Origin of the sequence: Pseudomonas sp. ES1 (assembly GCF_050586605.1) — a bacterium.
GTDB classification, from domain to species: Bacteria; Pseudomonadota; Gammaproteobacteria; order Pseudomonadales; family Pseudomonadaceae; genus Aquipseudomonas; species Aquipseudomonas sichuanensis.
Genome location: NZ_JBOBDM010000055.1, coordinates 1 through 40493 on the forward strand (window position 1 = coordinate 1; position 40493 = coordinate 40493).

33 protein-coding genes are annotated in these 40493 nt (G+C 66.1%); 13 read left to right on the plus strand and 20 right to left on the minus strand.

The window, feature by feature from the left end; translation table 11 throughout:
• The first annotated feature begins 163 nt into the window (after positions 1-163).
• Positions 164-1867 carry an AMP-binding protein gene (locus ACQ4N9_RS20805; RefSeq protein WP_390967820.1) on the plus strand — a complete coding sequence of 568 codons (1704 nt, stop codon included), beginning with the start codon at positions 164-166 and terminating at the stop codon, positions 1865-1867.
• Here ACQ4N9_RS20805 and ACQ4N9_RS20810 read toward each other — a convergent pair.
• Together ACQ4N9_RS20810 and ACQ4N9_RS20815 are read right to left on the minus strand one after the other, a co-directional pair.
• Positions 1809-2084 carry a phosphopantetheine-binding protein gene (locus ACQ4N9_RS20810; protein WP_125858163.1) on the minus strand — a complete coding sequence of 92 codons (276 nt, stop codon included), beginning with the start codon at positions 2082-2084 and terminating at the stop codon, positions 1809-1811. The genes ACQ4N9_RS20805 and ACQ4N9_RS20810 overlap by 59 nt on opposite strands.
• Before the next feature lie 112 nt (positions 2085-2196).
• Positions 2197-2358: a hypothetical protein gene (locus tag ACQ4N9_RS20815; RefSeq protein WP_390967821.1), complete on the minus strand. Its 162-nt coding sequence runs from the start codon at positions 2356-2358 to the stop codon at positions 2197-2199.
• A gap of 139 nt (positions 2359-2497) precedes the next feature.
• Between ACQ4N9_RS20815 and ACQ4N9_RS20820 the strand changes: the two genes are divergently transcribed.
• From ACQ4N9_RS20820 to glgB, 3 genes are all read left to right on the plus strand, one after another.
• Positions 2498-4516: an alpha-1,4-glucan--maltose-1-phosphate maltosyltransferase gene (locus ACQ4N9_RS20820; protein ID WP_390967822.1), complete on the plus strand. Its 2019-nt coding sequence runs from the start codon at positions 2498-2500 to the stop codon at positions 4514-4516.
• Positions 4517-4660: 144 nt separating this feature from the next.
• Entirely contained in the window at positions 4661-7978 is a 3318-nt protein-coding gene (gene treS / locus ACQ4N9_RS20825; protein WP_390967823.1) for a maltose alpha-D-glucosyltransferase, read from the plus strand.
• A gap of 177 nt (positions 7979-8155) precedes the next feature.
• Positions 8156-10366 (plus strand): 1,4-alpha-glucan branching protein GlgB, encoded by a 2211-nt coding sequence (gene glgB, locus ACQ4N9_RS20830; protein WP_390967824.1) that lies wholly within the window; start codon positions 8156-8158, stop codon positions 10364-10366.
• Positions 10367-10451: 85 nt separating this feature from the next.
• On the opposite strand, the gene ACQ4N9_RS20835 is transcribed toward glgB, so the two are convergent.
• The 9 genes from ACQ4N9_RS20835 to ACQ4N9_RS20875 all read right to left on the minus strand — a co-directional run bounded on the left by ACQ4N9_RS20835 (position 10452) and on the right by ACQ4N9_RS20875 (position 24186).
• Positions 10452-11528 carry an autotransporter domain-containing protein gene (locus ACQ4N9_RS20835; RefSeq protein WP_390967825.1) on the minus strand — a complete coding sequence of 359 codons (1077 nt, stop codon included), beginning with the start codon at positions 11526-11528 and terminating at the stop codon, positions 10452-10454.
• 330 nt (positions 11529-11858) lie between these two features.
• The gene (locus ACQ4N9_RS20840; RefSeq protein WP_125858169.1) at positions 11859-12653 is read right to left on the minus strand and encodes an endonuclease/exonuclease/phosphatase family protein; all 795 of its coding nucleotides are present in this window, start codon (positions 12651-12653) and stop codon (positions 11859-11861) included.
• 164 nt (positions 12654-12817) lie between these two features.
• Positions 12818-14971, minus strand: a complete 2154-nt coding sequence (gene glgX, locus ACQ4N9_RS20845) for a glycogen debranching protein GlgX (RefSeq protein WP_390967826.1) — start codon at positions 14969-14971, stop codon at positions 12818-12820.
• A 154-nt stretch (positions 14972-15125) separates the two neighbouring features.
• Positions 15126-15368 carry a DUF2934 domain-containing protein gene (locus ACQ4N9_RS20850; protein WP_390967827.1) on the minus strand — a complete coding sequence of 81 codons (243 nt, stop codon included), beginning with the start codon at positions 15366-15368 and terminating at the stop codon, positions 15126-15128.
• A 17-nt stretch (positions 15369-15385) separates the two neighbouring features.
• A complete protein-coding gene (locus ACQ4N9_RS20855; RefSeq protein ID WP_430933619.1) occupies positions 15386-18160 on the minus strand; it encodes a malto-oligosyltrehalose synthase in 2775 nt (924 codons plus the stop codon).
• Positions 18157-20226 carry a 4-alpha-glucanotransferase gene (gene malQ, locus ACQ4N9_RS20860; RefSeq protein WP_390967829.1) on the minus strand — a complete coding sequence of 690 codons (2070 nt, stop codon included), beginning with the start codon at positions 20224-20226 and terminating at the stop codon, positions 18157-18159. Before malQ ends, ACQ4N9_RS20855 begins: the two co-directional genes overlap by 4 nt.
• Positions 20223-21965: a malto-oligosyltrehalose trehalohydrolase gene (gene treZ, locus ACQ4N9_RS20865; RefSeq protein ID WP_390967830.1), complete on the minus strand. Its 1743-nt coding sequence runs from the start codon at positions 21963-21965 to the stop codon at positions 20223-20225. Before treZ ends, malQ begins: the two co-directional genes overlap by 4 nt.
• A 14-nt stretch (positions 21966-21979) precedes the next feature.
• Positions 21980-23539 carry a glycogen synthase GlgA gene (gene glgA / locus ACQ4N9_RS20870; protein WP_390967831.1) on the minus strand — a complete coding sequence of 520 codons (1560 nt, stop codon included), beginning with the start codon at positions 23537-23539 and terminating at the stop codon, positions 21980-21982.
• A 479-nt stretch (positions 23540-24018) separates the two neighbouring features.
• Positions 24019-24186: a DUF6026 family protein gene (locus tag ACQ4N9_RS20875; RefSeq protein ID WP_167409825.1), complete on the minus strand. Its 168-nt coding sequence runs from the start codon at positions 24184-24186 to the stop codon at positions 24019-24021.
• Positions 24187-24387: 201 nt separating this feature from the next.
• On the opposite strand from ACQ4N9_RS20875, the gene gnd reads away from it, so the two are divergent.
• The 5 genes from gnd (at position 24388) to ACQ4N9_RS20900 (ending at position 30017) form a co-directional block, all read left to right on the plus strand.
• Positions 24388-25371: a phosphogluconate dehydrogenase (NAD(+)-dependent, decarboxylating) gene (gnd, locus tag ACQ4N9_RS20880; protein WP_110993610.1), complete on the plus strand. Its 984-nt coding sequence runs from the start codon at positions 24388-24390 to the stop codon at positions 25369-25371.
• Positions 25368-26876 carry a glucose-6-phosphate dehydrogenase gene (gene zwf / locus ACQ4N9_RS20885; RefSeq protein WP_390967832.1) on the plus strand — a complete coding sequence of 503 codons (1509 nt, stop codon included), beginning with the start codon at positions 25368-25370 and terminating at the stop codon, positions 26874-26876. Before gnd ends, zwf begins: the two co-directional genes overlap by 4 nt.
• Before the next feature lie 257 nt (positions 26877-27133).
• Complete coding sequence (locus ACQ4N9_RS20890) at positions 27134-28945, plus strand: glycoside hydrolase family 15 protein (protein ID WP_390967833.1); 1812 nt, start codon at positions 27134-27136, stop codon at positions 28943-28945.
• Positions 28946-29367: 422 nt separating this feature from the next.
• Complete coding sequence (locus ACQ4N9_RS20895; protein ID WP_390967834.1) at positions 29368-29565, plus strand: DUF1737 domain-containing protein; 198 nt, start codon at positions 29368-29370, stop codon at positions 29563-29565.
• Positions 29562-30017, plus strand: a complete 456-nt coding sequence (locus ACQ4N9_RS20900) for a GNAT family N-acetyltransferase (RefSeq protein ID WP_390967835.1) — start codon at positions 29562-29564, stop codon at positions 30015-30017. Before ACQ4N9_RS20895 ends, ACQ4N9_RS20900 begins: the two co-directional genes overlap by 4 nt.
• 323 nt (positions 30018-30340) lie before the next feature.
• Here ACQ4N9_RS20900 and ACQ4N9_RS20905 read toward each other — a convergent pair whose 3' ends face one another.
• Entirely contained in the window at positions 30341-31186 is an 846-nt protein-coding gene (locus ACQ4N9_RS20905; RefSeq protein ID WP_390967836.1) for an EamA family transporter, read from the minus strand.
• Between the two features lie 107 nt (positions 31187-31293).
• On the opposite strand from ACQ4N9_RS20905, the gene ACQ4N9_RS20910 reads away from it, so the two are divergent.
• The 4 genes from ACQ4N9_RS20910 (at position 31294) to ACQ4N9_RS20925 (ending at position 32882) form a co-directional block, all read left to right on the plus strand.
• The gene (locus tag ACQ4N9_RS20910; RefSeq protein WP_228711101.1) at positions 31294-31785 is read left to right on the plus strand and encodes an Lrp/AsnC family transcriptional regulator; all 492 of its coding nucleotides are present in this window, start codon (positions 31294-31296) and stop codon (positions 31783-31785) included.
• 102 nt (positions 31786-31887) lie between these two features.
• Positions 31888-32166 carry a type II toxin-antitoxin system RelE/ParE family toxin gene (locus ACQ4N9_RS20915; RefSeq protein WP_125463547.1) on the plus strand — a complete coding sequence of 93 codons (279 nt, stop codon included), beginning with the start codon at positions 31888-31890 and terminating at the stop codon, positions 32164-32166.
• Between the two features lie 14 nt (positions 32167-32180).
• Positions 32181-32468, plus strand: coding sequence for a HigA family addiction module antitoxin (locus ACQ4N9_RS20920; protein ID WP_125463548.1), 288 nt, complete (start codon positions 32181-32183; stop codon positions 32466-32468).
• 132 nt (positions 32469-32600) lie between these two features.
• Entirely contained in the window at positions 32601-32882 is a 282-nt protein-coding gene (locus tag ACQ4N9_RS20925; protein ID WP_390967837.1) for a hypothetical protein, read from the plus strand.
• Positions 32883-32896: 14 nt separating this feature from the next.
• On the opposite strand, the gene ACQ4N9_RS20930 is transcribed toward ACQ4N9_RS20925, so the two are convergent.
• From ACQ4N9_RS20930 to ACQ4N9_RS20965, 8 genes are all read right to left on the minus strand, one after another.
• Positions 32897-33442 (minus strand): hypothetical protein, encoded by a 546-nt coding sequence (locus tag ACQ4N9_RS20930; protein WP_390967838.1) that lies wholly within the window; start codon positions 33440-33442, stop codon positions 32897-32899.
• Positions 33443-33480: 38 nt separating this feature from the next.
• Positions 33481-33786, minus strand: a complete 306-nt coding sequence (locus ACQ4N9_RS20935) for an NIPSNAP family protein (protein WP_125463550.1) — start codon at positions 33784-33786, stop codon at positions 33481-33483.
• A gap of 69 nt (positions 33787-33855) precedes the next feature.
• Positions 33856-34410: a lipocalin family protein gene (locus ACQ4N9_RS20940; protein ID WP_390967839.1), complete on the minus strand. Its 555-nt coding sequence runs from the start codon at positions 34408-34410 to the stop codon at positions 33856-33858.
• A 70-nt stretch (positions 34411-34480) separates the two neighbouring features.
• A complete protein-coding gene (locus ACQ4N9_RS20945; RefSeq protein ID WP_323831305.1) occupies positions 34481-35059 on the minus strand; it encodes a hypothetical protein in 579 nt (192 codons plus the stop codon).
• 100 nt (positions 35060-35159) lie between these two features.
• On the minus strand, positions 35160-36176 hold the full coding sequence (locus ACQ4N9_RS20950; RefSeq protein ID WP_390967840.1) for an XdhC family protein: 1017 nt from the start codon (positions 36174-36176) through the stop codon (positions 35160-35162).
• A gap of 41 nt (positions 36177-36217) precedes the next feature.
• Complete coding sequence (locus ACQ4N9_RS20955) at positions 36218-37558, minus strand: c-type cytochrome (RefSeq protein WP_390967841.1); 1341 nt, start codon at positions 37556-37558, stop codon at positions 36218-36220.
• A gap of 16 nt (positions 37559-37574) precedes the next feature.
• Positions 37575-39821: a xanthine dehydrogenase family protein molybdopterin-binding subunit gene (locus ACQ4N9_RS20960; RefSeq protein ID WP_390967842.1), complete on the minus strand. Its 2247-nt coding sequence runs from the start codon at positions 39819-39821 to the stop codon at positions 37575-37577.
• Positions 39821-40276 carry a (2Fe-2S)-binding protein gene (locus ACQ4N9_RS20965; protein ID WP_279847007.1) on the minus strand — a complete coding sequence of 152 codons (456 nt, stop codon included), beginning with the start codon at positions 40274-40276 and terminating at the stop codon, positions 39821-39823. The genes ACQ4N9_RS20960 and ACQ4N9_RS20965 overlap by 1 nt, the downstream gene beginning before the upstream one ends.
• Between the last annotated feature and the right edge of the window lie 217 nt (positions 40277-40493).

Genomic DNA, 40493 nt, shown 5'->3' on the forward strand with positions numbered 1-40493 from the left:
ACCGCCGCTCCCACAGGGTCGGTGTGTTCGTGGTTGACGTAAACGTAAACCTGCTCTCGGGGGCTGTCAATCGAATCATCACCTTTACGTAAACGTAAATCTGCGCCAGAGTAATTGCCGCCTGCTTCAGTCATGCCCAGAACAACCACAAGAAGGGACAACCATGCCTCAACCAAGCTATACCCGCGGCCGCCAGGACCATCCTTTACTGACCCTGACCATCGGCCAGGCCTTCGACGCCACCGTGGCCCGCCATGCCGAGCGCGAGGCGTTGGTGGTGCGGCACCAGGGCCTGCGCTACAGCTGGCGCGAACTGGCCGCACAGGTCGAGCTGCACGCCCGGGCGCTGATGGCGCTGGGCGTGGCCGGCGGCGAGCGGGTCGGCATCTGGGCACCCAACTGCGCCCAGTGGTGCATCCTGCAGCTGGCCACGGCCAAGGTTGGCGCGATCCTGGTCAACATCAACCCGGCCTATCGGGTGGGCGAGCTTGAGTATGTACTGCGCCAGTCCGGCTGCCGTTGGCTGGTGTGCGCCGATGCGTTCAAGACCTCCGACTACCACGCCATGGTGCAGGAGCTGGTGCCGGAGCTGGCGAACCACGCGCTTGGCCAATTGAACAGCGAGCGCCTGCCCGACCTGCGCGGGGTAATCAGCCTGGCCGCCGCAGCGCCGACAGGTTTCCTGCCCTGGGCCGCCTTGGCCGGGCGGGCAGGGGAGATCGACCCGGTCATCTTCGAGCAGCGTCAGAACAGCCTGCAGTTCGACCAGCCAGTGAACATCCAGTACACCTCCGGCACCACCGGCGCGCCCAAAGGGGCGACCCTGAGCCACTACAACATTCTCAACAACGGCTACATGGTCGGCGAAAGCCTTGGTCTCACCGAACACGACCGCATGGTGATCCCGGTGCCGCTGTACCACTGCTTCGGGATGGTCATGGCCAACCTCGGTTGCATCACCCACGGCAGCACCATGGTCTACCCCAACGACGCCTTCGACGCCGAGCTCACCCTGCGCGCCGTGGCCGAAGAGCGCGCCAGCGTCCTCTATGGCGTGCCGACCATGTTCATCGCCATGCTCGACCATCCGTCGCGCCCGCAGCTGGACCTCTCGACCCTGCGCAGCGGCATCATGGCCGGCGCCACCTGCCCGATCGAGGTGATGCGCAAGGTCATCGAGCAGATGCACATGGCCGAGGTGCAGATCGCCTACGGCATGACCGAAACCAGCCCGGTGTCGCTGCAGACCGGCCCGGATGATGAGCTGGAGCTGCGCGTGACCACGGTCGGCCGCACCCAGCCGCAGCTGGAAACCAAGCTGGTGGACGCCGACGGTTGCATCGTCCCGCGTGGCGAGATCGGTGAACTGTGCACCCGCGGCTACAGCGTGATGCTTGGCTACTGGGACAACCTGCAGGCCACCCATGACGCCATCGATCCGGCCCGCTGGATGCGCACCGGCGATCTGGCAGTGATGGACGAGCAGGGTTACGTGCGCATCGTCGGGCGCAACAAGGACATGATCATTCGCGGCGGCGAGAACATCTATCCGCGTGAGCTGGAGGAGTTCTTCCATACCCACCCAGCGGTAGCCGAGGCGCAGGTGGTGGGGATTCCGTGCAGCAAATATGGCGAGGAGGTGGTGGCCTGGGTTCGCCTGCACCCTGGGCACAGCGCCACGGCTGATGAATTGCAGCAGTGGTGCAAGGCGCGGCTGGCGCATTTCAAGGCGCCACGGCATTTCCGCTTCGTCGATGAGTTCCCGATGACGGTGACGGGGAAGGTGCAGAAGTTCAGGATGCGCGAGATCAGTGTCGAGGAGCTAGGCGCCGCGGCTGGGCATCAATCGCCTGGCGCACCAGCTTGAGCAATTGATCGAAGGTGACGTCGACGGAAATCTCCGTTTCGATCAGGATGTGCAGCTCTTCCTCGATCCGTGCCTGCAACTCGACCATGTCGAAGCTGTCGGCGCCCAGTTCGCCCATGCCATAGCCAGCCCTGAGCGCCTTGTGCCTGCCATTGAGTTCAAGGAAGTCGTCAATGATCCACAGCAGGATCGAGGTGACACGGTCGTCGGCGGGCATGAGGGCGGCTGGCGTCAGGGGGTGAGTGCTCTGTTTAACCAGCTTCGCCCGCCTGCGCTACTGGCAAAAATATCAGGTGCCCCGCCAGCCTCACCCCCAGCCTTGTCTATCCTCAAGCTTTCACCGGCGGCTCCTCGCTCGGCGGGTCGCCCACCGTGGGCGGCACGCTCGGCTTGATCGGCGCTTCGTCCGGATCCACCTCGGGCACCGGCGGCGGCAATGTCGGGTCGTCGATGTTCGGGTCGGGTGTCTCCGGTGGAATGGGAATACTCATGGGCCTGACCTCGCGGGATGAATGAAGAGGCGTCGCAGGCTTGGACCCACGCCTGGCGCCATTCGCTCAATTTTATTGAACCCCACCCTCGAGCACGGCTCTGAACCCTTACCGCCACAATCCCCACGGAGCGAGTGCGATGACAGGTAGCGAGCCCTTCGAAAGCGTGCCCATGGCAGGCGACCACCCGGACCAGGCCATCAGCCTTTCCCAGGCGTTGCTGGCGCCACGCATCGTGATCGAGGACGCGACGCCCGTGCTCGACGGCGGCACCTTCGCCGCCAAGGCAGTGCGCGGGCAAAGGGTCGATGTCAGCGCCAAGGTGTACGCCGACGGCCACGACCGCCTGGCGGTGATGCTGTACTGGCGTCAGGCCCACAGCCCTGGCTGGCACGCTGTGGCCATGCATTCGCCGGGCAACGATCTGTGGCTGGCCGACTTCACCCCCAGCGAGCTGGGCCTGCACCTGTTCAGCATCGAAGCCTGGATCGACCCGTTCGCCACCTACTGCCACGACCTGGAGAAGAAGTACGCCGCAGGCCAGGACGTGCAGCTCGAATTGCAAGAGGGCCGTCTGCTGCTGGAGCAGGGCATCCAGCGCAGCGACGGCCCGTTGCGTGAGCAGTTGCAAGCCTTGCAGCAGCGCCTGCCGGGCTTGTCGGTGGATGACCAGGTCGCGCAGCTGCTGCACCCCGATGTCGCCCGGTTGATGAGCGAGGCCGAGCACCGCAGCTACCTCACCCGCAGCCCCGAGTTCCCCGTGGACGTGGACCGCGAAGCCGCGTTGTTCGCCAGTTGGTACGAGCTGTTCCCTCGCTCGGTCACCGATGACCCCGAGCGCCACGGCACCTTCAACGACGTGCATCAGCGCCTGCCGATGATCCGCGACATGGGCTTCGACGTGCTGTACTTCCCGCCCATTCACCCCATCGGCATGCAACACCGCAAGGGCCGCAACAACGCTTTGCAGGCCGATCCTGGCGACCCCGGCAGCCCCTACGCCATCGGCAGCCCCGAAGGCGGCCACGATGCCATCCACCCACAGCTGGGCAGCCGCGAAGACTTCCGCCGCCTGGTGGCCGCCGCCGCCGAACACGGCCTGGAGATCGCCCTGGACTTCGCCATCCAGTGCTCCCAGGACCACCCCTGGCTGAAGGAGCACCCCGGCTGGTTCAGCTGGCGCCCCGACGGCACCATCCGCTATGCCGAGAACCCGCCGAAAAAATACCAGGACATCGTCAACGTCGATTTCTACGCCCCCGAGGCGGTGCCCAGCCTGTGGCTGGCTCTGCGCGACGTGGTGGTCGGCTGGGTCGAGGAGGGGGTCAAGACCTTCCGCGTCGACAACCCGCACACCAAGCCGCTGCCGTTCTGGCAATGGCTGATCGCCAATGTGCGCAGCCAGCACCCCGAGGTGATCTTCCTCGCCGAAGCCTTCACCCGCCCGGCGATGATGGCGCGGCTGGGCAAGGTGGGGTACGCCCAGAGTTACACCTACTTCACCTGGCGCAACAGCAAGCAGGAGCTGCGCGAGTATTTCGAAGAACTCAACCAGCCGCCGTGGAGCTTGTGTTATCGGCCCAACTTCTTCGTCAACACGCCGGACATCAACCCGTTCTTTCTGCACACCTCAGGTCGCGCAGGCTTTCTGATCCGCGCCGCGCTGGCGACCATGGGCTCAGGGTTGTGGGGCATGTATTCGGGCTTCGAGCTGTGCGAAGGCACGCCGCTGCCCGGCAAGGAGGAATACCTGGACTCGGAGAAGTACCAGATCCGCCCGCGCGACTTCAACCAGCCCGGCAATATCGTCGCCGAAATCGCCCAGCTCAACCGCATCCGCCGGCACAACCGTGCCCTGCAGACTCACCTGGGCGTGCTCTTTCTGAACTGCTGGAACGACCAGATCCTGTACTTCGCCAAGCGCACCGCCGAGCGCGACAACTACATCCTCGTCGCCATCAGCCTCGACCCGCACAACGCCCAGGAGGCCAGCTTCGAGCTGCCACTGTGGGAGCTGGGCCTGGATGACAACGCCGACACCCAGGGCGAGGACCTGATGACCGGCAAGCGCTGGACCTGGCACGGCAAGACCCAGTGGATGCGCATAGAGCCCTGGCACCAGCCGTTCGGCATCTGGCGCATTGAACGGATGGGGTAAGCGATTTTGTGGGAGCGGGTTTACCGGAGTGCCGGACCACCGCGAACACCGGCAACGCCGGTGCCACACACCGCGGAGTCTGTTTCGCGGGTAAACCCGCTCCCACAGGGGGCGCGTCAAACCGAGAACCGAAAGGAGTCGCACATGGCCAAGCGTTCCCGCCCGGCAGCCTTCATCGACGATCCCCTCTGGTACAAGGACGCGGTGATCTACCAGCTGCACGTGAAATCGTTCTTCGACGCGAACAACGACGGCATCGGCGATTTCGCCGGCTTGATCAGCAAGCTCGACTACATCGCCGAACTTGGCGTCAACACCCTCTGGCTACTGCCGTTCTACCCCTCGCCACGGCGCGACGACGGCTACGACATCGGCGAATACAAAGCCGTGCACCCTGACTACGGCAGCATGGCCGACGCCAAACGCTTCATCGCCGAGGCCCACAAACGCGGCCTGCGGGTGATCACCGAACTGGTCATCAACCACACCTCCGACCAGCACCCCTGGTTCCAGCGCGCCCGCCACGCCAAGCGCGGCAGCAAAGCCCGGGACTTCTACGTGTGGTCGGACGATGAGCAGAAGTACGACGGCACCCGGATCATCTTCCTCGACACCGAAAAGTCCAACTGGACCTGGGACCCGGTGGCCGGCCAGTACTTCTGGCACCGCTTCTACTCGCACCAGCCGGACCTGAACTTCGACAACCCGCAGGTGCTCAAGGCCGTGATCGGGGTGATGCGCTTCTGGCTCGACATCGGCGTCGATGGCCTGCGCCTGGACGCTATCCCCTACCTGATCGAGCGCGACGGCACCAACAACGAGAACCTGCCTGAGACCCACACCGTGCTCAAGGCGATCCGCGCCGAGATCGACGCCAACTACCCCGACCGCATGCTGCTGGCCGAGGCCAACCAGTGGCCGGAGGACACCCGGCCGTATTTCGGCGAAGGTGAGGGCGATGAATGCCACATGGCCTTCCACTTCCCGTTGATGCCGCGCATGTACATGGCCCTGGCCATGGAAGACCGCTTCCCGATCACCGATATCCTGCGCCAGACCCCGGAGATCCCCGCCAACTGCCAATGGGCGATCTTCCTGCGCAACCACGATGAGCTGACCCTGGAGATGGTCACCGACCGCGAGCGCGACTACCTGTGGAACTACTACGCCGAAGACCGTCGCGCGCGCATCAACCTAGGCATCCGCCGCCGCCTGGCGCCCTTGCTGCAGCGCGATCGGCGGCGCATCGAGCTGCTGACCAGCCTGCTGCTGTCGATGCCCGGCACGCCCACGCTGTACTACGGCGATGAACTGGGCATGGGCGACAACATCTACCTGGGCGACCGCGACGGCGTGCGCACCCCCATGCAGTGGTCGCCGGACCGCAACGGCGGTTTCTCCAAGGCCGAGCCGCAGCGCCTGGTGCTGCCCCCGATCATGGACCCGCTGTACGGCTACCAGACCATCAACGTCGAGGCCCAGGCCCACGACCCGCACTCGCTGCTCAACTGGAACCGCCGCCTGCTGTCGGTGCGCAACCAGCAGAAGGCCTTTGGCCGTGGCACCTTGAAAATGCTCACCCCCAGCAACCGGCGCATCCTCGCCTATATCCGCGAGTACACCGATGCCGAGGGCAACAGTGAAGTGGTGCTGTGCGTGGCCAACGTCTCGCGCGCCGCCCAGGCCGCGGAGCTGGAGCTTTCGCAGTACGCCGAACGGGTGCCGGTGGAGATGCTCGGTGGCAGCGCGTTCCCGCCCATTGGCCAGTTGCCGTTCCTGCTTACCCTGGCGCCATACGGTTTCTACTGGTTCCTGCTGGCCGCCCACGACCGTATGCCCAGTTGGCATGTGCAGCCCACCGAAGGCCTGCCCGAGCTGACCACCCTGGTGCTGCGCAAGCGCATGGAAGAGCTGCTCGAAGCGCCGTCCCGGGGCACCCTGGAAAGCGCGATCCTGCCCCAGTACCTGCCCAAGCGCCGTTGGTTCGCCGGCAAGGAAGGGCCGATCGACCAGGTACGCCTGCGTTACGGCGTCCGCTTCGCCACCGCGACCTTGCCGGCATTGCTCGGCGAGCTGGAGGTGCACAGCAACGGGGTGGTGACCCATTACCAACTGCCGTTCGGGTTGTTGCCCGAGGAGCAGATCAACGCCGCGCTGCCCCAGCAACTGGCGCTATCGCGGGTGCGCCGTGGTCGTCAGGTGGGGCTTATCACCGATGCCTTTGTCCTCGAGCCTTTCATCCGTGCGCTGCTGCGCGGCTGCCAGGACGGCCTGCGCCTGCCCTGTGGCGACGGCCTGGGCGAACTGCGCTTCCAGTGCACCGAGCAACTGGCGGCGCTGGCGCTCGATGAACAGAGCGAAGTGCGCTACCTGGGCGCGGAGCAATCCAACAGCTCGGTGGTGGTGGGCGGCAGCCTGGTGCTCAAGCTGATCCGCCGGGTCAACCCGGGGATCCACCCGGAGCTGGAGATGAGCGCCTACCTCACTGCTGCCGGCTTTGCCAATATCTCGCCTTTGCTGGCCTGGGTCAGCCGCGTCGACGATAGCGATCAATCAACCCTTCTGATGATCGCCCAGGGCTACCTGAGCAACCAGGGCGATGCCTGGGACTGGACCCAGAACACCCTGGAACGGGCGATCCGCGACGAGATGGAACCGACCCGCAACGAGCAGGAGGCGCACACCGACGCCCTGGCCGAACTCACCGGCTTCGCCGCCTTGCTGGGCCAGCGCCTGGGCGAGATGCACCTGCTGCTGGCGGCGCCCACCGATGATGAAGCGTTCCAACCGCGGCTGAGCGATGCCCGCGACAGCGAGCGCTGGCGCCGGCAGATCAGCACCGAGCTCGAGCATGCCCTGGGCCTGCTGGCCCAGCACCGCAACAGCCTGGACGGTGACAGCCAGGCTCTGGTCGACGACCTGCAGCAACAACGCCAAGGCTTGCGGCAGCACATCGACAACCTGGCCCGCCAGGCCCAGGGCGGGTTGTTGATGCGTGTGCACGGCGACCTGCACCTGGGCCAGGTGCTGGTGGTGCAGGGCGATGCCTACCTGATCGATTTCGAGGGCGAACCGGCGCGGCCGCTGGACGAGCGCCGGGCCAGACACAGCCCATACAAGGATGTCAGCGGCGTATTGCGATCCTTCGACTATGCTGCTGCCATGATCCTGCGCAGCGCCTCGGCGGTAGACCTCTCCGACGCGGCGCGCCAGGCCCGTCAGCGGGTTGCCCGGCAGTACCTGCACCAGTCGCGTCACGCCTTCGTCGAAGCCTATGGCCTGGCCACCGCCGCCATGCCCCATGCCTGGCAGCAGGCCGAGGGCGAGCGCGCCGCACTGGAACTGTTCTGCCTGGAAAAAGCCGCCTACGAAATCAGTTACGAAGCCGAGAACCGGCCGAGCTGGCTGGCCGTGCCTTTGCATGGCCTGCATGGGTTGATCAGCACCTGGGGGGAGTCATGAAGTTTTTGCACTGAGCGATCACTGTGGGAGCGGGGTCATCGGTGTGCCGAACCGCCGCGAACCAGGCGACTCAGTGCATGGCACCGGCTGTGCCGGTGTTCGCGGGCAAGCCCGCTCCCACAAGAGGCGCCGACAAGTGGCCACATGACGCTTGAATATATGGAAAGGGGCAGTGAGATGAATGCAACCACGCGTGACAACGGCAGCCTTCGGCAACGGGACCTGGACGCCCTTGCCAGCGCCACGCACGCCGACCCGTTCGCCGTGCTCGGCCCGCACCCCGATGGTGCAGGCGGTCAGTTTATCCGGGCCTTCCTGCCCAACGCCCTGAATGTGCGCGTGCTGGCGCGCGATGGCGGGCACGTGCTCGCTGAAATGGAGCAACAGCGCCTGCCAGGGTTGTTCACCGCGCACATCAACGATGCCCAGCCGTACCTGCTGCAGATCGGCTGGGCCGGGGGCGAGCAGGTGACCGAAGACCCTTACAGCTTCGGCCCGCAACTGGGCGACATGGACATGTACCTGTTCTCCGAGGGCAACCACCGCGACCTGTCCGGCCGCTTCGGCGCGCAACCGACCCAGGCCGACGGCATCGACGGCGTGTGCTTCTCGGTGTGGGCGCCCAACGCCAGGCGGGTTTCGGTGGTGGGCGACTTCAACAACTGGGACGGCCGCCGCCACCCCATGCGCCTGCGCCACAGCGCCGGGGTGTGGGAAGTGTTCGTACCGCGCCTGGGTGTCGGCGAAACCTACAAGTTCGAAGTGCTCGGCGCCGAGGGTGTGCTGCCACTCAAGGCCGACCCGCTGGCCCGCGCCACCGAGCTGCCACCGAGTACCGCCTCGAAGGTGGCCGGCGCCCTGGCCCACGACTGGCACGATGAGCAATGGATGGCGCAGCGCGCCCAGCGCCACGCCTACAACGCACCGCTGTCGATCTACGAGCTGCACGCCGGCTCCTGGCGCTGCGAGCTGGACGATACCGGCGAGGTCGCGCGCTTCTACAACTGGCGCGAATTGGCTGAACGCCTGGTGCCTTACGTGCAGGAATTGGGCTTCACCCATATCGAGCTGATGCCGATCATGGAGCACCCGTTCGGCGGGTCCTGGGGCTATCAGCCGCTGTCTTTGTTCGCCCCGACATCACGCTACGGCACGGCGGAAGATTTCGCCTTCTTCATCGATGCCTGCCACCAGGGCGGCATCGGCGTGATCCTCGACTGGGTACCGGCGCATTTCCCCACCGACGAACACGGCCTGGCGCGCTTCGACGGCACCGCGTTGTACGAGTACGACAATCCGCTGGAAGGCTTCCACCAGGACTGGAACACGCTGATCTACAACCTCGGCCGCAACGAGGTGCGCGGCTTCATGCTGGCCTCGGCGCTGCACTGGCTCAAGCATTTCCACATCGACGGCCTGCGCGTCGATGCCGTGGCTTCGATGCTCTACCGCGACTACTCGCGCAAGGCCGGCGAGTGGGTGCCCAACCGCCATGGCGGGCGCGAGAACCTCGAAGCCATCGACTTCATCCGCCACCTCAACGGCGTCGCGGCCCACGAGGCACCGGGCGCGTTGATCATCGCCGAGGAGTCCACCGCCTGGCCCGGCGTCAGCCAGCCCACGCAACAGGGCGGCCTGGGCTTTGCCTACAAGTGGAACATGGGCTGGATGCACGACACCCTGCATTACATCCAGAACGACCCGATCCACCGCACCTACCATCACAACGAGATGAGCTTCGGGCTGATCTATGCCTACTCCGAGCACTTCATCCTGCCCATCTCCCACGACGAGGTGGTGCACGGCAAGCACTCGCTGATCGACAAGATGCCCGGCGATCGCTGGCAGAAGTTCGCCAACCTGCGCGCCTACCTCGCGTTCATGTGGGCCCACCCGGGCAAGAAGCTGCTGTTCATGGGCTGCGAGTTCGGCCAGTGGCGTGAGTGGAACCACGACAGCCAATTGGACTGGTACCTGCTGCAATACCCCGAGCACCAAGGAGTACAGCGCCTGGTCGGCGACCTCAACCGGCTGTACCGCGAAGAGCCGGCACTGCACGAACAGGACTGCCAGCCCCAGGGCTTCCAATGGCTGATCGGCGACGATGCGCACAACAGCGTGTACGCCTGGCTGCGCTGGAGCAGCCAGGGCGAACCCTTGCTGGTGGTGGCCAACTTCACCCCGGTGCCGCGCGAGGGCTACCGGATCGGCGTGCCGTTCGGCGAACGTTGGCAAGAGTTGCTCAACAGCGATGCCGGGCTGTATGCCGGGTCGAACGTGGGCAACCTGGGGGCGGTGGCCAGCGATGACATTGCCAGCCATGGGCAGCCACTGTCGCTGGCGCTGAACCTGCCGCCGCTGGGGGTGTTGGTGATGAAACCAGCCTGATAGCCGTCACACCCTCTCTGTAGGAGCGGCCTTGTGTCGCGAAAGGGCGCTCCTACAGTGCGATGGGGTGGCACAGTGCGAGCTTCTACCAGCGCATCCGCACGCCCAGGCTGCCAATCAGCCCATTCAGATCATTGTCATCCACATCGCTGCTGTAATCGGCACTGACGAACAGCGCCACGTTCGGCGTGACCCGCGCCACCAGCCCCAACCCCAGGTCCACCGAGGTCGAACTGCGCGAGCTGGAGATCTTGTCGACCTGGTCCAGCTTCACCGAGTCGCTGTTGCTGAAGTCATACCAGACGTTGGTGCGCACATAGGGTTCGATCGGCATGCCGCGCACTTCGTAGCGCGCCGACAGCTTGGCACCGACCCGGCCGCTCCAGCTTGGCTGGCTGTCGAACGCCTGCAAGGTTTCCTCCTGCACCTGGCTGCCCGGGAAGAACTGCTGGTTGATCAACTGCGCCTGGGGCTCGATCACCCAGCCGCCCCCCAGGCCGATGGGGAAGCCGCCCTCCACCGAGAAGGTCATCGCATGGCCGCTGTCGTCCACTCGCTGGCCGGTCTGGGAGCGGCCATTGACGTCGATGCGCGTGCCCATGGCCACGGCGTCCACGTGCCAGCCCTGCTCATGGGTCATGCTCCAGTACACGCCCAGGCTCTCGCCGCTGAGGTTCACCGCATTGCGTTGTTTGTCACCGAGCAAGGGGCGCATGCCGTTGAAGCTGCTCTGCAGGTTGTTGTGGCCGACGAAGATCCCGGCACGGTGAACGTTGCCTGCGCTGGTTTCGCGCACGAACAGGTCGGGGCCGATCATCAACTGCTGGCTGGGCGCCTCCAGCTGCGCCGGCGCCTGGGTCGTTGGCCGTGGCGCGCCGGGGAAGAACTGCGCCCACTGGCTGGCGATCATGTCGCTGGCCAGCGGGCCGTGGCGCTCGCTCATCTGCGTGGAAAATGCCGAGAGCATCCCCTGGTTGAGGCCATTGACGCTCAACGGGTCGAGGGAGAGTTGCGGGACCTCGGGCTGTTCCAGGAACCGGGCGAAGGGTTCGCCCTCCTGCAGTTCGAAGGCGAAGGTTTCCACCGGGGTTGCCAAGAGCAGCGACGTGGAAACCGCGCAGAAAAAAGCTTCGAAACGCAGGGGGTTCGAGGTGCTTTTCATGGCGGATCTCCTGTTGTTATGTGTTGGACAGCACGTTGAACAGCCGAGCAATCTGGCCTGATGTCACGGGCTGTACGACAAAAACAGGGGCGACCCAAACCAGCGCGCCAGCCTGCTTGAGCGCGCACAAAGGCGCGAGCTAGAGGCCCGGCACGAATCTTTACGTCTGTTGGTTCTGTTCAGCTAAGGAGAGGACAGGGCTTGCGTCAAGAATATGTGAAGGCTTTGGTAAGGGTTCGTTGAGTAATTCAAGCCATTGAATTTGTACAGAATTGGCAAGGCCATATCGTCAATGGTGATTGCTCGCCGGGCGGCTATGCCGAATCGTTGCTACAGGCGCACTTCCACGGCCAGCGGCAGATGATCGGACAGGTGTGTCCAGGGCTTGTGGCCGAGGATCTTCGGCCCATGGCTGTCGGCGTTGCGCAGGTAGATACGGTCCAGGCGCAGCAGTGGCAGGCGCGCGGGATATGTGCGGGCGAGCAGGCCGTGATGGCGTTCGAAGGCTTCATGCAGGCCCTGTTGCCGGCCCAGGGTGCGATTGCCGTGCAACTGCCAGTCGTTGAAGTCACCAGCGATGATCACCGGGGCATCGGCGGGCAGTGCATCGAGCAACTTGCTCAACAGTTGCAGCTGTTTTTGCCGATGGCTTTCCAGCAGCGACAGGTGCACGCAAATGGCATGCACCGGTGCTTGCCCGGGCACGTCGAGCACGCAGTGCAGCAGGCCGCGCCGTTCGGGGCCGGTGATCGACACGTCGAGGTTGCGGTGTTCGATGATCGGGTACTTGGACAGCAGCGCGTTGCCGTGGTGGCCGTCCGGGTACACCGCGTTGCGCCCGTAGGCGAAGTCGCTCCACATGCTGTCGGCGAGGAATTCGTACTGCGAGGTCTGCGGCCAGCCGGGGTAGCGGCTGGCGTGGCGGTCGTGGCTGCCCAGCACTTCCTGCAGGAACACGATATCGGCCTGGGTGCTGCGCACCGCCTCGCGCAGCTCCGGCAGGATGAAGCGCCGGTTGAAGGCGGTGAAACCCTTGTGGGTATTGACCGTCAGCACCTTGACCCGGTGCACGGCCGGGGCCTGGCTGACGCTGGCGAAACCTGGACTGCCGGCTTCGGGGTTCACAGGGACTCCTGTAGCGATTTACACGATTCTTGTGGGAGCGGGTTCATCGAGCCGTCGAACCGCCGCGAACACGGGCGTAGCCCGTGCCATGCACCGTAGTGTGGTCTTCGCGGGTATTTTGGTGATCATGGCTACGGATTAGGACCGCCCGTCCGTTGCCAGGTTCAGTCCTCCTCCCGCTGCAACACCATCAACAGCAACGACCGCCCCTGCACCTCGAACACCGTGTCGAACTGCAGATGCTGCGGCTTGCGCAGCTCCGGCCGATCGGTGTCGACCAGGCAGCTCCAGTACTCGCCCTGCGGCACCGCCGGCAGCTTGAACGGCACCACGTCGTGGTAGGCGTTGACGATCAGCAGCAGGGTCGCCTCGGCCCCGGGGCGGGCAATGCCGCTGACCTGGGCGCGGCCGTCCATCAGCATGCCCAGGCAACGCCCGTGCGGGTCTTCCCACTGCTCCACGGTCATCTCGCTGCCGTCCGGGGCCAGCCAAGTGACGTCCTTGACCCCGATCGCCTCGTTGTAGTCACCCACCAGAAAGCGCGAGCGGCGCAGCATCGGATAGGCCAGGCGCAGGCGGGTCAGGCGCTTGACGAAGGCCAGCAAGGCCTTGCCGTCCTCGTCCAGTTCCCAGTTGACCCAGCCGATCTCGCTGTCCTGGCAATACGCGTTGTTGTTGCCGTGCTGGGTGCGGCTGAACTCGTCGCCGGCGACGATCATCGGCGTGCCCTGGGCCAGCAGCAGGGTGGCGAAGTAGTTGCGCATCTGGCGCATGCGCAGGGCATTGATCGCAGGGTCGTCGGTCGGGCCTTCGACGCCGCAGTTCCACGACAGGTTGTTGTTGGTGCCGTCCTGGTTGTTCTCGTCGTTGTCCTCGTTGTGCTTGTCGTTGTACGACACCAGGTCGCGCAGGGTGAAACCGTCGTGGGCGGTGACGAAGTTGACCGAGGCGTAGGGCCGCCGGCCACGGTTGTTGAACAGGTCGCCGGAGGCTGTGATGCGCGCGGCGAAGTCGGCGAGCATGCCTTCGTCGCCTTTCCAGAAGCCGCGTACGGTGTCGCGGAAACGGTCGTTCCACTCTGCCCAGCCGGGGGCGAAGTTGCCCACCTGGTAGCCGCCGGGGCCGCAATCCCAGGGCTCGGCGATCAGCTTGACCTGGCTGAGCATCGGGTCCTGGCGGCAGGCCACGAGGAAACCGTGGCGTTCGCTGTAGCCATCGTGGTAGCGGCCGAGGATGGTCGCAAGATCAAAGCGGAAGCCGTCCACGTGCATCTCGCCAGCCCAATAGCGCAGCGAGTCGGTGACCAGTTGCAGCACGCACGGGTGGCTCAGGTCGAGGGTGTTGCCGGTGCCGGAATCGTTGATGTAGAAGCGCTTGTCGTCGGGCTTGAGGCGGTAGTACGAGGCGTTGTCGATGCCGCGCATCGACAGGGTCGGGCCGCGCTCGTTGCCCTCGGCGGTGTGGTTGTAGACCACGTCCAGAATCACTTCCAGCCCGGCGTCGTGCAGGTGCGCGACCATCTCCTTGAACTCGGCGATCTTGCCGCTGGCCAGGTAGCGCGGGTGCGGGGCGAAGAAGGCGATGCTGTTGTAGCCCCAATAGTTGTTCAGGCCCTTGTCGAGCAGATGCTGGTCGTTGACGAAGGCATGGATCGGCAGCAGTTCGATGCTCGATACCCCAAGCGCCTTGATGTGCCCGAGCAGTTCGTCGTTGGCCAGGCCCGCGAAGGTGCCGCGCAGCGCCTCGGGCACCGCCGGGTGGCGCATGCTGATGCCGCGGGCGTGCGCCTCGTAGATGATGGTGCGCTCCCAGGGGATCTGCACACGCTGGTCGCGGCCCCAGGTGAACGCCGGGTCGATGACCTTGCATTTGGGCACGAAGGGCGCGCTGTCGCGCTCGTCGAACGACAGGTCGTCGTCGGGGTGGCCGATGGTGTAGCCGAACAGGGCCTCGGACCATTTCAGTGTGCCGACCAGTTGCTTGGCATAGGGGTCGATCAGCAGTTTGTTGGGATTGAAACGGTGGCCGTTCTGCGGTTCATACGGGCCATACACGCGGTAGCCGTAGACCAGGCCAGGGTGCGCGTCGGGCAGGTAGCCGTGGTAGATCTCGTCGGTGTACTCGGGCAGCTCGATGCGCTCGAGCTCCTGTTCGCCGGTTGAATCGAACAGGCACAGTTCGACTTTAGTGGCGTTGGCCGAGAACAGGGCGAAGTTGACCCCCAGGCCGTCCCAGGTGGCGCCCAGAGGGAAGGGCATGCCTTCGCGGATGCGCGACGGGGCGACGGAGCGGGTTTTCTTCGGGGTGCGGGGGCTCATGGCGGTCCTCGTGGTGCGGGGGGAGGGGGATCCATCAGAGGATCGGTGCCGGCTCTTTCGCGGGTAAACCCGCTCCCACAGGTTCTCCATCACACCCAAGGCTAATGGTGATCCTGTGGGAGCGGGTTTACCCGCGAAGGGGCCGGCACAGCACTCAGCTTGCGGCAGGCTTCTTCACTGTCCTCGGCTTCTTCGCCGCCACCGGCTTCTCCACATTCGCCGCCTTCGGCTTGGCCGCCGCCTTCTTGCGCGGTGCGGCCTTGGGCGCTAACGCTTCAGCCTCGGCCAGCTTGCGGGCCATCTCCCAGTGGCGGATTTCCTGGCCCGCCGGCTTGCCCTCCGATTCCCAGATTTGATAGGCGAATTCGCGAACACGTTTCTCTTCGACACTCATCACGACGCTCCTGAATGCAGTTAGGCATGATCAATCAACACGTTGACCGGAAACTCCCCCAGTACGGTGCTCAACTTCAGCTCCTTTGAAGGGCTGACAGCACCGCCACCGAAAAGTCCCGAGCAGTTGGCAGGCGACAAGGCAAACGGCAGGATCAGCCGCGTATCGTCCCAGTTCTGTGCCGGGATCAATGGGGTTGTGGCGTTACCCAGCAAGCTGCTGGCAAGCCGTGGTGCGACAACGATGGCGCGCTGCTCCTCGCCCAGGCGGGCGAAGGCCAGCACTTTGTCGGCGTGGCGCCCCTGCACGTTGAGCGGCAGGTAGGCGCCACGCCGGAACAGTTCGGGGTGGCTCATGCGACAGTCCAGCAGCCGGGCGATCAGTGCCTGCTTGATGCGCCCGTCCTGCCAGTGGCCGAGCAGTTCGGCCAGGGGCGTGCTGGCGTCCAGGCTGGCACGCCTTGCAGCGTAGTCCACCGGGCGTCGATTGTCCGGGTCGACCAGGCTGAAGTCCCAGTACTCGTTGCCCTGGTACAGGTCGGGCACGCCCGGCGTGGTCATGCGCAGCAGGCATTGCACCAGGCTGTTCAGCGCGCCGGGGCAGGCGATCTGCCGCGCCGCCTCGTGCAGCGACTGGCGCAGCTGCTGGTTCTGCGCGTCCAGCAGCAGGCCGTTCACATAGGCGGCGCAGGCCTGTTCATAAGCCTCGTTCGGCGCCGCCCAGCTGCTGCGCAGCTTGGCCTCGCGCAGGGCTTTCTGTTGCCAACCGCCGATGCGCTCGGCGTAGTGGCGCAGTGCGTTGGCGTCATGCAGGTCGAGCGCCAGCGGCCAGCTGCCGAGCAGGGTCTGCCACAGCAGTAGCTCATCACCCGGGCCGGGCGCGGCGCCATCCTCCAGCGCCTCGCGCAGCGGCGCCGCCAGTTCGCGCCAGTGCTCCACCCGGCTGGCCAGCCAGGCCCCGCGCTCGCTGAGCACCGCCAGGCGCGCCCGGCAGTCTTCGCCACGCTTGTGATCGTGGGTGGCGGTGGCCAGCAGGTTGTCGGGGAAGTCGCGCAGGCGGCGCTGGGCTTGCGTGTGAAACCATTCAGGGGCGGCACTGAAACGCTCGGCCTCGAAGCCCACATCGTTGCGCGACAACAGCCGGGCGCTGCGGTAGAAGGCGGTGTCTTCCACGGCCTTGGCGGCGGTTGGCGCGGTCAGTTGCTGGAAGCGCACGCAGGCGTGACGCAGGTGCTTGCGTGGTCGGCCCGGGGGCAGGCGCCGCCAGGGCTGGCCGCCAAGCCACTGCGCCAGGTGCTCGAGCAGCGGCCAGTCGGCCTCGCTCAATGACTGACGGGCGTCAGCGAGGGCTTGCTGGAAGAACCCCTCGTCCTCAGCCGGGCGGCCACAGGCGTTGATGTAGGTGCGGTACACCGGGTAGTGCTCGGCCAGCGCCTGCAGCGCGCGGCGGATGGCACCGAGGGTGAGGTCGCGGGTCATCAGGTCGTCGCGGGCCACCTGCAGCAAGGCCAGGGCCACCGACTCGCAGTCGCCGGCCAGGCCGGCGTTGAGCACCAGGTGGCGAGCCTGGCGCACTTCCTCGGCAAACGCCGGCCGTTCGCTGACGGTGCTCCACAGCTCGGTCAGCGGTGCTTCGCCCGCCGGGTCGTGTTGCAGCAGCGAGACCTGGTTCATGAACTCGTAGCCGGTGGTGCCGTCGGTGAGCCAGTCGCGGTGCAGGTGTTCATCGGCGCCGAGGATTTTCTCGACGTAGATCGGGAAGTGTTCCACGCCCGCCTGCAGCGGTCGGCTCGCCAGCAGCCCGTCGACTCGCCGGCGCAGGTTGCGGCAGTAGCGGCGCGGGTCGGCCAGGCCGTCGATATGGTCGATGCGCAAGCCATCCACCAGCCCGCGCTCGATCAGCTCGAACAGCTTGGCGTGGGTGGCTTCGAACACCAGCGCACGCTCCACCCGCAGGCCGCCCAGTTCATTGATGTCGAAAAAACGCCGCCAGTTGATGTCGTCGGCGGCGGTGCGCCAACTGGCCAGGCGGTAGGTCTGGCGCTCCAGCAACTGGTGCAGGCGCTTGAAGCCGGCTTCGGTGCGGCTGTCGAAGGCGGCCAGGGCGCCTTCGAGGCTGGCCCCGGCGTCGACCACCAGGGCCAGGTCGCGGTGCAGCGCCATGGCGTCGGCCAGCGGTTCGGCGGCCTCGTGCAGCGCGCTGAAGTGTTGCGCCAGGGCCTGCAACCGTGGGTCTTCGGCACGGCCGAGAATGCGCCCGTAGTCCAGCGGGCAGATCGGGAAACGATGCGCGTGATGGGCGACCTCGAACCGGCCATGCTCGGCGTCGAAGGTCAGGGGCATGTCGCCGTTGAGCAGCGCCACGCCATAGTCGCTGCCGAGGAACGGCAACAGCAGTTGCCCGGCCAGCAGCGGGTCGCTGGAGTGCCACTGGATATCGAAGAACTCTGCATAGGGGCTGCGCCGGCCCCAGGCCAGCAGGCTCTGCCACCAGGGGTTGTCGGCGCCGCCCACGGCCATGTGGTTGGACACCGTGTCGAGGATCAGGCCCATGCCGTGCTGGCGCAAGGCAGCCACCAGGCGCTCCAGCGCGGCCTCGCCGCCCAGCTCGGGGTTGACCCGGGTCGGGTCGACCACGTCGTAGCCGTGGCGCGAGCCTGCACGGGCAGTCAGGATCGGCGAGGCATACACATGGCTGATGCCGAGCTGGGCGAAGTAGGGCACCAACGGCGTCGCGTCATCCAGGGTGAAGTCGCTGTGCAGCTGCAGGCGCAGAGTGGCGGTCAGCGCCTTCATCGATCACGCTCCCAGGCTTGTTCGCGGGCCTGGGCCAACAGCTCCAGGCGCCGCGCTGCGTCTTCGTCGTCGAGCAGCTCGAGGGCCGTGGCCTTGAAGCGGCGCCGCCAGTTGGGGTGGCCAGCGGTGGTGCCGGGCAGGTTGGGTTGCTCGTCGCAGCCCAGCAGGTCTTCCAGTGGCACCAGCACCAAGGGGGCGCGGGTGTGGCCGACGTAACGGATCGCCGCGTCAACCAACGCCCTGTCGTCCGCCAACGGGCCGTAGTTGTGCTCCAGGGTGCGGCGCAAGCCGTCGCGCTCCAGTGCCCGGGTGTCGCGCCAGTGCCCTTCGGTGGTGGCGTCGATCAGTTGCAGACGGTTGTGCCAGTCGATGTCACGGGCTTGCAGCCAGCCGGCCAGTGGCGCCAGGTCATGGGTGCCGGTGGTGGCCAGGGCGTTGTCCGGCCAATCGAGGATCGGCTTGAAGCGGCCGGGCGCATCCTGCTCGAAGGGCAGCACGCGCATGCCCAGCACGGCCTTGGCCGCCAGGCGCTCGCGCAGGCCTTCGGGCACGGTGCCCAGGTCCTCGCCAAGGATGATCGCCTGGTGCCGTACCGATTCCAGGGCCAGCAGGCGCAGCAGGTCGTCGAGCGGGTAGTTGAGGTAGGCGCCCTCGCGGGCAGTGGCGCCACGGGGGATCAGCCACAGCCGGCGAAGGCCCATCACATGGTCGATGCGCAGGCCGCCGGCATGGGCCAGGTTGGCCCGCAGCATCTCGATGAAGGCGCGGTAGCCGTTGCGCTTGAGGCCTTCGGGGGAGAAGGCGCAGATGCCCCAGTCCTGCCCCGCACGGTTGAGGATGTCGGGCGGCGCGCCGACCTTGAGGTCGGCCAGCAGCTCGTCCTGGCGGCTCCAGGCCTGGCTGCCGGCGCCGTCGGCGCCCACCGCCAGGTCGGCGATCAGGCCGATCGCCATGCCGTTGCTGCGCGCCGCGTCCTGGGCGCGTTGCAGGCTGCGTTCGCTGAGCCACTGGCAGAACGCGTGGAATTCGACACGGGCCGGGTAGGCGGCGGCGAAGGCTTCGACTTCCGGGTGGTAGGGGTCGTGCCAGGCCTTTGGCCAGTTGCGCCAATCGGCGCCCAGGCCCTGGTCCACCGCCTCGCTTTGCAGCACTTCGAAACGGCAATGGTGTTCGAGCCGTTCGCCGCCGGCCTCGCGGAAACTGGCGAAGTCTGCGCGCAGCGGGTGGTCGCCCTGGCTGAAGTCCTGGTACAGCGCTTCGAGCAAACGCTGTTGGGCCTTGGCGGCGCGTGGCCAGTCCACCAGCGGCTGTTGCTGCAGGTCTTCCAGTGTCTGCGCAAGCCCGCAGGCCTCGATGGCCATGCGCACGGCGCGTTCGCCCAGCAGGGCTGCGGGGCTGGCGTACAGCGCGTTGAGCAACAGCCGGCTGGACGGTGAATAGGGGCTGAAGTGCTGTTGGTCGAAGGCCGACAGCGCGTGCATCGGGCTGATCGCCAGGGCATCGGCGCCGCGCTCGGCGGCACTGCGCGCCAGCTGCTCCAGCGCCAGGCAGTCGCCATAGCCGCCATCGTCGGGGCGGCGCAGGCTGTACAACTGCACCGCCAGGCCCCAGCAGCGCGGTGGCGGTTCGCTAATGGCATCTTCGAGCGCGTGGCAGCGCTGCGGCGCCACGGCGAGGGTGAAGGTGCGGCCGTCGATGGCCAACTGGTGATAGCCAGTCGGCAGCCCACCCGGCAGGCGTGCTTGGGCGTCCAGCACCAGCGTGCGCTGGCTGGCGTCCTCCAGGGTGCAGTGCACCTGGCTGCCGGCGCTGAACCAACGTTGCAGGCCGAGGGGCTGGTCGACATCGACGGTCAGCAGCGGGGGCAGGTGTTCGCTGTCTTCGGCCTGCTCGACCAGGCGCAGGCTGCTGGCGATGGCCTGGTCGTCGTCAGCGGGGTGGCCAAGGGCTTGCAGCACATGGCGCAGCACCTCGTCGCTGACCTGCTGCGGGCGGTTGTTGGCGTCGATCCAGTCGCGGGCCAGGCCGACGCGGGCGGCCAGGCGGTGCAGGGGCTGTTCGCTCATGGCGTCTCCGGTTCGGGGGGCAGCAGGCTGACCACGCAGCTGTGCGCGGCAAGTGTCGAGTCGGGGTGGGCGTTGTCGCTGCTGTCGTACAGGCGCAGCGCCTGGGCCGGCAGTTGCGCGGCCTGGGGCTGGGCGCCGAGGTTGAGGTCGATACGCAGCTGCTGGCCGTTGCCCAGGCGCCAGCGCGCGGTGAGCGCCTTGTCGCCCAGCACCTCGGTACCCAGTGCGCGGGTGCCGGGCAGGTGCGGGATGAGGTGGCGTTTACGCAGGTCGAGCAGCTGTTGATAGAGGCCGTGCCAGCCGGCCAGCACGTCCTTGTGCTGCGGCCGGGAACGTTCGAAGGTGGTTTCGGCGTTGGGGTCGGGGATCTGTGCGCGTCTGGCGGGGTCGGCGAAGGCGTCGAAGTGGGCGAACTCACCACGCCGGCCCTCGCGCACGGCATCGGCCAGCGCGTCGTGGAAGTCGGTGAAAAACAGGAACGGTTTGCAGCTGCCGTCGTCGTCGCCCATGAACAGCAGCGGGATCATCGGTGCCAGCAGCAACAGCCCGGTGGCCGCGCGCAGGGCCTGCGGCGGGCAAAGGCGGGTAAGGCGCTCGCCCAGGGCGCGGTTGCCGACCTGGTCGTGGTTTTGCAAAAACAGCACGAACGCGCTGGGCGCAAGGTGGCCGCTGGGCTCGCCCCGTGGCGTGCCATGGCGGTTGGCCTGGCCCTGGAACACGAAGCCTTCTGCCAGGCAGCGTGCCAGCTGCTCGATCGGCCGCTGCTGGTAGTCGGCGTAGTAGCCTTCGGTTTCGCCCGTCAGTAGCACGTGCAAGGCGTTGTGGCCGTCGTCGTTCCACTGGGCGTCGAAACCCTGTTCCAGCAGCGCGGCCTGGTTGTGTTCGTTTTCCAGCACCAGCCAGATCTGCCGGCCCGGCGCTACCGCCGCGCGCACCCGCTGCGCCAGTTCGACGAGGAAGTCCGGCTGGTCGATGGCGTGCACTGCATCCAGGCGCAGGCCGTCGCAGCGGTAGTCGCACAGCCACATCAGCGCGTTCTGGATGAAGTACTCGCGCACCGCTGGCCTGCGAAAATCGATGGCCGCGCCCCAGGGCGTCTGCCGGTCCTGGCGAAAGAACGGGCTGGCGTACTGGTGCAGGTAGTTGCCGTCCGGGCCGAAGTGGTTGTAGACCACGTCCACCAGCACCATCAGGCGGTGGCCGTGGGCCTGGTCGATCAGTGCGCACAGCTCCTGCGGCGTGCCGTAGCTGTGCTGCGGGGCGAACGGTAGCACGCCGTCATAACCCCAGTTACGCTCACCGGGGAACTGGCCCAGCGGCATCAGCTCGATGGCACTGATGCCCAGCGCGGCCAGGCGTGGCAGCGTCTCGGCCACGCCGCGGTAACCGCCGAGCAGGCCGACGTGCAGCTCCTGGATCACCGCCTCGTGCCACGGGCGGCCCTGCCAGGGGTGTTGCCACGGATAGTCGGCAAGGTCCACCAGCTCGCTCGGCCCCTGCACGCCCTCGGGCTGATAGCGCGAAGCCGGGTCGGCCACCTTGAGCTGCCGGTCGATCCGCAGCTGATACCGCTCACCGGCCTGGCAGGGGGCAACGCCGACGTACCAACCGTCATCAACGGGCGACAGCTCAACGGCGGGCTGCCGCTCGACTTCCACGCTCACGCTGCGCGCATCCGGCGCCCAGAGGGCAAAGCGCGCCGACGTGGCGTCCACTACTTGCGCGCCATGCCTGTGCATCGTCCGCTCTCCGCTCAGTAATGGGCGATCTGGGTCTGCTTGACCAGGTCCTCATACAGCCGCGCGTAGGGTTCCACCGCCTGGCACCAGTTGAAGGGCTGGGTCATCGACAGGCAGCGCATGGCGTTGAGCAGGTGCTTTTTGCCATACACATAGAAGGCGCGGCTCAGCGCTTCGCGGTAGCTGTCCAGGGTCGAGTCGTTGAACAGGAACCCGGTGACGCCGTTCTCGATGGTGTCGGCCAGCCCGCCGGTATTGCGCGCCACCGGCAGTGAGCCGAAGCGTTGCGCGTACATCTGGCTCAGCCCGCACGGCTCATAGCGCGATGGCATCAGCAGAAAATCGCTGCCGGCGAACATCCGCCGGGCATCGGTTTCGTTGAAGCCGATGCGCACGCCGATGCGGCCCGGGTGACGCAGTGCCAGCTCGCGCATGGCCTGTTCTTCCTCGGGCTCGCCACGGCCGATGATGGCGATCTGGCCGCCTTGCTCGACGATGTAGTCGGCCACGCCCAGGGTCAGGTCCAGGCCTTTCTGGTAGACCAGCCGCGAGACCACGGCGAACAGCGGCCCCTTGGACGCGTCCAGGCCGAACAGCTCGCGTACCTGCTGGGTGTTGCGCGCCTTGCCGTCCCAGTCATTGAGGCTGAAGTTGTGCACCAGGTGCCCGTCGGTGGCCGAATCCCAGCTCTCGTCGATGCCGTTGGGGATGCCGCCGAGCAAGCCTTGCTGGGCCTTGCTGGCGAGGAAACCGTCGAGGCCGCAGCCGAACTCGGGGGTGGTGATTTCCCGGGCGTAGGTGGCGCTCACCGTGGTGATGTGGCTGGAGTAGGCCAGGCCCGCCTTGAGGAACGACAGCTTGCCGTAGAACTCCATGCCTTCCTGTTGCATGGCGTGGTCGGGGATCGCCAGCTCCGGGCTGCAGGCGCGGCTGTACACGCCCTGGTAGGCCAGGTTGTGGATGGTGAACAGGGTCGGGGTGCTCAGCCCGCGCCAGTGCATGTAGGCCGGGGCCAGGCCGGCCGGCCAGTCGTGGGCGTGCACCAGGTCGGGGCGCCAGTGGGCCATGCCTTCACCGGCGGCAATTTCTGCGGCGGCCAGGCCCAGGCGGGCGAAGCGGATATGGTTGTCTGGCCAGTCGCGGCCGTTGTTGGCGCCGTAGGGGGTGCCTTCGCGCTGGTACAACTCGGGGCAGATCAGCACATAGATCACCAGGCCGTCGGCCAGGTCCATGCGGCCGATCTTGCACGGTGGCAGTGCCGCGTGGCCGCCCAGTTCACCGACGATATGGATGGGGTTGTCGCTCTCCATCACCTGGGGGTAGCCGGGGATCAGCACCCGCACATCGTGCAGGTGGGCCAGAGCCCGTGGCAGGGCGGCGGACACGTCGCCCAGGCCGCCGGTCTTGACCAGGTCGGCGATTTCCGAGGTGACGAACAGGACCTTGCGCTTGTTGGGGTTGTGCTGGCGCTGGGCGCCGGGTGCCTTGACTGTCGGGGCGAGGCTGGGTGGCAGCGGCTCGCGGCTATCCGATTTGAATGCATCTACGTGAGGTTCGACAGCGGCACTGATCATACTTCTCTCCGTCCCTTGTTTTTGCGGGTGCGGGCACCCGTTGCGTTATTTCGTGCTGGTTCTCTCTGATCGGTGGTGCATCTTCGTAGTGCGGTCCTTGCCCGATATCGGTGCGCGCAGGCACGGCACGCTCGGCAATCCGGCCGAAAAGCGTGTAGACGGGTGGGGGTGGGTGGGCCTGGCGTGAGGAAGTCCCTTTGCGTTGGCCTACTTAGCTCCTGACCTGCCCGCATTTCGGAAAGTTCGACTTTTTTACGTCACTTTTTCCGAGCAAAACGCGGGCCGAATCTGGAGTGTAGGGGACGAAACGACATTCTTGTGACTTGCTGGTCATCTTTCTGCTGACCGTTCGTCCCCGCAAACGTTGGCGGGTGTTACAAAATTTGTACAGGTAGGGAAGTGCCTGGTCGGCGGGTAGGGCGGGGGGTGAAAACGGGCAGGGCGGGGAGCCGCTCGGCTCCCTGCGCAGGGGCGGTGACTCAGAGGCTGGCGGGCTTGCCTTGCAGGCGGGCCTGTTCCAGCAGTTGGTTCAAGTGCGCCACTTGCTGGCGCAGCTGGTCACGTTCGTCCTTCAGCTGGCGCAGTTCATCACGGCGTACGGACACGTAGAGGGTCTGGGTGGGAGTGGCAGGCATCAGGGTACCCATGAGCACACCTCGCAGGGCTGGCTGGTGACAAATCAAAGCGTAGTCGCTTCACGCGGCGCGCATTCTGAATTCTTTCCCTGGCCATGGGAACTTTTTTGTTTATCGTGGTCTCGCCGTTCGTCGGTGAACCCTCTGCGGGTACGCTGGACTAATCTGAAATCCTTAACGGCTGTAATCCATTTCTAACGGGAGCGTCACCACATGCAACTGGGAATCGTCGGGCTGGGCCGCATGGGCGGCAATATCGCAAGGCGGCTGATGCGCGCCGGCCACCGCACCGTGGTGCATGACCGCAACCGTGAAGCGATCACCGGGCTTGAAGGCGAAGGTGCGCAAGGGGCTCACGACCTTGGCGCGCTGGTGCAGAAGCTCAAGGCGCCGCGCGCGGTGTGGGTCATGCTGCCGGCGGGCGAGCCCACCGAGCAGACCATCGCCCAGCTGGCCGAACTGCTGGAGCCGGGCGATGCGATCATCGACGGCGGCAACACCTTCTATAAAGACGACATGCGCCGCGCGGCCGAGCTGGCCAAGCGTGGCCTGCATTACCTGGACGTGGGTACCTCCGGTGGCGTGTGGGGCCTGGACCGTGGCTACTGCATGATGATCGGTGGCGAGAAGGAGGTGTTCGAGCGCCTGGAGCCGCTGTTCAAGGCCCTGGCCCCCGGCGTCGGCGACATCCCCCGCACCCACGGGCGCAGCGGTGAGCACGAGCGCGCCGAGCACGGCTACATCCACGCCGGCCCACCCGGCGCCGGCCACTACGTGAAGATGGTGCACAACGGCATCGAGTACGGCCTGATGCAGGCCTACGCCGAAGGCTTCGACCTGCTGCGCAGCAAGGGCGGCGACGAACTGCCCGAAGACCAGCGCTTCGACCTCAACCTGACCGAGATCGCCGAAGTGTGGCGCCGTGGCAGCGTGGTCACCTCCTGGCTGCTGGACCTGACCGCCGACGCCCTGGTTGCCGACCCACAGTTGTCCGCGTTCAGCGGTTCGGTGTCTGACAGTGGCGAAGGGCGCTGGACCATCGATGCCGCCGTGGAGCAGGCAGTGCCGGTGCCGGTGCTGTCCAGCGCGCTGTTCGCCCGCTTCCGCTCGCGCCAGCAGCAGGGTACTTACGGTGACAAGATCCTCTCGGCCATGCGCCTGGGCTTCGGTGGCCACGTCGAGAAGAAAGGCGAATGACCAAACCAAACATCCCTGCCGCTCCACCCTGCACCCTGTTCCTGTTCGGCGCCAACGGCGACCTGGTCAAGCGCCTGCTGATGCCGGCGCTGTACAACCTCAGCCGTGATGGCCTGCTGGACCGCAACCTGCGCATCGTCGGGGTCGATCACAATGCGGCCAGCGCCGAAGCCTTCGCCGAGCGCCTGCATGCCTTCATGCTGGAGCGTGACCAGGGCCGCGAAGGCAGCGAGCGCTGCCTGGACGACAAGCTCTGGGCGCGCCTGGCCAAGCGCCTGGACTACCAGACCGGCGACTTCCTCGACCCGGCGACTTACCAGGCCTTGGCCAAGCGCATCGACAAGACCAGCCACGGCAATGCCATCTTCTACCTGGCCACCTCGCCGCGCTTCTTCCCGGAAGTGGCCCAGCGCCTGGGTGATGCCGGCTTGCTCGACGAGTCCGCCGGGGGCTTCCGGCGGGTGGTGGTGGAGAAGCCCTTCGGCACCGACCTGGCCAGCGCCGAAGCGTTGAACGCCCGCCTGCTGAAGGTGATGAACGAGCGGCAGATCTACCGCATCGACCATTACCTGGGCAAGGAGACGGTGCAGAACATCCTGGTCAGCCGTTTTTCCAATGGCCTGTTCGAGTCGTTCTGGAACAACCATTACATCGACCACGTGCAGATCACTGCGGCAGAGACCGTCGGCGTCGAGACCCGCGGCGCCTTCTATGACAGCACCGGCGCCCTGCGCGACATGGTGCCCAACCACCTGTTCCAGCTGCTGGCGATGGTCGCCATGGAGCCGCCAGCCGCCTTTGGCGCCGATGCGGTGCGTGGCGAGAAGGCCAAGGTGATCGGCGCCATCCGCCCGTGGACGACGAAGATGGCCCTGAAAAATTCGGTGCGTGGCCAGTACACCAGCGGCAAACAGGGGCGCAAGCCGCTGGCCGGTTACCGCGACGAGCCCAATGTTGGCAAAGACAGCCAGACCGAGACCTACGTCGCCCTTAAAGTGATGATCGACAACTGGCGCTGGGCCGGCGTGCCGTTCTACCTGCGCACCGGCAAGCGCATGAGTGTGCGCGACACCGAGATCGCCATCTGCTTCAAGCCCGCGCCTTATGCGCAGTTCCGCGAAAGCGAGCTGGAGCGGCCCAAGCCCAACTACCTGAAGATCCAGATCCAGCCCAACGAGGGCATGTGGTTCGACCTGCAGGCCAAGCGGCCCGGGCCGGAGCTGGTCATGGAAAACGTCGAGCTGGGGTTTGCCTACAAGGACTTCTTCAAGATGACCCCGGCGACCGGTTACGAGACCTTGATCTACGACTGCCTGACGGGCGACCAGACCCTGTTCCAGCGTGCCGACAACATCGAGAACGGCTGGCGCGCGGTGCAGCCGTTTCTCGATGCCTGGGCCAGCGAGGCGGGTGAAGTGCATGGCTATGCGGCCGGGGAGGATGGCCCGGAGGCTGGCAACGAGCTGCTGACCCGCGACAAGCGCGAGTGGCACAACTTGGGTTGAGGGTTGCCTGCATCGCCGCGTCCACATGTGCTGCGGGACCACTGTAGGAGCGGCCTTGCCGGGGCGCCGGACCGGCCGGAAAGGGCTGCAGAGCAGCCCCGGCAATGTTGAGGTTTGCTCAGGAACCGGGGCCGCTGCGCGCCCCATTCGCGGCACAAGGCCGCTCCTACACAGATCAGGCCATCATCTGTATTCCAGCGGAACGAGCACCCTCAACCAGGCATCCAACCTCAGGCCCACCCGCCAAAGGAGCCCCGATGCCTGCCCTCATCGAAGACTACGCCCTCATCGGCAACTGCCGCAGCGCCGCGCTGGTCAGCCGCGACGGCGCCATCGACTGGCTGTGCCTGCCACGCTTCGACGCCCCGGCCGTGTTTGCGGCATTGCTGGGCAACGAAGAAAACGGCCGCTGGCGCATCGCCCCCAGTGACCCAGTGGAGCACTGCACACGCCGCTACCTCGACGACACCCTGGTGCTGGAAACCCACTGGACCACCGCCAGCGGCCGGGCCCGGGTGCTCGACTGCATGCCCCTGGGTGACAGCAACGCCATCGTGCGCATCGTCGAGGGCCTGGCGGGCGCAACCGCGTTCGAGATGGACCTGGTGCTGCGCTTCGACTACGGCCGCAGCGTGCCCTGGGTGGAAAAGCTCGACCCGCTGACCCTTAGCGCGGTGGCCGGCCCCGACCGGCTGATACTGCGCAGCAGTGTCGAAGCCCATGGGCAGGACCATCACAGCGTTGCGCGTTTTCGCGTGCGCGCTGGCGAGCGTCAGGTGTTCAGCCTTTGCCACCAGCCCTCGCACCTGCCCGTGCAGCCCGGGTGCGATGTCGATCATGACCTGGCGCAGACCATCGCCCAATGGCAGGCCTTCGCCGCCCGCTGCCCGGACGTCGGCCCCTACACCCATCTGGTGCGCCGCTCGCTGCTGACGCTCAAGGCCATGACCTATGCGCCCACTGGCGGCATGGTCGCCGCCGTCACCACCTCGCTGCCCGAGCGGGTGGGTGGCGAACGCAATTGGGACTACCGCTACTGCTGGCTGCGTGACGCCACCATGACCCTGCTGGCCCTGATGAACCTTGGCTACTTCGACGAAGCCCAGGCCTGGCGCGAATGGTTGCTGCGTTCGGTGGCCGGCAACCCCGAGCAGATGCAGATCATGTACGGCCTGGCGGGGGAGCGTGACCTGCCCGAGTTCAGCTTGCCCTGGCTGGCGGGCTACGAGCACTCCCGGCCGGTACGCGTCGGCAATGCCGCCTCGGAGCAGTTGCAGCTCGATATTTACGGCGAACTCGCCGACGCCATGACCCAGGCCATCAAGGGCGGCCTGCCGCGCCATCCGCGCAGCTCCGCCATCGCCCGGCTGATCCTGCCCTACCTGGAAAGCATCTGGCGCGAGCCTGACGAAGGGCTGTGGGAGGTGCGCGGCGGCCGTCAGCATTTCGTGCATTCCAAGGTCATGGCCTGGGTCGCCTTCGACCGCGCCGCCAGCCTGGCCGAGACCACCGAGGAAGACCGCGAGCGAGGCAGGCACTACCGGCGCGTGGCCGACCAGATCCGCGCTGAAGTCTGCGCGCGTGGCCTGGACCCTTCCGGGCAGCACTTCGTGCAGGCCTATGGTTCGACCGAGCTGGACGCCAGCCTGCTGCAGATTGCCCTGACCGGTTTTTTGCCGGCGGATGATCCGCGCTTTCTGCGCACCCTCGAGCAGATCGAACAGCGCCTGCTGCGCAACGGCCTGCTGCTGCGCTACGACAGTGACAGCTGCAGCGATGGCCTGACGCCGGGGGAGGGTACGTTCCTGGTGTGTTCGTTCTGGCTGGCGGATGTGTATGTGCTGCTCGGGCGCCAGCAGGATGCGCAAACGCTGTATGAGCGGTTGACCGGGTTGTGCAATGACGTCGGGCTGCTGGCCGAGCAGTACGACCCGGTGGGTAAGCGGATGCTGGGGAATTTTCCGCAGGCGTTCAGCCATATCGGGATTATCAATACGGCGTTGAATCTGCACCGGGCGCGGTGTCCGGTGCGGGATAGGGCGCATAGGGCTGGTCGGGATAGTGGGTGAGGGCTACCAGGTGCCTGCCGTTGTTTTTGCAGCGCCTATGAGATCGAGCGCCGCCCGCGCGGCGCATCGCTGGCAAGCCAGCTCCCACAGTTTGTTTCGGGCCAGTTACTCCTGTGGAAGTACCGGCGCCTGCCTTGGTGCATGCCTTGAGACATGTGGGGCGGCGGCAATGCCCACACTGAAACCGCGTCGTACCAACAAGGCGGACAGTGATGAACATGCAGGAGTAATTGGCCCGAAACAGATGTGGGAGCTGGCTTGCCAGCGATGCGCCGCGCGGGCGGCGCTCGATCTCGAGGGCGCTGAAGATCAATCGCCAGGCATCAGGTAACCCAGACTCAATCCGAAGACGAGCGCCAGATCGCTATGACATGATGGCCGCCCCCGCGCACATACGCGCCTGCCATGAGAGGGACTGCTCAATGACTTCGTCGCCCCCCGACGGCCTGCCGGTCTACCGCCTGATCACCGGCAAGGACGACGCCAGCTTCTGCCAGCGCATTTCGCAGCTGCTCGCCTTGGGCTACAAGCTGCATGGTTCGCCCAGCGTCACCTTCGATGCCAACCTGGGCCACGTGATTGCCGCCCAGGCGGTGCTCTGGCCGACCATGAAAGAATGAACGCAATCACCCTGCGACAGGCTCTCGTCGAGGATGCCGACGCCATCGCGGCGCTGGTCAGCGAAGCCTACAGCCCTTACATCGCCAGAATTGGTCGCGAACCGGCACCGATGCTCGACGATTACCAGCAGGTCGTGGACGAGGACGATGTGTTTGTTGCCACGCTGGCCTCGCGCATCGTCGGGCTACTGGTCATGCGTCGGGAAGAGCGCGAGCTGCTGTTGGTGAACGTCGCCGTTTTGCCCGCATGCAAAGGGCAGGGCATCGGGCGGATGCTGATGGACTTCTGCGAGGCACATGCCCGCGCCGCAGGGTGTGAGGCTATCCGGCTCTATACCCATGAGCGGATGACCGAAAACATCGCGATCTATGCCCGACTGGGCTATCACGAGACGCATCGGGCTGCGCAGGACGGGTTTGAGCGGGTGTTCATGCGTAAGTCATTGCTGTAACCACGGCCTGCGCAGCCCTTTCGCGACACTGGGGAATATCCCGCAGGCGTTCAGCCATATCGGGATTATTAATACGGCTTTGAATCTGCACCGGGCGCGGTGCCCGGTGTTGGATAGGGCGCAAGTGGCTGATCGGGAGAGTGGGTGAGGGCTGCCAGGTGCCTGGCGGTGTTTTTGCAGCGCTCTCAAGATCGAGCGCCGCCCGCGCGGCGCTCGATCTCATAGGCGCTGCAGACCTGTCGCCAGGCATCTGGTGGCCCACACTCGATCCCCAGACGGACGCCAGATCGCTAAGAGGCAGACAACTGCAAAGCGCCCCCCCGCTACCTTGCCCGCCTCACCAAAGCAGCCCCCGCACAAGCCGCCGCAATCGCCAAAATCCCCACACACTGCAGCAGGCTCAACGTCTCTCCGAGCACCAGCCAGCCGGCAATCGCCCCGGCAGCTGGCGAGGCGCTGAGCAGTACGCCGAACACGCTCGGCGGCAGGTGGCGCATGGCGAACATGTCCAGCAGGAAGGGCAGCGTGCTGGACAGCAATGCCACTGCCAGCCCCACGGCCAGCACCGTGGGTTGCAGCAGCTGGCTACCGGCCTGCAACGCGCCCAGCGGTACGCCGAGCATCGCCGCCACCAGCATGCCGCTGGCCACCGCCTGGCGGCCATGCACCGCCACTCGCGTGCCCAAGGTCACGTACAGCCCCCAGGCCAGCGCGGCGGCCAGGGCATAGGCCACGCCGCGCAGGTCCAGCCCGTCTGCACCGGCACCCCAGGGCAGCAGCACCAGGCCGAACGCCGACAAGGCGATCCACAACAGGTCGATGCGCCGCCGCGAGCTCAACAATGCAACGCCCAGTGGGCCGATCACTTCGATCGACACCGCGATACCCACCGGGATGTACAAAAACGCCCGGTAGATCAGCAGGTTCATCAAGCCCATCATCAGCCCGTAGCCGACCAGGTCGCGCAGGTTGGCCTGGCGCCAGATGCGCCACGGGCGCAGCACTACCAGTAGAATCAGCGCCGAGAGGCCCAGGCGCAGCGCAGCCACGCCTTCCGGCCCCACCAGTGGAAAGATGGCCTTGCCGACGGCGGCGCCCGATTGCACTGACACCAGCCCCAGCAGGGCGGCAAGGATGGGGGTGAATGCCCCCGGGTTGGCTTGGCGCACAACGACCTCCACGCAGATTCGTGGCAGGATTCTACTGCGCCGGCCCCGAAGCATTGGCTGTATAACGCGCCGCAGGATGAGTGAATTGCTTTTTTCGGACCCTGAACATGAATGATTTGCCCAAGCGCCCGCTCGACAGCTTCGACCAGGCGATCCTGCGCATGCTGCAACAGGACAACAAGACCTCGCAGCGGGTGATCGCCGAGGCCATCGGCCTGTCGACCCCCGCCGTGCAGCGGCGCATCACCCAGCTCGAAGCCAGTGGGGTGATTCTTGCCAATACCGCCGTCATCGCCCCGGAAGCGCTGGGCCAGGAACTGACCGCCATCGTCGAGTCGCGCCTGTGCGACGACCGCTCACTGGTGATGGACCGCGCCAAGCGCTACTTCGCTGGAGTACCGGAGGTACAACAGTGTTACTTCGTCAGTGGCGGGGTGTCGTTCATCATCGTCATGCTGGCGCGCAACGTCGCGCATTTCGAAAAGCTGGTCAGGCAACACTTTGCCGACAACGACGATATCCAGACCTACCGTACGCTGATCGTGCTGGACAAGGTCAAGGTGGGGTTGGGGGTGGCGTTCCAGGCTGATGCCGGGTAGCAGGAATATATGTGACGCATCGAGTCACACATGATACTTTGCTGTCTGTGACTCATGGGGTCACACTCGCGCCTCTCGCACTGAATGGATACGGCGCGCCCCATGATCATCAGCTTTCGCCACAAAGGACTGCGGCTTTTCCACGAAACGGGCAACACCCGCGGCATCCAGGCTGCCCACGCCCAGCGCTTGAAGCGCCAACTGCAGTTTCTCGATAGCGCTCTCGTCGCCGACGACATGAGTGTGCCGGGCTGGCAGTTGCACCCACTCAAGGGTGAGTTGGCCGGCTTCTGGTCAGTCAGCGTGTCAGGCAACTGGCGGGTGGTGTTTCGCTTTGCGGGTTTTGATGTCGAATTGGTCGATTATCTCGACTATCACTGATCAGGAGGCTTTCCATGGCTATGTTCAACCCGCCTCACCCCGGTGAAACCCTGCGCGAGGACGTGTTACCCGCGCTGGGCCTGACGGTGAAGGCCTTCGCTGCGCACCTGGGCTTTTCCCGCGAAGCGCTGTCCCGTGTACTGCATGGCCGGGCGGCTGTCTCTCCCGACCTTGCCGTGCGCCTGGAGATGGCCGGCATCAGCACCGCGCGGCTGTGGCTGACCATCCAGGTCGACTACGACATCTGGCAGGCGCGACAGCGCCAGCAACCAGTGATCACGCGGCTGCACCAGGCTGCCTGAAGCGCCGCGATCAGAAGATATCCGAACGGGTGGCAAGGTGATCAAAACGGCCTATCCTGCCTACTGATCCCGAGGCCAGGGAAAAGGGCCGTGCAGGCCCTTTTGCCTTTTTGATGACAGAAGGAGCCTGCCATGCCCCGCCACGCCGCCAGTCCCCAATCCCATGACGCCGGTCTGCTGCGCTGGATCGGCGAAGCATTCACTGCCACCGAGCGCCAACACATCCTGGTTGAGGCCCTGGCTACCCGTAACAACAGGCTGGTGGCCCCCTACAGCAGCGATGATTATCGGGTGACGTTCGAAGACGAGCAGGTGCTGATCGAGCGCCATGACGAAAAGGACCGGCCTGCTGTGCGTGTACCGCTGGACGTATTCATCGCGGCACTGCGAGCAGGGCAGCAGCCCGACGCCTGACCGTGCAGCCCTCTTTACACATCGCTGTCACTGACCACGCAGTGCGCGACGCCTTTGACACCACTGGCGTGGGCACTCACATGGCGCACCTTGAACCCTGGGCTCTGCACTGTTGCCTTGGGCGTCCAGCCATCGCCGTTGTCCACCTGGTAGCTGATTGAACCGTCGGCATGCCAGGCCAGGCGCAGGCCGTACTGGTCGTTGCGATTGGGCGCGTTGAGGAAGTGATCGCTGATGACGGCCGTGTCGTTGACATAGGTGCGCAGGTGGAACGTGCGCTGATCGCTGCCGTTGCTCTGCGGTGAGCTGGACAGGAACAGGGTGTAGTCCTCGCGCTCGTCCTGGGCGGCGGCGAGGATCACCGAGGGCACCCATTTGTCGCCGGTGTGGTTTTCCTCGATGCTCACCTTGCAGGTCAGTTGACCGCGGTCGCCCACGTATTCACGCAGGAAATTCTCGTAGTGACCGTATGGCACATCGAACGGCAAGCGTTGGCCTGGCGTGCAGCCAAGCAACAGCCCAAGGCCAGACATACCCAGTGTTCTTGCGAGATGCTTCACGTTGCGTTCCTTGCTTTGGAAAGGGTATTTGCCAAGGCTCAGCCGTGCACGGGCCGCAGGAAGCTGCGTTCGTAGCTGAGGATGAAACGCTGCTCGGTGGCCAGGGCAAAGGCGGCGATGCACTCGGGGTCGGTTTCCGACGCCGTGCGGTACTGCTCGTAGGCGGCCAGGCTGGGGAAGCTGAACAGGGCGTAGGCGACGTTGTTGGCGCCTTCGCTGGGCAGGAAGTAGCCGTGGTGAGTGCCGCCCATGCGATTGACCAGGCCAATCCACAGCTTGCCGTAAGCCTCGAAAGCAGGGATTTGATACGGGTCGATGATGTACTTGAGGTGGCAGGTGATCATTGCACGCAATCCTTTGGGTGAGCCGGGGAGGCTCACCTTACAGGGGGCGGCGGCGGGCGTCGATGGGTGTTACGGCGTGTCCGCCTGGCGCCAGATCAGCTTCTCGGTGGGATAGCCTTGCTCGCGCGCCTGTTGCAGCAACTGCTCGCGGGTCTGGCGGCTGACCGTCGGGCTGCGCGACAGCAGCCACAGGTACTCGCGGTTGGGGTGGCCGACCAACGCCACGCGGTAGTCCGGGTCGTGGTACAGCACCCAGTACTCGCCCTTGGTCAGGTCGGGCGCCAGGCGGCTGAACCAGTTGTCGAAGCGCACCCACAGCTTGTCGGTGCGCCCGGACACTTGCGCCTGGGCGATGCCGTGGGCGCTGTTCCACTGGCCGTCCTGTTCCTTGCAGCGATTGTCGACGTCGATCCGGCCATCCGCGCGCAGCCCATAGCGCGCTTCGGACTGCACGCAATTTCGCTGGAAGAACATCGGCAGCCGCGCCAGCTCGTACCAGGTGCCCTGGTAGCGTTGCAGGTCGACTTGCTGGGTGGTGGGGGGCGGCGGCGGCTGCGCCGAGTTGGAGCAACCGGCCACTGCGAGGGTCAGGCAGGACAGCAGCAAAGCCGTGCGCATCGTCATGGGTACCTCCTGGCAAAGTGAAGGGTCACCTGATGTTCGATGCGCAGGCCGGGCAAAAGGTTTTACCGGATCAACGCGAAGTTTCTATGCGCAGCACTTCGGTGTAGATGGCGTCCACCGTCTGGTCGACCTTGAGGTTTTTCATGCGTTTTTGCAGCTCGGGGTCTTCGACCTTGACCACCTGCAGCTTGCCTTCCGGCGGCAGCAGGCTGACTTCGTGGGTGTTGAGGTCGATCTTCTTGATCTGCGAGGTGACCTTCACCTGACGGAAGGCTTCGCCACCGGGGTTGGGGTTGTCCTTGGTGGCGCGGATGGTGCCAGCCTCTTCCGAGGCTTTCGGTGCGCCGCCGACGTTGGTGTTTAGCACGTAGGCCACCGCGCGGGTCACATAGATGTCGACCTTGTCGCCGACCTTGAGGTTGGGCAGGGCCTTGGCTTGTTCCGTGAGCTGGAAGGTCACGTCCTTGTCATGCGGGCCCTTGACGGTGACCTGGCGGTTGGCCTGGTCGATGGCGGTAACTTGCGTGCTGACATGGCTTTCCAGTGCTTCGCTGGCGATCGGCAGTTGGGCGGCGTGGGCGGTGAAGCTGGCGGCGGACACTAACGAGGCGAGCGCAATGGCGCGGGCGAGGGAACGGGTTGGATTCATTGGCCTGTCTTCCTTGTGATCGATACCGGTGAGTGGCATGCGAGGTTCAAGCATAGTCACAGGTTGGCCAGTGTGTGAGCGACCTGGTGTCGCTGTGGCCTCAGGCCAGCGTGTGAGTGGCGGTCAGCCGCTGCGACTTGCCCTGCGATACCGTCGGGACCGGCACCGCATTCTTCGCCGCCAGCACCTCGGCCATCACGCTGACCGCGATCTCCGCCGGGGTCTTGCTGCCGATATGGATGCCGATCGGCCCGTGCAGGCGCTCAAGCGATTGCTCGGTCTCGCCAAAATGCTCGATCAGCCGTTCGCGACGCAGCTGGCTGTTACGCCGCGAACCGATGGCGCCGACGTAGAACGCCGGGCTGTGCAGGGCTTCGAGCAGGGCCAGGTCGTCGAGCCTGGGGTCGTGGCTGACGGCGATGACGCAGCTGCGCAGGTCGGCCCGGAAGGCGCGCACCACGTCGTCCGGCATGCCCGCGAGATGCTCGACGCCGGCCAGCGCCCAGCTGGCCAGGTACTCCGGGCGCGGGTCGCACACCGCCACGCGGAAGCCGTTGAACAGGGCCATGGTCGCCAGGTATTCGGCCAGCGCGCCGGCGCCGATCAGCAACATGCGGTAGCCGGGGCCGAGGGTGTTGCGCATGTGCTGGCCGTCGAAGCTGAACTGTGCAGGGGTGGCGGTGGCCTGTAGGGTCACGCTGCCGTCCTGCAGGGCAAGGTCGCGACATACCAGTTGGCCGCTGTCGAGCTGCTCGAGCAAGCGCTGCAACAGCTGGGGCTCGGGGTTGAATTCGAGGATCAGTTCCAGCGTGCCGCCGCACGGCAGGCCGAAGCGGTGCGCCTCGTCGGCGCTGATGCCATAGCGGACCACCTCGGGGGCGCCGACAGGCAGCCCGGGGCCACCGTGGGCGCTGGTGTAGCGCTGGATCAGGTCGTCTTCGATGCAGCCGCCGGAGACGCTGCCAACCACCCGGCCATCATCGCGCAAGGCCATCATCGAGCCCACCGGGCGCGGCGACGAGCCCCAGGTACGGGCCACAGTTGCGAGCAGCACGCGGTGACTGGCCTTGAGCCAGTCGTGGGCGGTGCGCAGGACCAGCAGATCGATGCTTTCCATGGTGTCCTCTTGTTGTAGCGCTCCTACAGGGCAGCGTTGGCTTAGCGCATATGCAAAATGATCGGGCTGCTGCTGGCCGGGTCGGTATGTTCACGCAACTTGCCGACCGCCTTGGCGTCCACGGCGCCGCCCTGGTTGCCCCAGGTCGCGCGGGCAAAACTCAACACCTCGGCAATCTCCCGGTCATTGAGCTGCTCACGAAACGCCGGCATGCGGTAGGCGTCGGGCACCCCGGCGGCGACGATGCGCTGCGAGCCGTTGAGGGTGATGTTGATCGCCGAGGCGTTTTCGCTGGCCAGCATCGAGGTGGCGCCCGCCAGCGGCGGCATCCACTCGGCCTGGCCCTGGCCATCCAGGCCATGGCAGCTGGCGCAGCGGGTCACGTAGGTGTGCGCGCCGGGCGCTTCCAGGCGGCTGGCGGCGGACACGGCCTGGTACTGCCAGGGCGCGCCGTCGCGCTGCGGGTCGCCCGGCAACGATTTCAGGTAGCGGGCGATGGCGGCCAGGTCATCGTCGGCCATGAACTGCGTGGAGTTGTTGAATGCCTCGGTCATCGAGCCGTACACCACGGCGTGCTGGTTGCGCCCGGTCTTGAGGAACTGCACGATCTGCGCCTCGCTCCAGCGGCCCAGCCCGGTGTTGGGGTCCTGGCGCAGGCTCGGCGCGTACCAGCCGTCGAGCAGGGCGCCGGCGAGGAAGGGCACACCGGCCTCGTCCAGCGCCTTCTCGTTGAACGCCAGGCCCCGCGGGGTGTGGCAACTGCCGCAGTGGCCGGGGCCCTGGACGATATAGGCGCCACGGTTCCACAGCGCATCCTGCCCGGGCTTCTGTGCATAGGGCGTGTTCGGCGCGAACAGGCCGTTCCACAGGGCGATCGGCCAACGCAGGTTCAGCGGCCAGGGGATGCTGCTGGCGATGTTGGCCTGGTTGGCCGGATGCACGCCCTGCATGAAGAAGGCATACAGCGCGCGCACGTCGTCGTCACTGAGCTTGGCGTAGGACGGGTAGGGCATGGCCGGGTACAGCCGGCGCCCGCCCGGTGCGACGCCGTGGCGCACTGCGCGGTCGAAGTCGGCCAGGCTGTAGCCGCCGATGCCGTGCTGGCGATCGGGGGTGATGTTGGTGGCATGGATCGCCCCCAAGGGCGTTGCCATCTCCAGCCCGCCGGCGAACGGCGCCTGGCCGGGCAGGCTGTGGCAGGCCACGCAATCGCTGAGCCGGGCGACGTACTCGCCACGGCTGACCAGCGCCGCGTCCACTGGCGTGTCGGCGCTGAAGGGCGAGGCAGGCTCGCGAGTGACGTACCAGGCCAGCAGGCCTGCCGCGACCAGGCACGGCAGGGCCAGCCAGCCCGCGATTGTTGCGAAGCGACGGTTGTTCATGGGCGGTCCTGTCGGGTCAGCTGAAGCTGTAGCGGCTAAGGGGCAGGCTGCGGATGCGCTGGCCGGTCAACCGCGCCACCGCGTTGGCCACCGCAGGCGCTACCGCCGGCAGTGGCGGTTCGCCTATGCCGCCCATCTTCGCGCCGCTCTCGACGATGCGCACATGCACCCGGGCCATGCGCGAAGGCGGCAGGATCGGGTACAGGTCGTAGTTGCGCGCCCTCGGCATGCCGTCGAGCCACACCGCTTCCTCCACCAGCGCCTGCGACAGCCCCAGGGCTACCGCGCCATTGACCTGGGCCTCGATGATCGCCGGGTTGACGATGCTGCCCGGGTCGATGGCCTGCCAGATGTCGTGCACCTTCACCTGGCCGTCGTCGATCGACACCTCGGCGATCACCGCCGCCTCCGAGCCGAACGGCGAGGCCATGGCCACGCCCCGGGCGCGCTTGCTGCCGTCTTCGGCGGTGAACGGCCCGCGCTTCCAGCCGCCGGACAGTTCGCCCACTGCTTGCAGCAGGTGGGTCAGGCGTTGGTTGTCGCGCAGCAGGTGCAGGCGCAGCTCGAACGGGTCGTGGCCGCCCTTGTCGGCCAGTTCGTCGAGGAAGGCTTCATAGAAGAAGTCGTTCAACGAATTGCCCACCGAGCGCCAGTAACCGAGCATGGCCGGGCCTTTCACATACACCTGCGCAATGCGCTTGTTGGCGATGGCGTAGGCCTTGCCCGACAAGCCTTCGAGGGCGGTGGGGTCGAGTTTTTCGCCCTGCTGGCCGGCCAGGGCTTCGGTGGGGCCTTCGGTGGCGCTGACGGCCTCGATGGCCACCGGGAAGCCTTCGGCGTCCAGCCCGGCGCGGAACTTGACCGCAGCCACCGGGCGCAGCACGTCGCGCAGGAACTCTTCCTCACGGGTCCAGATCAGTTTCACCGGGCGCCCGACCGCCTTGGCCAGGGCGACGGCCTGGGGGTAGGGGTTGGCCGAGTCGTAGAGGAAGTGCCGGCCGAAGAAACCGCCCAGCAACGGCGAATGCAGGGTGATCTGCGCAGCGTCGAGGCCGGTACGTTTGGCGATGTCGTCGCGGAACATGTCCGGCGCCTGGTTGGGCAGCCACACCTCCAGGGTGCCGTCGGGGTTGAACCGCGCGGTGGCGGACGGTGGCTCGAGCTGTGCGTGGTTGAGGTACTGGTTGTGGTAACTGGCCTCGACTGTGCTCTTGGCGCTGGCCAGGGCGGCGGCCACATCGCCTTCGTTTTCGTCGTCGCGGGGCGTGCCCGGCTGGCTGGCCAGGTGTTCAAGCCAGGCGGCGCTGGAAAAGTCCGCCGGCATCGGCCGCACCTTGCTGTCGGCGCCAGGCGCCTGCCAGTCCACCTGCAAGGCTTCGACCGCCCGTTTGGCATGCCACCAGCGTTCGGCGACCACCGCCACCGCACCGGGCAACTGATGCACCGAGTGCACGCCCTTCATGGCCTTGACCTGGTCTTCGTTGCGCAGGCTGGCCACCGTCATGCCCAGGCGCGGCGCATGTTGCACGGCGGCGTGGAGCATGCCGTCGAGCTTGACGTCGATGCTGTAGACGGCCTTGCCGGTGGACTTGTCGTAGGCATCCAGGCGCCGCACCGGCTTGCCGATCCAGCGGAACTGGCTGGGGTCGCGCAGGGTGATGCCGGCTGGGTCCGGCACCGGCAGGTCCATGGCGCGGCTGGCCAGTTCGCCGTAGCCCAGCGAGCGGCCCGAGGCGGCATGGATCACCTTGCCCGGCTCGGTGCCGAGTTCGCTCACCGGCACCCCCCACTGCTCGGCGGCAGCCTGCATCAGCATGGCCCGGGCCAGCGCACCGAGGCGGCGCATGGTCGGGTAGCTCATGCGCACCGACATGCTGCCGCCGGTAATGCGCATGCCGTTTTCCATCACCACGTAGGCCTCGCCGGGCGGGGCGCTGTCGACCACGAAGCTGGCGGGGTCGGCGTCCAGTTCTTCGCCGACGATCTGCGCCATGGCGGTGAAGGTGCCCTGGCCGCCTTCCATGAACGGGCTGAGCAGGCGAATGCTGCCGTCCGGGCGAATTTCCAGGAACGCCGGCACCTGGGTGCCGCGCTCGGCAGTCGCCGCCGCAGCCTGTACCCGTGGCGCGCCCAGTGGCAGGCCAAAGCCGAGCACCAGGGCGCCCACGGCGGTGCCGGCGAGGAAGCGGCGGCGCGACAGGTTGACGGTTTCGCCCACGGGCAGCTTGAGCAAGTCTTCGGGGGTGTCGATGCGCGTGCTCATCAGGCGTTCTCCCCTTGGGCCAGCGCATGCACGGCAGCATGGATGGCGTTGTAGGTGCCGCAGCGGCACAGGTTGACCATGGCCGCGTCGATCTGCGCATCGCTGGGTTTGGCGGTGTGCTTGAGCAGCGCGGTGGCTGCCATCACCTGCCCGGACTGGCAATAACCGCACTGCGCCACCTGGTGCTCGACCCAGGCCGCGACCACCCGCTTGCCGACGGCGTCGGCCTCGATCGCCTCGATGGTGGTCACCTCGCGGCCTACCACGCCGGCCACCGGCGTCACGCAGGCGCGCACCACGTTGCCGTCCACCAGCACCGAACAGGCGCCGCACTGGGCCAGGCCGCAGCCGTACTTGGTGCCGGTCAGGCCGAGATCGTCACGGATCACCCACAGCAACGGGGTGTCGGCTTCGGCGTCAACCTGGTAGGTCTTCTGGTTGATTCGTAGTTCCATGATGGTGGGCTCCATGGCTCATCGTGCGGATCATCGGTTGATGTCGGATCGTTATGGGCAGGGTGGCGCAGCGAGGCGCCGCCTCTGTTGGCAACAGTTGTCGAACCTGAGCGAACTTTAGTCCTGGGGAACCGGGTTTCCCATCCATGGGCCTGCAGGTTCAGAGGATCAGGCAAGCATTCCAGCGGATTGCGCTAGTGCGGCAGGGCAGTGCGGC

Excerpts from the sequence above, each read along its gene's own strand:
- ACQ4N9_RS20815 (WP_390967821.1), bottom strand. The coding sequence starts at position 2,358 with ATGAGTATTCCCATTCCACCGGAGACACCCGACCCGAACATCGACGAC.
- zwf (WP_390967832.1), top strand. The coding sequence starts at position 25,368 with ATGACCAAACCAAACATCCCTGCCGCTCCACCCTGCACCCTGTTCCTG.
- ACQ4N9_RS20945 (WP_323831305.1), bottom strand. The coding sequence starts at position 35,059 with ATGAATCCAACCCGTTCCCTCGCCCGCGCCATTGCGCTCGCCTCGTTA.
- malQ (WP_390967829.1), bottom strand. The coding sequence starts at position 20,226 with ATGAGCGAACAGCCCCTGCACCGCCTGGCCGCCCGCGTCGGCCTGGCC.
- ACQ4N9_RS20940 (WP_390967839.1), bottom strand. The coding sequence starts at position 34,410 with ATGACGATGCGCACGGCTTTGCTGCTGTCCTGCCTGACCCTCGCAGTG.
- ACQ4N9_RS20935 (WP_125463550.1), bottom strand. The coding sequence starts at position 33,786 with ATGATCACCTGCCACCTCAAGTACATCATCGACCCGTATCAAATCCCT.
- ACQ4N9_RS20950 (WP_390967840.1), bottom strand. The coding sequence starts at position 36,176 with ATGGAAAGCATCGATCTGCTGGTCCTGCGCACCGCCCACGACTGGCTC.
- ACQ4N9_RS20965 (WP_279847007.1), bottom strand. The coding sequence starts at position 40,276 with ATGGAACTACGAATCAACCAGAAGACCTACCAGGTTGACGCCGAAGCC.
- ACQ4N9_RS20835 (WP_390967825.1), bottom strand. The coding sequence starts at position 11,528 with ATGAAAAGCACCTCGAACCCCCTGCGTTTCGAAGCTTTTTTCTGCGCG.
- ACQ4N9_RS20920 (WP_125463548.1), top strand. The coding sequence starts at position 32,181 with ATGGCTATGTTCAACCCGCCTCACCCCGGTGAAACCCTGCGCGAGGAC.
- ACQ4N9_RS20960 (WP_390967842.1), bottom strand. The coding sequence starts at position 39,821 with ATGAGCACGCGCATCGACACCCCCGAAGACTTGCTCAAGCTGCCCGTG.
- ACQ4N9_RS20890 (WP_390967833.1), top strand. The coding sequence starts at position 27,134 with ATGCCTGCCCTCATCGAAGACTACGCCCTCATCGGCAACTGCCGCAGC.
- gnd (WP_110993610.1), top strand. The coding sequence starts at position 24,388 with ATGCAACTGGGAATCGTCGGGCTGGGCCGCATGGGCGGCAATATCGCA.
- glgA (WP_390967831.1), bottom strand. The coding sequence starts at position 23,539 with ATGATCAGTGCCGCTGTCGAACCTCACGTAGATGCATTCAAATCGGAT.
- ACQ4N9_RS20925 (WP_390967837.1), top strand. The coding sequence starts at position 32,601 with ATGCCCCGCCACGCCGCCAGTCCCCAATCCCATGACGCCGGTCTGCTG.
- ACQ4N9_RS20820 (WP_390967822.1), top strand. The coding sequence starts at position 2,498 with ATGACAGGTAGCGAGCCCTTCGAAAGCGTGCCCATGGCAGGCGACCAC.
- ACQ4N9_RS20955 (WP_390967841.1), bottom strand. The coding sequence starts at position 37,558 with ATGAACAACCGTCGCTTCGCAACAATCGCGGGCTGGCTGGCCCTGCCG.
- ACQ4N9_RS20900 (WP_390967835.1), top strand. The coding sequence starts at position 29,562 with ATGAACGCAATCACCCTGCGACAGGCTCTCGTCGAGGATGCCGACGCC.
- glgX (WP_390967826.1), bottom strand. The coding sequence starts at position 14,971 with ATGAGCCCCCGCACCCCGAAGAAAACCCGCTCCGTCGCCCCGTCGCGC.
- glgB (WP_390967824.1), top strand. The coding sequence starts at position 8,156 with ATGAATGCAACCACGCGTGACAACGGCAGCCTTCGGCAACGGGACCTG.
- ACQ4N9_RS20875 (WP_167409825.1), bottom strand. The coding sequence starts at position 24,186 with ATGGGTACCCTGATGCCTGCCACTCCCACCCAGACCCTCTACGTGTCC.
- treS (WP_390967823.1), top strand. The coding sequence starts at position 4,661 with ATGGCCAAGCGTTCCCGCCCGGCAGCCTTCATCGACGATCCCCTCTGG.
- ACQ4N9_RS20855 (WP_430933619.1), bottom strand. The coding sequence starts at position 18,160 with ATGAAGGCGCTGACCGCCACTCTGCGCCTGCAGCTGCACAGCGACTTC.
- ACQ4N9_RS20895 (WP_390967834.1), top strand. The coding sequence starts at position 29,368 with ATGACTTCGTCGCCCCCCGACGGCCTGCCGGTCTACCGCCTGATCACC.
- ACQ4N9_RS20910 (WP_228711101.1), top strand. The coding sequence starts at position 31,294 with ATGAATGATTTGCCCAAGCGCCCGCTCGACAGCTTCGACCAGGCGATC.
- ACQ4N9_RS20805 (WP_390967820.1), top strand. The coding sequence starts at position 164 with ATGCCTCAACCAAGCTATACCCGCGGCCGCCAGGACCATCCTTTACTG.
- ACQ4N9_RS20915 (WP_125463547.1), top strand. The coding sequence starts at position 31,888 with ATGATCATCAGCTTTCGCCACAAAGGACTGCGGCTTTTCCACGAAACG.
- treZ (WP_390967830.1), bottom strand. The coding sequence starts at position 21,965 with ATGCACAGGCATGGCGCGCAAGTAGTGGACGCCACGTCGGCGCGCTTT.
- ACQ4N9_RS20810 (WP_125858163.1), bottom strand. The coding sequence starts at position 2,084 with ATGCCCGCCGACGACCGTGTCACCTCGATCCTGCTGTGGATCATTGAC.